60 protein-coding genes (2 of these 60 only partly in view) are annotated in these 54474 nt (G+C 64.3%); 21 read left to right on the top strand and 39 right to left on the bottom strand.

Annotated features, from left to right (window positions below):
* Window positions 1–507 carry the 5' portion of a GNAT family N-acetyltransferase gene (locus ACWGPT_RS03850; protein WP_452604261.1) on the bottom strand. The gene continues 87 nt to the left of window position 1, outside the view, so only the first 507 of its 594 coding nucleotides appear in the window; it begins with the start codon at window positions 505–507; the stop codon falls past the left edge of the window.
* A gap of 81 nt (window positions 508–588) precedes the next feature.
* Here ACWGPT_RS03850 and ACWGPT_RS03845 point away from each other — a divergent pair, with 81 nt between their 5' ends.
* Both ACWGPT_RS03845 and ACWGPT_RS03840 read left to right on the top strand, forming a co-directional pair.
* The gene (locus ACWGPT_RS03845; RefSeq protein ID WP_452604260.1) at window positions 589–990 is read left to right on the top strand and encodes a ketosteroid isomerase-related protein; all 402 of its coding nucleotides are present in this window, start codon (window positions 589–591) and stop codon (window positions 988–990) included.
* A gap of 184 nt (window positions 991–1174) precedes the next feature.
* The gene (locus ACWGPT_RS03840) at window positions 1175–2680 is read left to right on the top strand and encodes a CHASE domain-containing protein (RefSeq protein ID WP_452604259.1); all 1506 of its coding nucleotides are present in this window, start codon (window positions 1175–1177) and stop codon (window positions 2678–2680) included.
* A 6-nt stretch (window positions 2681–2686) separates the two neighbouring features.
* On the opposite strand, the gene chrA is transcribed toward ACWGPT_RS03840, so the two are convergent.
* Window positions 2687–3880 (bottom strand): chromate efflux transporter, encoded by a 1194-nt coding sequence (gene chrA, locus ACWGPT_RS03835; protein ID WP_452604516.1) that lies wholly within the window; start codon window positions 3878–3880, stop codon window positions 2687–2689.
* 219 nt (window positions 3881–4099) lie between these two features.
* On the opposite strand from chrA, the gene ACWGPT_RS03830 reads away from it, so the two are divergent.
* The 4 genes from ACWGPT_RS03830 (at window position 4100) to ACWGPT_RS03815 (ending at window position 7080) form a co-directional block, all read left to right on the top strand.
* Window positions 4100–5650: a VOC family protein gene (locus tag ACWGPT_RS03830; protein WP_452604258.1), complete on the top strand. Its 1551-nt coding sequence runs from the start codon at window positions 4100–4102 to the stop codon at window positions 5648–5650.
* Between the two features lie 44 nt (window positions 5651–5694).
* The gene (locus tag ACWGPT_RS03825) at window positions 5695–6267 is read left to right on the top strand and encodes a helix-turn-helix domain-containing protein (protein ID WP_452604257.1); all 573 of its coding nucleotides are present in this window, start codon (window positions 5695–5697) and stop codon (window positions 6265–6267) included.
* Between the two features lie 21 nt (window positions 6268–6288).
* Entirely contained in the window at window positions 6289–6834 is a 546-nt protein-coding gene (locus ACWGPT_RS03820) for an N-acetyltransferase family protein (protein ID WP_452604256.1), read from the top strand.
* A gap of 75 nt (window positions 6835–6909) precedes the next feature.
* Entirely contained in the window at window positions 6910–7080 is a 171-nt protein-coding gene (locus ACWGPT_RS03815) for a hypothetical protein (RefSeq protein ID WP_452604255.1), read from the top strand.
* Window positions 7081–7164: 84 nt separating this feature from the next.
* Here ACWGPT_RS03815 and ACWGPT_RS03810 read toward each other — a convergent pair whose 3' ends face one another.
* From ACWGPT_RS03810 to ACWGPT_RS03800, 3 genes are all read right to left on the bottom strand, one after another.
* The gene (locus ACWGPT_RS03810; RefSeq protein WP_452604254.1) at window positions 7165–7335 is read right to left on the bottom strand and encodes a hypothetical protein; all 171 of its coding nucleotides are present in this window, start codon (window positions 7333–7335) and stop codon (window positions 7165–7167) included.
* Window positions 7336–7480: 145 nt separating this feature from the next.
* Window positions 7481–8584 carry a TRAP transporter substrate-binding protein gene (locus ACWGPT_RS03805; protein ID WP_452604253.1) on the bottom strand — a complete coding sequence of 368 codons (1104 nt, stop codon included), beginning with the start codon at window positions 8582–8584 and terminating at the stop codon, window positions 7481–7483.
* A 152-nt stretch (window positions 8585–8736) separates the two neighbouring features.
* Entirely contained in the window at window positions 8737–9843 is a 1107-nt protein-coding gene (locus tag ACWGPT_RS03800) for a TRAP transporter substrate-binding protein (protein ID WP_452604252.1), read from the bottom strand.
* Between the two features lie 221 nt (window positions 9844–10064).
* Here ACWGPT_RS03800 and mbfA point away from each other — a divergent pair, with 221 nt between their 5' ends.
* On the top strand, window positions 10065–11057 hold the full coding sequence (mbfA, locus tag ACWGPT_RS03795) for an iron exporter MbfA (RefSeq protein ID WP_452604251.1): 993 nt from the start codon (window positions 10065–10067) through the stop codon (window positions 11055–11057).
* A gap of 62 nt (window positions 11058–11119) precedes the next feature.
* Here mbfA and ACWGPT_RS03790 read toward each other — a convergent pair whose 3' ends face one another.
* Both ACWGPT_RS03790 and ACWGPT_RS03785 read right to left on the bottom strand, forming a co-directional pair.
* On the bottom strand, window positions 11120–11734 hold the full coding sequence (locus ACWGPT_RS03790; protein ID WP_452604250.1) for a transglutaminase-like cysteine peptidase: 615 nt from the start codon (window positions 11732–11734) through the stop codon (window positions 11120–11122).
* A gap of 131 nt (window positions 11735–11865) precedes the next feature.
* Window positions 11866–12675, bottom strand: a complete 810-nt coding sequence (locus tag ACWGPT_RS03785) for an alpha/beta hydrolase (protein ID WP_452604249.1) — start codon at window positions 12673–12675, stop codon at window positions 11866–11868.
* A gap of 177 nt (window positions 12676–12852) precedes the next feature.
* Here ACWGPT_RS03785 and infC point away from each other — a divergent pair, with 177 nt between their 5' ends.
* The 5 genes from infC (at window position 12853) to pheT (ending at window position 17889) form a co-directional block, all read left to right on the top strand.
* The gene (gene infC / locus ACWGPT_RS03780; protein ID WP_452604515.1) at window positions 12853–13389 is read left to right on the top strand and encodes a translation initiation factor IF-3; all 537 of its coding nucleotides are present in this window, start codon (window positions 12853–12855) and stop codon (window positions 13387–13389) included.
* Window positions 13390–13586: 197 nt separating this feature from the next.
* The gene (rpmI, locus tag ACWGPT_RS03775) at window positions 13587–13790 is read left to right on the top strand and encodes a 50S ribosomal protein L35 (protein ID WP_142522074.1); all 204 of its coding nucleotides are present in this window, start codon (window positions 13587–13589) and stop codon (window positions 13788–13790) included.
* Between the two features lie 39 nt (window positions 13791–13829).
* Complete coding sequence (gene rplT, locus ACWGPT_RS03770) at window positions 13830–14234, top strand: 50S ribosomal protein L20 (RefSeq protein WP_452604248.1); 405 nt, start codon at window positions 13830–13832, stop codon at window positions 14232–14234.
* A gap of 132 nt (window positions 14235–14366) precedes the next feature.
* Window positions 14367–15449: a phenylalanine--tRNA ligase subunit alpha gene (gene pheS, locus ACWGPT_RS03765; protein WP_452604247.1), complete on the top strand. Its 1083-nt coding sequence runs from the start codon at window positions 14367–14369 to the stop codon at window positions 15447–15449.
* Window positions 15450–15465: 16 nt separating this feature from the next.
* Window positions 15466–17889, top strand: a complete 2424-nt coding sequence (gene pheT / locus ACWGPT_RS03760; RefSeq protein ID WP_452604246.1) for a phenylalanine--tRNA ligase subunit beta — start codon at window positions 15466–15468, stop codon at window positions 17887–17889.
* Here the strand turns inward: pheT and ACWGPT_RS03755 are convergent.
* Window positions 17886–18281 (bottom strand): tautomerase family protein, encoded by a 396-nt coding sequence (locus ACWGPT_RS03755; protein WP_452604245.1) that lies wholly within the window; start codon window positions 18279–18281, stop codon window positions 17886–17888. The two genes, pheT and ACWGPT_RS03755, sit on opposite strands and share 4 nt — an antisense overlap.
* Before the next feature lie 43 nt (window positions 18282–18324).
* A complete protein-coding gene (locus ACWGPT_RS03750; RefSeq protein WP_452604244.1) occupies window positions 18325–18741 on the bottom strand; it encodes a MarR family winged helix-turn-helix transcriptional regulator in 417 nt (138 codons plus the stop codon).
* A gap of 129 nt (window positions 18742–18870) precedes the next feature.
* On the opposite strand from ACWGPT_RS03750, the gene ACWGPT_RS03745 reads away from it, so the two are divergent.
* Window positions 18871–19494: a hypothetical protein gene (locus tag ACWGPT_RS03745; protein WP_452604243.1), complete on the top strand. Its 624-nt coding sequence runs from the start codon at window positions 18871–18873 to the stop codon at window positions 19492–19494.
* A 113-nt stretch (window positions 19495–19607) separates the two neighbouring features.
* Window positions 19608–20594 carry a Gfo/Idh/MocA family protein gene (locus ACWGPT_RS03740; protein ID WP_452604242.1) on the top strand — a complete coding sequence of 329 codons (987 nt, stop codon included), beginning with the start codon at window positions 19608–19610 and terminating at the stop codon, window positions 20592–20594.
* Between the two features lie 3 nt (window positions 20595–20597).
* On the opposite strand, the gene ACWGPT_RS03735 is transcribed toward ACWGPT_RS03740, so the two are convergent.
* Window positions 20598–20969, bottom strand: a complete 372-nt coding sequence (locus ACWGPT_RS03735; protein ID WP_452604241.1) for a GtrA family protein — start codon at window positions 20967–20969, stop codon at window positions 20598–20600.
* Window positions 20966–21961, bottom strand: coding sequence for a glycosyltransferase (locus ACWGPT_RS03730; protein ID WP_452604240.1), 996 nt, complete (start codon window positions 21959–21961; stop codon window positions 20966–20968). The genes ACWGPT_RS03735 and ACWGPT_RS03730 overlap by 4 nt, the downstream gene beginning before the upstream one ends.
* Window positions 21962–22076: 115 nt before the next feature.
* Between ACWGPT_RS03730 and ACWGPT_RS03725 the strand changes: the two genes are divergently transcribed.
* The gene (locus ACWGPT_RS03725; RefSeq protein ID WP_452604239.1) at window positions 22077–23924 is read left to right on the top strand and encodes a hypothetical protein; all 1848 of its coding nucleotides are present in this window, start codon (window positions 22077–22079) and stop codon (window positions 23922–23924) included.
* Window positions 23925–23986: 62 nt separating this feature from the next.
* On the opposite strand, the gene ACWGPT_RS03720 is transcribed toward ACWGPT_RS03725, so the two are convergent.
* Entirely contained in the window at window positions 23987–24694 is a 708-nt protein-coding gene (locus tag ACWGPT_RS03720; protein WP_452604238.1) for a LysM peptidoglycan-binding domain-containing protein, read from the bottom strand.
* A gap of 467 nt (window positions 24695–25161) precedes the next feature.
* On the opposite strand from ACWGPT_RS03720, the gene ACWGPT_RS03715 reads away from it, so the two are divergent.
* Complete coding sequence (locus ACWGPT_RS03715; protein ID WP_452604237.1) at window positions 25162–25686, top strand: class I SAM-dependent methyltransferase; 525 nt, start codon at window positions 25162–25164, stop codon at window positions 25684–25686.
* A 45-nt stretch (window positions 25687–25731) separates the two neighbouring features.
* Here ACWGPT_RS03715 and ACWGPT_RS03710 read toward each other — a convergent pair whose 3' ends face one another.
* A complete protein-coding gene (locus ACWGPT_RS03710; protein WP_452604236.1) occupies window positions 25732–26511 on the bottom strand; it encodes a hypothetical protein in 780 nt (259 codons plus the stop codon).
* Window positions 26508–26771 (bottom strand): spike base protein, RCAP_Rcc01079 family, encoded by a 264-nt coding sequence (locus ACWGPT_RS03705; RefSeq protein ID WP_452604235.1) that lies wholly within the window; start codon window positions 26769–26771, stop codon window positions 26508–26510. The genes ACWGPT_RS03710 and ACWGPT_RS03705 overlap by 4 nt, the downstream gene beginning before the upstream one ends.
* A 246-nt stretch (window positions 26772–27017) precedes the next feature.
* Between ACWGPT_RS03705 and xseA the strand changes: the two genes are divergently transcribed.
* Both xseA and ACWGPT_RS03695 read left to right on the top strand, forming a co-directional pair.
* The gene (gene xseA, locus ACWGPT_RS03700) at window positions 27018–28628 is read left to right on the top strand and encodes an exodeoxyribonuclease VII large subunit (protein WP_452604234.1); all 1611 of its coding nucleotides are present in this window, start codon (window positions 27018–27020) and stop codon (window positions 28626–28628) included.
* Window positions 28629–28726: 98 nt separating this feature from the next.
* Window positions 28727–29059 carry a hypothetical protein gene (locus ACWGPT_RS03695; protein ID WP_452604233.1) on the top strand — a complete coding sequence of 111 codons (333 nt, stop codon included), beginning with the start codon at window positions 28727–28729 and terminating at the stop codon, window positions 29057–29059.
* A gap of 40 nt (window positions 29060–29099) precedes the next feature.
* On the opposite strand, the gene ACWGPT_RS03690 is transcribed toward ACWGPT_RS03695, so the two are convergent.
* Together ACWGPT_RS03690 and ACWGPT_RS03685 are read right to left on the bottom strand one after the other, a co-directional pair.
* Window positions 29100–30353, bottom strand: a complete 1254-nt coding sequence (locus ACWGPT_RS03690) for an aminopeptidase (RefSeq protein ID WP_452604232.1) — start codon at window positions 30351–30353, stop codon at window positions 29100–29102.
* 82 nt (window positions 30354–30435) lie between these two features.
* Window positions 30436–30783, bottom strand: a complete 348-nt coding sequence (locus tag ACWGPT_RS03685) for an ArsC family reductase (RefSeq protein WP_452604231.1) — start codon at window positions 30781–30783, stop codon at window positions 30436–30438.
* Window positions 30784–30947: 164 nt separating this feature from the next.
* Here ACWGPT_RS03685 and ACWGPT_RS03680 point away from each other — a divergent pair, with 164 nt between their 5' ends.
* Entirely contained in the window at window positions 30948–31109 is a 162-nt protein-coding gene (locus ACWGPT_RS03680; protein WP_452604230.1) for a hypothetical protein, read from the top strand.
* A gap of 91 nt (window positions 31110–31200) precedes the next feature.
* Window positions 31201–32643: a methyl-accepting chemotaxis protein gene (locus ACWGPT_RS03675; protein ID WP_452604229.1), complete on the top strand. Its 1443-nt coding sequence runs from the start codon at window positions 31201–31203 to the stop codon at window positions 32641–32643.
* 36 nt (window positions 32644–32679) lie between these two features.
* On the opposite strand, the gene ACWGPT_RS03670 is transcribed toward ACWGPT_RS03675, so the two are convergent.
* From ACWGPT_RS03670 to ACWGPT_RS03605, 14 genes are all read right to left on the bottom strand, one after another.
* Window positions 32680–33000: a hypothetical protein gene (locus ACWGPT_RS03670; protein WP_452604228.1), complete on the bottom strand. Its 321-nt coding sequence runs from the start codon at window positions 32998–33000 to the stop codon at window positions 32680–32682.
* A 2-nt stretch (window positions 33001–33002) separates the two neighbouring features.
* Window positions 33003–34580, bottom strand: a complete 1578-nt coding sequence (guaA, locus tag ACWGPT_RS03665) for a glutamine-hydrolyzing GMP synthase (protein WP_452604514.1) — start codon at window positions 34578–34580, stop codon at window positions 33003–33005.
* A gap of 40 nt (window positions 34581–34620) precedes the next feature.
* Window positions 34621–35259 (bottom strand): 5'-methylthioadenosine/S-adenosylhomocysteine nucleosidase, encoded by a 639-nt coding sequence (locus ACWGPT_RS03660; protein WP_452604227.1) that lies wholly within the window; start codon window positions 35257–35259, stop codon window positions 34621–34623.
* A complete protein-coding gene (locus ACWGPT_RS03655) occupies window positions 35256–35699 on the bottom strand; it encodes a PaaI family thioesterase (RefSeq protein ID WP_452604226.1) in 444 nt (147 codons plus the stop codon). The genes ACWGPT_RS03660 and ACWGPT_RS03655 overlap by 4 nt, the downstream gene beginning before the upstream one ends.
* A 69-nt stretch (window positions 35700–35768) precedes the next feature.
* Complete coding sequence (locus ACWGPT_RS03650) at window positions 35769–36221, bottom strand: TspO/MBR family protein (RefSeq protein WP_452604225.1); 453 nt, start codon at window positions 36219–36221, stop codon at window positions 35769–35771.
* Between the two features lie 41 nt (window positions 36222–36262).
* Window positions 36263–37327 (bottom strand): DUF1513 domain-containing protein, encoded by a 1065-nt coding sequence (locus tag ACWGPT_RS03645; RefSeq protein ID WP_452604224.1) that lies wholly within the window; start codon window positions 37325–37327, stop codon window positions 36263–36265.
* Window positions 37328–37350: 23 nt separating this feature from the next.
* On the bottom strand, window positions 37351–38454 hold the full coding sequence (locus ACWGPT_RS03640; protein WP_452604223.1) for an imelysin family protein: 1104 nt from the start codon (window positions 38452–38454) through the stop codon (window positions 37351–37353).
* Window positions 38454–39992 (bottom strand): di-heme oxidoreductase family protein, encoded by a 1539-nt coding sequence (locus tag ACWGPT_RS03635; protein ID WP_452604222.1) that lies wholly within the window; start codon window positions 39990–39992, stop codon window positions 38454–38456. Before ACWGPT_RS03635 ends, ACWGPT_RS03640 begins: the two co-directional genes overlap by 1 nt.
* Window positions 39993–40034: 42 nt before the next feature.
* Window positions 40035–41312, bottom strand: coding sequence for an imelysin family protein (locus ACWGPT_RS03630; protein ID WP_452604221.1), 1278 nt, complete (start codon window positions 41310–41312; stop codon window positions 40035–40037).
* A 120-nt stretch (window positions 41313–41432) separates the two neighbouring features.
* A complete protein-coding gene (locus tag ACWGPT_RS03625) occupies window positions 41433–42731 on the bottom strand; it encodes an RsmB/NOP family class I SAM-dependent RNA methyltransferase (RefSeq protein ID WP_452604220.1) in 1299 nt (432 codons plus the stop codon).
* Window positions 42732–42807: 76 nt separating this feature from the next.
* Window positions 42808–43212, bottom strand: a complete 405-nt coding sequence (locus tag ACWGPT_RS03620) for a septal ring lytic transglycosylase RlpA family protein (RefSeq protein ID WP_452604219.1) — start codon at window positions 43210–43212, stop codon at window positions 42808–42810.
* Window positions 43213–43569: 357 nt separating this feature from the next.
* Complete coding sequence (locus tag ACWGPT_RS03615) at window positions 43570–44463, bottom strand: SDR family oxidoreductase (RefSeq protein ID WP_452604218.1); 894 nt, start codon at window positions 44461–44463, stop codon at window positions 43570–43572.
* On the bottom strand, window positions 44463–45638 hold the full coding sequence (gene queG / locus ACWGPT_RS03610) for a tRNA epoxyqueuosine(34) reductase QueG (RefSeq protein ID WP_452604217.1): 1176 nt from the start codon (window positions 45636–45638) through the stop codon (window positions 44463–44465). Before queG ends, ACWGPT_RS03615 begins: the two co-directional genes overlap by 1 nt.
* Window positions 45619–46311, bottom strand: a complete 693-nt coding sequence (locus ACWGPT_RS03605; RefSeq protein ID WP_452604216.1) for a glutathione S-transferase family protein — start codon at window positions 46309–46311, stop codon at window positions 45619–45621. Before ACWGPT_RS03605 ends, queG begins: the two co-directional genes overlap by 20 nt.
* Before the next feature lie 159 nt (window positions 46312–46470).
* On the opposite strand from ACWGPT_RS03605, the gene ACWGPT_RS03600 reads away from it, so the two are divergent.
* Window positions 46471–47277, top strand: coding sequence for an undecaprenyl-diphosphate phosphatase (locus ACWGPT_RS03600; protein WP_452604215.1), 807 nt, complete (start codon window positions 46471–46473; stop codon window positions 47275–47277).
* On the opposite strand, the gene ACWGPT_RS03595 is transcribed toward ACWGPT_RS03600, so the two are convergent.
* The 9 genes from ACWGPT_RS03595 to pmtA form a co-directional block, all read right to left on the bottom strand.
* Window positions 47278–47439 carry a hypothetical protein gene (locus tag ACWGPT_RS03595; protein WP_452604214.1) on the bottom strand — a complete coding sequence of 54 codons (162 nt, stop codon included), beginning with the start codon at window positions 47437–47439 and terminating at the stop codon, window positions 47278–47280.
* A gap of 70 nt (window positions 47440–47509) precedes the next feature.
* The gene (locus ACWGPT_RS03590) at window positions 47510–48928 is read right to left on the bottom strand and encodes a TRAP transporter large permease (RefSeq protein WP_452604213.1); all 1419 of its coding nucleotides are present in this window, start codon (window positions 48926–48928) and stop codon (window positions 47510–47512) included.
* A complete protein-coding gene (locus ACWGPT_RS03585) occupies window positions 48921–49508 on the bottom strand; it encodes a TRAP transporter small permease subunit (protein WP_452604212.1) in 588 nt (195 codons plus the stop codon). The genes ACWGPT_RS03590 and ACWGPT_RS03585 overlap by 8 nt, the downstream gene beginning before the upstream one ends.
* Before the next feature lie 77 nt (window positions 49509–49585).
* Window positions 49586–50719: a TRAP transporter substrate-binding protein gene (locus ACWGPT_RS03580; RefSeq protein ID WP_452604211.1), complete on the bottom strand. Its 1134-nt coding sequence runs from the start codon at window positions 50717–50719 to the stop codon at window positions 49586–49588.
* 493 nt (window positions 50720–51212) lie between these two features.
* Window positions 51213–52193, bottom strand: coding sequence for a complex I NDUFA9 subunit family protein (locus ACWGPT_RS03575; protein WP_452604210.1), 981 nt, complete (start codon window positions 52191–52193; stop codon window positions 51213–51215).
* Window positions 52194–52290: 97 nt separating this feature from the next.
* Window positions 52291–52578 (bottom strand): DUF1330 domain-containing protein, encoded by a 288-nt coding sequence (locus ACWGPT_RS03570; RefSeq protein WP_452604209.1) that lies wholly within the window; start codon window positions 52576–52578, stop codon window positions 52291–52293.
* A 25-nt stretch (window positions 52579–52603) separates the two neighbouring features.
* On the bottom strand, window positions 52604–53302 hold the full coding sequence (gene pyrF / locus ACWGPT_RS03565; protein ID WP_452604208.1) for an orotidine-5'-phosphate decarboxylase: 699 nt from the start codon (window positions 53300–53302) through the stop codon (window positions 52604–52606).
* Window positions 53280–53882: a histidine phosphatase family protein gene (locus tag ACWGPT_RS03560; RefSeq protein WP_452604207.1), complete on the bottom strand. Its 603-nt coding sequence runs from the start codon at window positions 53880–53882 to the stop codon at window positions 53280–53282. The genes pyrF and ACWGPT_RS03560 overlap by 23 nt, the downstream gene beginning before the upstream one ends.
* A gap of 6 nt (window positions 53883–53888) precedes the next feature.
* Window positions 53889–54474, bottom strand: partial view of a phospholipid N-methyltransferase PmtA gene (gene pmtA / locus ACWGPT_RS03555; protein WP_452604206.1) — the 3' portion only. 8 nt of this gene lie beyond the right edge of the window; 586 of the gene's 594 nt are visible here — the last part of the coding sequence; its start codon lies off the right edge, out of view — the gene reads right to left on this strand; its stop codon occupies window positions 53889–53891.

Here is a 54474-nt window from a genome sequence, read left to right as displayed (position 1 = left end):
AAGTTCCGGGTGATGGCGGTATCCGCGCTTTTCCCAGAAGGCGTCGAGCGCCGCGTAGCCGGCGGGCCGGCGCGGGTGGTCGGCCGGGCGCTCGACGGCGCAGAAGGTCGTGTGGAGCAGACCGAGGCGGCGGGCCTGGCGCTCCCGCTCCGCGAAGAAGGAAAGGCCGATGCCGCGGCCGCGATAGGCCCGCAGGAGCACGCTTTCGCCGAAGTAGAAATATTCGGCCGGGTCGCGACCGGCGGCAAGGAACGGCGCTTTTACCTCGTCGGTCTCGGCCGCCATCGGCGTTCCGGTCGATGCGCCGACAACCTTCCCGTCGTCGATTGCCAGGACGAAGATCGAGCCTCGCGAGCCGGCATAGGTGGAGAGATAGCGTTCCTCATAGGCAGGATCGCCGTCATAGAGGTAGGGGAATTCGCGGAAGACGGCGATGCGCAACCGCGCCACGTCGGCAAAGCGGGCCGTGGCCTCGGTGCCTGAAAAGGTTTTTATTTCTAGTGTCATAGATTATGTTCAGCCGGTTGCGAAGCGGTTATACCGTCGCGCGCCAACCATTCCAAGCCTATGCCAGACCGGGGACCCAGCATGACCGCCATCGACACCGTCCGCGCCTATTACGATGCCTTCAACGCGCAGGACATGGAGCGCTTTCTGGCGCTGCTGACAGACGACGTCGTGCACGACATCAACCAGGGCGAACGGCAGGAGGGCAAGGATGCCTTCGCGAGCTTCATGGCACACATGAACCGCTGCTACCGCGAGAAGCTGACGGACATGGGGGTGATGGAGAGCGCGGACGGCCGCCGCGCCGCTGCCGAATTCATCGTCAACGGCGAGTATCTCGCGACCGACGAGGGACTGCCCGAGGCGAAGGGCCAGACATACCGGCTGCCGGCCGGAGCCTTCTTCGACATCCGCGACGGCAAGGTCGCGCGGGTGACCAACTATTACAACCTAAACGACTGGATTGCGCAGGTCGGCGGATAATCGCCGGGATTGCGCCACTCTTTGCCGGCGCACGCCAACTTGCAGCCGCAATCTTGACGGATAGCCGCCATAGCAGGGCGATCCGTCCTGCTGATGCTCCGAAGGGACACGGGGTCGAAAAGGATCGGGGACGCTGAGCAGGCAAAAGGGACAACGGGCGGGTCCGTTCCTCGCGGGAGGGGTCGTGCTGCTCCTGTCGCTCGGGGCGGCGGGCGTGATGGAGCGCATGCGCGTCCAGCAGGACACCCATGACCTTGGCATGCTCGCCGAGCGGATCGGCGGACGCGTCGAGGCCCAGACCTCCCTTCTCTTCTTCCTGCGCTCCTTCCTGGTTGCAAACGACTACAGGGTGAATGTCTCCGAAGTCCGCCGCTTCCTCGATCTCGGCGACCAGGAGGACCTCACCGGCGGCATGCAGGGCGTCGGGATTGCGCTCTTCCAGCCGGCGGGCGACACGTCGGCTGCGCTCGACATCCTGCGCTCCTCCTATGGCGGCGACCAGCGGATCTGGCCGGAAACGGACCAGCCTTACCGGTTCCCGATCGTCGTCCTCGAGCCGTCGGACGACCGCAACCGGGCGGCTTACGGCTACGACATGTATTCCGAGCCGGTCCGCCGGGAAGCCATGGACAAGGCCTGGCGTTCCGGAAAGGTTGCCGCGACAGGGCCGGTGGAACTGGTGCAGGAGATCACCCGGGAGAAGCAGACGGGCTTTCTCATCTACCTCCCGGTGCCGTCTGCCGACGGAAAATCCATGCATAGCATGGTCTACGCCCCCTACCGCGCCGGGGACCTCATGAAGACGGCGCTGTCCGTGCCGACCGATCTCGGCGTGGAGGCAAGGCTTGTCGACGCCAAGACCGGCATCGTCATGCTGGAGCCGGAGCACCCCGTCGACTGGCAGGGGCGCTTTCCGGTCACGGTGGCCGACCGAGAATGGGTGATCGACCTCGCCTTCCGGGACAGGGGCGGCCTGTTCACGCGGGCTTCGTTCATCACCCTGCTGGTTGGCGGTGTCGTCGCTCTCCTGCTCCAGCGCCTCCTCCAGCAGCGTGAGCAGCGGATCGCCGCAGAGCGCGAGGCTGCCCGGGAAGCGCGGCAGGCGGCGGAACAGCGCGGCCTTCTCCTCGACGAAAGCAAGCACAGGCTCAAGAATGCAATTGCCCGCATCGCCGGCATTGCCCGGCTCACGGCGCGGCAGGCGGAGACGAAGGAAGAGTTCCTGTCAGCCCTGGAACGGCAGCTCCAGGCCCTCGCAGCCGCTCAGGACCTGCTCAATCCGTCTCTCGACGGACAGGTCGATCTCGAGGCGCTGCTGAAGGCGGAACTGGCGTCGGTGGGTGGAAGCGTCGACGCGTTGACCATCGAGGGCCCGTTGCTGGTCCTCGCCTCCGGTGAAGCGCAGGCGCTCGGACTGGTCCTGCATGAACTTCTGACGAATGCGCTGAAATACGGGGCGCTCGCCCAGGCCGGAGGCAGGCTCGACGTACGCTGGAGCGCCGGCGAGCGCGCCCGCATCGAATGGGTCGAACACGCCAGGACGGCGATAGAGGCAGGGGCCAGCGGCTTCGGCACAAGGCTGATAGAGACGCTGGTAAAGCGCCAACTGGGCGGCACGCTCTCGCGCAGCATCGAGGAAGGGCGCTACCGGCTGGTCATCGAATGGCCGTTGAAGGGGGCAGGGGGCTAGCGGCCCTCAGGTCCAGGCGAGTGCGGCACCGACAAGGGCCGTGGCCAGCACCACGATCCATGGCGGGGTTTTCCACACCACCAGAAGCAGGAATGCAGCCAGCGCAAGCGCGGCGTCGTAGGTGCTGAGGATGGCGCTCGTGGCCACCGGGCTACAGAGGGTCGCCGCAAGAATGCCGACCACCGCGGCATTTGCACCGCGCATGGCAGCCTGTGCCGATGACTGGCGGCGGAAGCGGTCCCAGAAGGGCAAGACGCCCAGGAGCAGAAGGAAGCCCGGCAGGAAGATCGCCACAAGCGCGATCGTCGCACCCCATAGGCCGTTGGGTTCGGGTCCAACCATCGCTCCGAGATAGGCGGCGAAGGTGAAGAGCGGCCCGGGTACAGACTGGGCCGCGCCGTAACCCGCGACGAAGGCATCCCGGGTCACCCATCCCGGCGCGACCACCTCCGCCTCCAGAAGCGGCAGGACGACGTGGCCGCCACCGAAAACCAGCGCTCCGGCCCGGTAGAACGCGTCGAACAGCGAGATGCCCTGGAGGCCGGTAACGGCAGACAGGACCGGGAGGCCAAGAAGCAGCAGGACGAAAAGCGCAAGGCAGATGCCGCCGACCGGGCGGGGCAGACGGAAGGAGTGCCGCAGAGACTCCATAACCGTGTCGCCGCAGCAGAGAAAAAGTCCCGCCAGCCCGCCGGCGATGATTGCAGCGACCTGGCCCGCGGAGCCGGAAAGGAGCGTAACGGCAAGGCCTGCCGCCAGGGCGATGCCGATCCGCTGCCCGTCCGGCGTCAGGCTCCTTGCCATCCCCCAGACAGCCTGGGCGACGACGGCGACCGCCACCAGCTTCAGCCCATGCAGGACGCCCTCCCATGCCGGACCCCCGAATGTGTCCGCAGCGAGCGCGAACGCCACGAGGAGGATGGTGGAGGGCAGGGTGAAAGCGGCCCACGCCGCCAGGGCGCCAAGCGCCCCGCCCCGCAGCAGGCCGATCCCGAACCCGACCTGGCTCGACGTCGGGCCGGGCAGGAACTGGCAGAGCGCCACCAGATCGGCATAGCCGGCGTCATCGATCCACCTGCGACGCCGGACGAGTTCGTCGCGGAAATAGCCGAGATGGGCAACCGGCCCGCCGAAGGAGGTGAGGCCAAGCTTCAGGAAGGCGCGGAAGACCTCGCCGGCGCTGCCGGGCGGTACGGCCATCGCATCGCGGTCAAGGGAGAAGGGTTCGGTCGGTGGCGGCACGAGCTTCGTCAAGATGATGTCCCGGCCTCCCGCCGCGTTCGGAGAAAAGGCTAATCGTAGGCAAGCAATGTGACAAGCCGACAAGGGATCCGGAGGGTTTAATCGTTCCCCGGTGCTTGAACTTGGTCCCGCAAGCGGGTCTACCATCGGGGATAGAAGTCAAAGCAAAGGCGCGCCATGCCCTCGATCCCGTCCTTCGCCACAGGCATTCATCATGTCACGCTCATCACCCGCCGGGTGCAGGAGAATGTCGATTTCTACCTCGGCTTCCTGGGGCTCCACCTCGTCAAGCGCACAGGCGGCTTCGAGGATGCAGAGCAACTGCATCTCTTCTACGGAAATGCGCATGCGGAGCCGGGAACCCTTGTCACCTTCCTCGTCTGGGAGGACGGGGCGCAGGGACGCGTGGGCAACGGACAGGTATCCGAGATCGCCTTTTCGGTTCCCCAGAACACGCTCGGCGAATGGCTGACGAGGGCGATCACCCATCGGGTGCCTGTGGAAGGTCCACTGCACGAGTTCGGCGAGACGGTGCTGCGCCTGAAAGACCCGGACGGCATTATCGTCAAGCTCGTCGCGAACGGGAAAGCGACCGCCGATACCGCGTCCGACGGGCTTGCGGTGGAGCGCCTGCGCGCCGTCACCCTCCTGACCGAGACGCAGGAAGAAACCACGGCATTTCTCCAACGCTTCGGATATCGCCCGGGCCCGGTTTTCGGTGTACTGCAGCGGATGCTCTCCGGCACCGATGCTGTCGATGTACGTGACGCGACCGGCTATGTCCCCGGAATTCCCGGAACCGGAACGGCCGACCACGTTGCCTTCCGGGCACCCGACGTGGCGGCGATCGAGGCGGCAGAAACGGAACTGTCGAGACGCAATTCGTCGACGACCAGTTTTCACGACCGGAAATACTTCACCTCGCTCTATGTCCGCGAGCCGGGCGGTACGTTGATCGAATATGCGACGGACGGTCCGGGGTTCACGATAGACGAGGCTCCGGGACACCTTGGCGAAACGCTGTTCGTGCCGCCGGGCGAGCAGGACCGCGAGCGGGACCTGAAGGTTCTGCTGCCGCAGTTCTCCCTCCCGGGCGAGCCGCGCATGCCGCGCCGGCACCTGCCCTTCGTGCACCGGTTCCATGTGCCCGAGGCACCGGGCGAGGAGACCCTCATGCTTCTCCACGGCAGCGGTGGTAACGAGGCGGCCCTGATGCCGTTCGCGCACCGGATCGCGCCGGATGCCACGCTTCTCGGCCTGCGCGGCCGTGCCTCCGAGGAGGGCTTTCCGCGCTGGTTCCGGCGCCTACCGGCGGGTCGCTTCGACCAGCAGGATATCCGCGACGAGGCCGACGCCTTCGCCGCCTTCCTTGATGGCGCGTTGGAGGGCTACAGGCTTGATCCCGAGCGGCTGGTCTTCCTTGGCCAGTCGAACGGCGCCAACTTCCTGGCCGCCACCATGGCGCTTCACCCCGGGCTCATCCGGCGCGCCATTCTCCTGCGGCCGATGCTGGTGCTCGACGATCCGCCGCCCGCAGACCTGGCGGGGACCGATCTCCTGATGGTGAGCGGTGCCCAGGATCTCGCACTGCCATCCGCAAGACGGCTGGAAAGCTGGTTGAAGGAGAGCGGGGCGATGCTCACGAGCCACGTCATCGACGCCGGCCACACCCTTGCCGACGAGGATATTTCATTGAGCCGCGAGTGGCTGCAAACCCGAACCTGGTAGTGAAGCACGGGCTTGACTCCATCATAAGAGAAATCCATTCTTGGATGATGGACGCGGTTCCGGTAGATAAATCGATCGCCGAGCGGGTGCGGGCCCTGCGGGCAGAGCATGGGCTGACCCTCGACGAACTCGCAGAGCGCTCCGGCGTCAGCCGGGCGATGATCTCCCGTATCGAGCGGGCGGAGGCAAGCCCGACCGCGGCCCTGCTTGCCCGGCTCTGCGAAGCGCTCGGGATTACACTCTCCAGCTTCTTTGCGGACGTGACGGAAGCCTCCTCGCCCCTTCGGCGGCGGGACGAGCAGCGGCTCTGGCGCGACCCGCACACGGGCTACGTGCGGCGGTCCGTTTCGCCGCCGGGCATGCCGAGCCGGGTGGATATCGTCGCGGTGGAATTTCCGCCGGGCGCACGGGTGAGCTTTCCGCCCCGCCCCGAAAGTCGCTCGATGACCCAGCATGTCTGGTTGCTGGAGGGCGAGTTGCAGATGAAGATCGCAGGGACGGTCCATCGCCTGCAGGCAGGCGACTGCCTGTTCATGGATCTCGGCGATGCCTTCGACTTCTACAATCCGGGTAAGGGCGCTGCGAAATACGCGGTCATCCTTGACCGGGGACGATGAACCACAGGGAGGGCGAGAACGATGACGACCATCCATATTGCCGATGCCGTGACGGCACGCGCAACCATACCGTCGCTTTGCGACGTCCTCTCCGACTGCGTCCAGGGCGGGGCCTCGCTCGGATTCATGCTGCCCTTCGAGCCGAAGGACGCGGGCGGATACTGGGCGCAGGTCGCGGACGAGGTCGAGGGCGGCCGGACGATCCTGGCAATCGCCGAGACGGAAGGAAAGGTGGTCGGGACGGTGCAGGTCGGGCTGGCGACCAAGCCGAACCAGCCGCATCGGGGCGACCTGATGAAGCTGCTCGTCCACCGCTCGGCCCGCGGTCGCGGCCTGTCGCGCCTCCTGATGGACGCAGTCGAGGCGGAGGCGGCAAGGCGTGGCCGCACCCTCCTGGTACTGGACACGGCCGCCGGCAGCGAGGCCGAGAGCATCTATCCGCGCTTCGGCTGGCAGCGCGTAGGCACCATCCCGGACTATGCGATGTGGCCGCAGGGCGGCCTTTGCGGCACGACGCTTTTTTACAAGCGCATCGGCAATGGTGGAGGCGGCGCCCCGTTGCCCTGAGGCCCGAAAACTCGGAACATCATCCGGCGACCGGGGTTGAGTAGAGGTCACCAACCCGAAAGACGGAGACGAAGAATGACGAAGACGAACGTGAAGGAAGCCATCAAGCGCGCCCAGCAGCAGGTGGAGAACACCAGCGCGGGCGGCCATCTGGGCGGCACCTATTACGGTCAGGAGCCGGACGGAAAGACCTCGTCGGGCAATGCCAACGTCGGCCGCAACCGGCCGAATACCGGCGCCGCCTAGACGGCGCCACGACGAGTTCGAGCCCCGCCTCTGCGGGGCTCATTCGTAGATCTCGGGGATGTCGAACGAGGGTCAGTCGCGCTGTTACCGAACGGCGGCGGCATTCAGGTCCTTGGCGAGATAGACGCGGGCGACGGAGGGACCTTCCTCCATGGTCGTGGCGAGAAGGCCGCCGCCGACGATCACGAAGAGCATGAAGAGGACAGCGGTACCGAGGCCGCTCTTGGCCTGGCGCGGGGGGTGGTGGTATGCCATTGGAATATTCTCCGGTGCGGTTGCACAGAACGGATGAGTGCCTCTGGCGTTCCCGGAAATTTCAACGAATGGTAGCGTGCTCCATAAAAAAAGCCCCGCACCGGGCGGGGCTTTTAGGCGACGAGGCCGAACGGGTCCGTGAGGCTCAGAGCACGCCGTTGCGCTGCTGGATCATCATGAACGTGTCGAAGCTGTATTCCGCCACCTGCGCCCAGAGATAGGCGTCCTTCTTGAACGCCAGCTGGCTATCGTAAAGCGTCTTGAAGGCCGGGCTCTTTTCAGAAAGCTCCGCATAGGTTTCCATGGCGGCCTTGTAGCAGGCTTCCATCACCTCCTGGCTGAACGGCTTCAGGATGGCGCCTTCGGCAACCAGCTGCTTGAGGGCTGCAGCGTTCTTGGCGTCGTAGTTGGCAAGCATGTTGTTGTTTGCCGAAGCGCAGGCGTTCTTGAGGATCTGCTGATAGCTTTTCGGCAGGCCGTTCCACTTCTCCAGGTTGAAGAACGCGTGCATGGCCGGACCGCCTTCCCACCAAGCGGGATAATAGTAGTACCGCGCCACCTTGTGGAAGCCGAGCTTGAGGTCGTCATAGGGACCGACGAATTCCGTCGCATCGATCGTGCCCTTTTCCAGCGCCGGATAGACGTCGCCGCCGGCGATCTGCTGCGGCGTCACGCCGACCTTCGACAGGACCTGGCCGGCAAGGCCGGCGATCCGCATCTTGAGGCCCTTGAGATCCTCGACCGTGTTGATCTCCTTGCGGAACCATCCGCCCATCTGGGTGCCGCTGTTGCCGGCGGGCAGCGCGTAGAGGTTGCGCGGCGCGAGGAACTCGTTGATCAGGTCGGTGCCGCCCGTCTCGAACCAGGCATTGGTCATGCGGGCGTTCAGGCCGAAGGGGATGGCGGTGCCGAGCGCGAAGGCCGGATCCTGGCCGATGTAGTAGTAGGAGCAGGTATGGGCCATCTCCACCGTGCCGCTTGCAACGGCATCAGCGGCCTGGAGGCCCGGAACGATCTCGCCGGCGGCCAGGACCTGGATGGTGAAACGGCCGTCGGTCGCGGTGCTGACGCTGTCGGCGATCTCGTTGGCGGCACCGAAGATGATGTCGAGGTTCTTCGGGAATGACGAAGTGAGCCGCCATGTGATCTGCGGCTGCTCCTGGGCGATGGCCGGCGCGGCGAGCGTGGCGGCCGTTGCGGCGCCTGCGCCGGCTGTTGCAGCCTGCCTCAAGAATCTTCTGCGGTTCATTGGAGTTCTCCTGGTGACGAATTTTGGCGGCTTTTCCCAGCACTTGATGGCCGGAACAGGGCAATGGCAGCGGGAATCCGGGTTTCGCGGCGGCGTCGGTGGTCAGGTCGTGCGGAGAGCCCGTCGCCGGGCTCTCCTTTGTCGCGACGTAATTAGAGCGCGCCGTTGCGCTGCTGGATCATCATGAAGGTGTCATAGCTGTATTCGGCGATCTGGGCCCACAGATAGGCGTCCTTCTTGAAGGCCTGCTGGCTGTCGTAGATCTTCTTGAAGGCCGGATTGGCGGCCGAGATCTCGGCATAGGTTTCCTGTGCCGCCTTGTAGCTGGCTTCGAGGATTTCCTGGCTGAACGGGCGCAGGACGGCGCCGGAAGCGACCAGTTCCTTCAGGGCGATCGGGTTGCGGGCATCGTAGCGCTCCAGCATGCTGGCGCTGCCGGCGGCGCAGGCATCCTGCAGGATGCGCTTGTAGTTTTCCGGCAGGCTGTTCCACTTGTCCAGGTTGACGAAGGCGTGGACGGCCGGACCGCCTTCCCACCATGCCGGATAGTAGTAGTACTTGGCGACCTTCTGGAAGCCGAGCTTCTGGTCGTCATAGGGGCCGACGAATTCGGTCGCGTCGATCGTGCCCTTTTCGAGCGCCGCATAGACATCGCCGCCGGCGATCTGCTGCGGCGTGACGCCGACCTTGCTCATTACCTGGCCGGTGAGGCCGGCAATGCGCATCTTGAGGCCCTTGAGATCCTCGATCGTATTGATTTCCTTGCGGAACCAGCCGCCCATCTGGGCGCCGGTATTCCCGAGCAGGATGGAGTGGATGTTATAGCCGGCCAGGAACTCGTTGAGCAGCTCGTTGCCGCCTCCCTGGTTGAACCAGGCATTGGTCTGGCGTGCATTGAGGCCGAAGGGAACGGCGGTGCCGAGCGCGAAAGTCGGGTCCTTGCCGACATAGTAGTAGGCGCAGGTATGGGCCATCTCGACCGTGCCGGACGTGACGGCGTCCGCGGCCTGCAGCGCGGGAACGATCTCGCCGCCGGCGAAATGCTGGATCACGAAATTGCCGTCCGATGCTTCACGGACATGATTGGCGACGATCTCGGCGGCGCCGAAGAGGATGTCGAGGCCCTTGGTGAAGGATGATGTCATCCGCCAGGTGATCTTGGGATTTTCCTGGGCGATTGCCGGGGAGGCAAGGGCTGCCGCCGAGCCGGCGACAATGCCGGCCGTGCCGGCCTGGCGGATGAAGTTTCTGCGGTTCATTGAGCATGCCTTTCCTGTAGCTGGCGCGGCTGGAGCCGCAGCTAATGTCTTCTACGGCGATCATTTCCCCGACAGCAAGCCCAAAGCCTGATAATTGCGCCAAAGTGGTAGATCGTGTTGCAGTTGTTGCGCACCGGCCCTCTGCGCCACGGCTTGGCGAGGGCGCTTGATCTGCAGAGGCCCAGGCTGTAGCTTAGAACCGTTCTAAACGAGGGTTCGACATGTTGGGTGCACTACTCTCATCCGCCGCCTGGGCTCGCCGGTCCTTCGATTCCCTCAGCGAGGAGGAAATCCTTGCCCTCGCGATCGAGGCCGAGGAGGAGGATGCCCGCATCTACCTTGCCTATGCCGACAACCTTCGCGACCGCTACCCGGCGTCGGCCAAGGTGTTCGAGGAAATGGCGGAGGTGGAGCAGACCCACAAGAACAACCTGATCGAGACCTTCCGGTCGCGTTTCGGCGAGAAGATTCCGCATATCCGACGCGAGCATGTCCGCGGCTTCCATGCGCGCCGCCCCGACTGGCTGGCGCGAAACCTGCCGCTCGATACGATCCGCGAGCAGGCGACGGAGATGGAGAAGCAGGCCGCCCGTTTCTACACCGAGGCGGCAAGGCGGGTGACCGATGCCTCGACGCGCCGGCTTCTCGGCGACCTGGCCCTGGCCGAACAGGGCCACGAGGAGATTGCCGGGGCGCTGGGCGAAAGGCATGTGGGCGAGGAGGAGCGGGCTCGCGAGGACGAGACGGCACGGCGCCAGTTCATCCTGACCTACGTGCAGCCGGGACTTGCGGGCCTGATGGACGGCTCGGTCTCCACTATGGCGCCGATTTTCGCCGCGGCCTTCGCGACGCAGAATACCTGGTCGACCTTCCTGATCGGGCTGTCGGCCTCGGTGGGTGCGGGCATTTCCATGGGCTTTACGGAAGCCGCTCATGACGACGGCAAGATTTCCGGACGGGGGTCTCCGATAAAGCGGGGGCTCTCCAACGGCATCATGACTACCCTCGGCGGTCTCGGCCACACGCTGCCCTATCTCATCCCGGATTTCTGGACCGCGACCACCATTGCCGGCATCGTCGTCTTCGTCGAGCTGTGGGCGATCGCCTTCATCCAGAACCGGTACATGAAGACGCCCTTCCTGCGCGCGGTGCTGCAGGTCGTGATCGGCGGAGCGCTCGTGCTGGCGGCGGGCATCCTGATCGGCCACGGATAGACGCAGAGACATGAAAAAAGCGGGCCGGGCCCGCTTTTTTCATGTTCTACCGGAGGATCGGATCAGCGCAGGGCGCCGACCACGACATCGCTTCCGTTCTCGATGCTGACCCAGCGGCCGGTGCTGAAGGATGCCTGCCGCTTCAGATAGGTATAGGACGTCTCGTACCAGAGCTTCACCTCGGGCTCGAGGTTGTCCAGGATGAAGTCGCCCTGCGCGGTGCGGACCGTCAGGACGGCATGCCCCTCGCCATCCGGCTTGCGGACGACGGTGATCAGCAGGTCCGACAGCGAGAACCCTTTCGCCGCGAGCTCGCGCCGCTTCAGGAGCGCATAGTCCTCGCAGTCGCCGACCTCCGTCGGATAGACCCACACTTCCTCGCGTCCGTAGATGTCCTTGTCGGTCATCGCCTTGATCCGCGCGTTCACCGAAGCATTGACGCGCTTGATGGCGGCCCAGCCGCTGGGCGTGAGCTTCGGAGGCGGGCTGGAGGCGAGGCGCCTGTTGCACTCCCCGGGATTCTGTCGGCAGAATTCGTAATGCCCGATGGGCTGGGAGGTGACCGCTCCGGTCACCATGTGCGCCTGCGTTCGAGGTGCGGGAACCGCAGCGGATGTCGGCGCAAGAATGGATGCTAGGACTACAGCAGCCAGCTGCGCCTTCAATGCATTTTTCATGGACCCGTCCCTTCAAGTCTTAACAAAACGTTAAGTCGGGTGGGCCCGCCCTGTCAATCGATCAACTTTTAAGGATTTGTTAAGATGTCGAATATGGTTAAGGGTGATGCATTTGAGTATCAGCTTATTTATTAATCACTATTTATGAGGGGTAGGAGGGCGGAGCGGAGCTTTTCGAGGTCCTGGGGCCGCGAGAGTCGATGGTCCCCGTCCCGGATGAGCGTCAGCACCACGTCGTCCGACGGGAGGTGCTCGATCAGCGTCAGCGCGTGCCGGTATGGGACGTCGGGATCCGCCATTCCCTGCAGGATATGAACGGGGCATCCGGTCTCGATGATGCCGGTCAGGACGCGGTTCTGCCGGCCGTCCTCCAGAAGCGCCCGGGTATAGATATTCGGCTCCGGGGCATATTCGGAGTGTTCCTCGAAGTAACCGTCCCTCTCCAGCGCCTGGCGTTGCTCTTCGGTCAGGTGGGGCTCGATGAGTTCCGAGGTGAAGTCGGGAGCGGGGGCGATCAGCACCAGCCCCTCGAGCCGGGGGCTTCCGCGGCGGCGCAGTTCGCGCGCCATCAGGAGCGCGATCCATCCGCCCATGGAGGAGCCGACGAGGACGACCCGCGCGGGCTTCAGCGCATCGAGGACGGCAAGCCCTTCCTCCAGCCAGCGCGATATCGTGCCGTCGCGGAACTCTCCGCCAGAGGCGCCGTGCCCGGAATAGTCGAAGCGGATCGCTTCCGAGTCGGTTTCCGCCGCGAGTGCGTCCATCTCCACCGCTTTGGTGCCGGTCATGTCAGACCGGTAGCCGCCGAGCCAGACGAGGGCGGGTGCTTCCGGACGGGTCTCCGCCGGCCGGTGGAGGATCGCGATTTCCCGTGCGGCCCCCGGTGGGCCGACAAGGATGGAGCTGGACTGCGGCGGCTTGATCTCGCGATGTTCTGACATGGGACTTCCTTTTCGAGGCGGGCCTTATAGAACAGATTCTTCGCCTGCGGGCAGCAGGTGATTTTTTCCCAGCGCTATGCTATTGACTTCGCCGTCGCGATTACGACATTGCCGACGCTTCCGCGATTTTCGGCGGATTTGCGGCGTTCTAGAGAAACAGCCAAGGAGAATACGACCATTCGCAGACCGTTCAAAGCCGATGCCCCCGTCAAGGAAGGGCCGCGCTCAAACCGGGAGATCCGGGTTCCACGGGTTCAGCTCATTGATGCCGAAGGAAACAACCTCGGCTCCGTTGCGACAGACGAAGCGATGAGGATGGCCGAAGAGGCCGGCCTGGACCTCGTCGAGATCTCTCCCAACAACGATCCGCCGGTGTGCAAGATCCTCGATCTGGGCAAGCTGAAGTATGCGAACCAGAAGAAGGCTGCCGAGGCGCGCAAGAAGCAGAAGATCGTCGAGATCAAGGAAATCAAGATGCGCCCGAACATCGACACCCATGACTATGAGGTGAAGATGAAGGCGATCAACCGGTTCTTCGAGGACGGCGACAAGGTTCGCGTGACGTTGCGCTTCCGTGGTCGCGAGATGGCTCACCAGGAACTCGGCCTGAAGCTCCTGCAGCAGGTCAAGGAAGACACGGCGGAGATCGCCAAGGTCGAGGCGGAGCCGAAGCTCGAAGGTCGCCAGATGATGATGGTGCTGGCGCCTCGTTGAGCGCCGGTCCACTCGCCGGAAGGCCGCGACGGGCGGTTTGATCCGGCCTCAAAACCTTCACCGATGCCGTTGCGCTTTTTTCCGACTGCGGTTATAAGCGCGCGTCCGAACGGTCCGGCAGGGCATGCCGAGGCCGTTCTTAATATGCTTGAAACAGGCCTCGTCAGCCGGTTTCAGAAGAAGAATGGAGTAGCAAAATGCCCAAGATGAAGACGAAGTCGTCCGCCAAGAAGCGGTTCAAGATCACGGCGACCGGCAAGGTCGTCGCAGCTGCCGCCGGCAAGCGCCACGGCATGATCAAGCGGTCCAACAAGTTCATCCGCGATGCACGCGGCACGATGATCCTTGCCGAAGCTGATGGCAAGAAGGTCGTCAAGAACTACCTGCCGAACGGTCTCTGAGACCTTTTCGTCGATTTGGATCATTAAGGAGATCATGACATGGCACGCGTAAAACGTGGCGTAACGTCCCGCGCCAAGCACACCAAGACCCTCAAGGCAGCCAAGGGCTTCTACGGCCGCCGCAAGAACACCATCCGCGCCGCGAAGGCCGCAGTCGATCGTTCGCGCCAGTACGCGACCCGCGACCGCCGGGCGAAGAAGCGGAACTTCCGCGCCCTGTGGATCCAGCGCATCAACGCTGCCGTCCGCGAATCCGGCCTGACCTACGGCCGCTTCATCGACGGCCTCAACAAGGCCGGCATCGAGGTCGACCGCAAGGTTCTGTCCGACATGGCCATCCATGAGCCGGCTGCCTTCGGTGCCCTCGTTGATGCTTCCAAGAAGGCTCTCGAGTACCTCAAGGAAAACGGCACTGCCAACGAGTTTGAAAGCGCGGTCAAGTAACCAGCGCTTCCCAGGCTTCACGAGCTTCATAGTTTTTGGGAAACCCGCGCTGGTCTGGGCTGGCGCGGGTTTTTCTTTTGCCCGTCAGGACGCGACGTTGACAACGGCGCCGAGCATCACACGGAAGAAACCATGTCCGATCTGGAAAACCTGAAAACATCGCTCCTCGCGGAAATCGCCGCGGCAGGCGACGAACCGGCGATCGAAGCGGTTCGCGTCAACGCGCTCGGCAAGAAGGGGTCGGTTTCCGAACTCCTGAAGACGCTGGGCGCCATGAGCGCCGAGGAGCGCCAGACGCGGGGCGCGGCGATCAACGCGCTGAAGAACGAGATCGCCGAGGCGATCAACACCCGCAAGACCGTGCTGAAGGATGCGGCAATCGAGGCGCGCCTGAAGGCCGAGACGGTGGACGTGTCGCTGCCGGTACGTTCCTCCCCCGCGGAGCGGGGTCGCATCCATCCGATCAGCCAGATCGTGGACGAGATCACCGCCGTCTTCGCGGACATGGGCTTCTCGATCGCGGAAGGTCCGGACATCGAGACCGACTACTATAATTTCACGGCGCTGAACTTCCCGGAAGGTCACCCGGCGCGCGAGATGCACGACACCTTCTTCTTCCAGGCGGACGAGAATGGCGAGCGCAAGGTGCTGCGCACCCACACCTCGCCGGTCCAGGTGCGCACGATGGAAGCGCAGAAGCCGCCGATCCGCATCGTTATCCCCGGCAAGACCTATCGTCAGGATTCGGACGCGACGCACTCGCCGATGTTCCATCAGGTCGAGGGCCTGGTCGTGGACAAGAAAAGCCATGTCGGCCACATGCGGTGGATTCTGGAGGAGTTCTGCAAGAGCTTCTTCGAGGTGGACAGCGTCACCATGCGCTTCCGCCCCTCCTTCTTCCCCTTCACCGAGCCGAGTTTCGAGGTCGACATCCAGTGCGACCGCTCCGGCCCGATCGTGAAGTTCGGCGAGGGCTCCGACTGGATGGAGATCCTCGGCTGCGGCATGGTTCACCCGAACGTGCTTCGTGCCGGGGGGCTGGACCCCGACGAGTATCAGGGCTTTGCCTGGGGCATGGGCCTCGACCGCATAGCCATGCTGAAATACGGGATGCCGGACCTTCGCGACTTCTTCAACGCCGACGTCCGTTGGATGAACCACTACGGCTTCCGCCCACTCGACATGCCGACGCTGTTCGGCGGCCTGAGCGCGTAAGGGGAGGACAGACACTATGAAATTCACGCTCTCCTGGCTCAAGGATCATCTCGAGACCGACGCCACCCTGGACGAGATCTGTGAGCGCCTGACGGCGATCGGGCTCGAGGTCGAGGACGTCGACGACAAGGCGGCGTACAAGCCCTTCGTCATCGCCAAGGTTCTCTCGGCGGAACAGCACCCCCAGGCCGACCGGCTGAAGGTGCTGATGGTTGATGCCGGAGACGGCAAGCCGGTGCAGGTCGTCTGCGGCGCCCCGAACGCCCGTGCGGGCCTGGTCGGCGCTCTCGCGCGCCCGGGCACCTATGTTCCCGGCATCGACGTGACGCTCTCCGTCGGCAATATCCGCGGCGTCGAAAGCCACGGCATGATGTGCTCGGAGAAGGAACTCGACATTTCCGACAGCCATGACGGAATCATCGACCTTCCGGTGGATGCACCCGTCGGCACGCCCTTCGCGACCTATGCCGGGCTGGACGATCCGGTCATCGAGATCAACCTGACGCCGAACCGGCCGGACTGCACCTCGATCCACGGGATTGCGCGCGATCTCGCCGCCTCCGGTCTCGGAACCCTGAAGCAGCATCCGGTGCCCGCGTTCACGGCCGAGGGCGAGACGCCGGTGGATGTCAGGATCGTGCTCGACGACGAGCGCCTTTGCCCCGGCTTTGCGCTTCGCCTCGTGCGGGGTGTGCGCAACGGTCCGAGCCCCGCCTGGATGCAGCAGCGCCTGAAGGCGATCGGCCTGCGGCCCATCAACGCGCTGGTCGACATCACCAACTACATGACCTTCGACCAGGGTCGGCCGATGCACGTCTTCGACGCCGCCAAGGTGAACGGCGACCTGACCGTGCGCCGCGCGCTGGCGGGCGAGACCGTGCTTGCACTCGACCAGCGGGAGTACAAGCTCACGCCCAACAACGTCGTCATCGCCGACGAGAACGGTGTTGAATCGATCGGCGGCATCATGGGCGGCGAGCATTCCGGCTGCGACGAGACGACGACCGACGTGCTGATCGAATCGGCGCTTTGGGACCCGATCAACATCGCCAAGTCCGGACGCGCGCTCGGCATCATCACCGATGCCCGCTACCGCTTCGAACGCGGCGTCGACCCCGAATACATGATCCCCGGCCTGGAGCGCACCACGCAACTGGTGCTCGAGGCCTGCGGCGGCACGCCGGCTGAAGCGAGGGTTGTCGGCTACAAGGGCTTCGAACCCAAGGTGATCGATTTCCCGACGTCCGAGGTCAAGCGCCTCACCGGCCTCGAGGTCACGGCAGAAGAGTGCCGCGAGATCCTTGCGCGTCTGGGCTTTGCGGTGAAGGGCGAGGGCAGCCGCCTGTCGGTCACCGTGCCCTCCTGGCGTCCCGACATCGACGGCAAGGCGGATCTCGTGGAAGAGGTCATGCGCATCCACGGGGTCGACCAGATCCTGCCGGAGCCGATCGAAAGCCTCGGTACGGTCAATGGCCGCATCCTGACGACGCTGCAGGTCCGCAGCCGTACCGCCCGCCGGGCGCTTGCGGCACGCGGCATGCTGGAGGCAGTGACCTGGTCCTTCATCTCCGAGGAGCAGGCAAAGCTCTTCGGCGGCGGCTCGCCACGCCTCAAGCTCGCCAATCCGATCGCCTCCGACATGTCCGACATGCGGCCTTCGCTTCTGCCCGGCCTGCTGACGGCGGCCCAGCGCAATGCCGACAAGGGCTATGGCGACGTGGCGATCTTCGAGGTCTCCGGCACCTATGAGAGCGACGCGCCGGAAGGCCAGCGCCGCGTTGCCGGGGGTGTTCGCCGCGGCACGGCGTCGATCGCCGGCGCCGGCCGGCTGTGGTCGAATGCGACACGCGGCGGCGGCAAGGCGGTTGACGTCTTCGACGCCAAGGCCGACGCGCTGGCCGTCCTGGAAGCCTGCGGCCTTCCCATGGGCAACGTCCAGATCGAGAAGGGCGCGCCTGCCTGGTACCATCCGGGCCGTTCCGGGACGATCAAGATGGGCCCCAAGGTGGTTCTCGGCTATTTCGGTGAATTCCATCCGAAGACTCTGGGAGCGCTCGACGTCTCCGGCGCACTTTGCGGCTTCGAGGTCTATATCGATGCCATGCCGGAGCCGAAGAAGAAGGCAACCCGTACCAAGCCGCCGCTCGAGCTTTCGCCCTTCCAGATGGTGAAGCGCGACTTCGCCTTCGTCGTCGGCTCGGATGTCGAGGCAGGCGCGGTCGTGAAGGCGGCGACGAGCGCCGACCGCAAGCTGATCACCGGCGTCAACGTCTTCGACATCTTCGAGGGTGCGTCGCTCGGCGAGGGGCGCAAGTCCGTGGCGATCGAGGTGTTGATCCAGCCGGTCGAAAAGACGCTCACCGACGAGGACTTCGAGGCGCTGACGGCGAAGATCGTCGCCAATGTCGAAAAGGCGACCGGGGGCAGCCTGCGCGCCTAGCCGGCGCGCTGGTATCGCCATTCCTGTGTCTTGCCGCCGTAGCCATAGGTAGCGGCGCGCACATCCTCGACATAGATGTAGCTTTCCTCGTGTAGGTTGCCGAGGAGGCGCTCGAACCCTTCGAAGGCCGCCTGGATATAGGCGGCCTTCTCGCTTTTCGTATTCGTCTCGTCGGTAATCTTGATATCGAAATAGACGCTCGATTTGCCCTGTTCGGCAAGGGTGCTGCCGCCGACGATCCAGTCGCGCGGATCGACATAGTCGATGGCGATCGCCGTGACTGCCGGGGACTTGCCGAGGATGCGCTGCGTCAACTCGCCCAGAAGCGTTGAAATGGCGCGGGTCATTTCGTCAGAGCGTTCGCCACTGACTTTCACATTCAGGATCGGCATACTCTTTCTCTATTGGTTAGCAATGCAACTATATGGGTTTGCATCAAGGCAGGCGTCCGCCGATGGACCGCGCCTGCCGTACGAAATCGCCAAACACGTCCATGCCGAGCTCGTCCTTCAGGCGCTCCGTCACCTTTCCGCTGGCAGCGTTCAGCCCGTCCGCAAGCGCGATGCCCTCGGCCGTCGGATATATTTCGGACTCCCGGCCATCGTTCTTGGTCGCTCGACGCTCGACGAGGCCGCGCGCGACAAGGCCGTCCACCGCCCGGGTTGCCGTTGCCCGCGCAATCTTCAGGGCGAGGGCCAGCTCGCTGTGAAGCATTCCGGGCCTCTGCAGGATGGCGCGCAGGGTGAAGGCTTGCGACGGAGTGAGGTCGAAGGGCTTGAAGGCTTCCGTCCACACGCGCTCCAGCTGGCGGGCCAGTGCGGTCGTGTTGAAATAGAGGCAATGATCGAACATCGTCGGACGATAGCATTTATAGTTGCAAATGCAACTATAAAAAGGACCCGGTGAGGAAAGGGTGCTTGAGCAACGTGGCCGAGGCCAGGTAGCCTGGGCCGCGGCGGTGGTGGAGATCGGAGGAAAGGCATGCGCAAGCCGAACTCGATGAAGGGGCTGGAAGATCTCGGCCGGGTGCGGCTGTCGAAGAACTTCTTCTTCCGGGACTTCCTGTTTTCCGAGATTGCGGTCACCTACGACATCCCGAACCTCCCCGACGATCCGGACCTTGCCATTACGGCCGGACGGCGCCTGTGCGAGGAACTGCTGGAGCCGTTGCAGGCGACCTTCGGGCGGCTTCACCTGCGTTCGGGCTACAGGTCCGCGGCCGTCAACGAATTCGGCAACCGCAACGGCCTCAACTGTTCGACGAACGCGGCGTCTGCCGCCGATCATATATGGGACATGCGCGATGCGGACGGCTGCATGGGAGCGACGGCCTGTGTCGTCGTGCCATGGCTGCTCGACAACTGCGACCGCGAGGGCGACTGGCGCAAGATGGCCTGGTGGATTCATGATCACCTGCCATACGCCTCGCTCTGCTTCTTCCCGAAGCTCTGGGCCTTCAACATCCAGTGGCACGAGCGCCCGGCGCGGCGGATCATGAGCTATGCCGTTCCGCGGGGCGTGCTGACCAAGCCCGGCATGGCCAATCACGAGGGCGACCATTCGGCCTTCTATGACGGGTTTCCCACCCCGGCGGCCGGAGCCTGAAGGCGCTCTCGGCGGAACCTTCCGGGAAGGTCGTCGTGCCGATGCGATCCTGCCGTTGCATAGCCCGGAGCCCGACCATATGGTGCCGCAACATTTCAGATCGGGAGGAGAGAATGTTGCGTTTTGGAATTCTGTCGACGGCGAAGATCGGCCGGGACATCGTCGTGTTGTCGCTGCAGGACGCGGAAAACTGCGTGGTCACGGCCGTCGCAAGCCGGGACCTGCCCCGCGCCCGCGCCATGGCCGACCGGTTTTCCGTCCCGCACGCTTTCGGCTCCTACGAGGAAATGCTTGCCTCCGACGTCATCGACGCGGTCTATATTCCGCTCCCGACGAGCCAGCATGTGGAATGGTCTATCAAGGCGGCGGACGCCGGCAAGCACGTCCTGTGCGAGAAGCCGATCGCGCTGAAGGCGGACGAGATCGAGCGGCTGATCGCCGCGAGAGACCGCAATGGGGTGCTGATCTCCGAAGCCTTCATGGTCACCTATTCGCCGGTGTGGCTGAAGGTTCGCGAACTGATCGCCGAGGGAGCGATCGGGCGGCTGCGCCACGTGCAGGGCGCCTTCACCTATTTCAACCGCGACGCCGCCAACATGCGCAACATTCCCGAACTCGGTGGCGGCGCGCTGCCGGATATCGGCGTCTATCCGGCGATCACCACCCGCTTTGCGACCGGTCGCGAGCCGCTTCGCGTGCAAGCCGTCACAGAGCGCGACCCGGATTTCGGCACCGACATCTACGCGAGCGTCAAGGCGGACTTCGGTGATTTCGAGATGAGTTTCTACGTCGCCACCCAGATGGCCAACCGTCAGGTCATGGTCTTCCACGGGACCGAGGGATATATCGAGGTGAAGTCGCCCTTCAACGCCGAGCGCTGGGGCGCCGAGGAAATCGAGCTCACCAACCAGAAGCATACCGAATCGCAGATCTTCCGCTTCCAGGACAGCCGCCAGTACCGGCGCCAGGCCGAGGCTTTCTCGCGCGCCGTGGCGGGCGAGGGCGCCGAGGTGGTGACGCTGGAGAATTCGCTGAAGAACCAGCGCTTCATCGACGCGATCTACCGTGCCGGCGGCCACGACGGCTGGGAAGAGGTCTAGGCGTCAGCGCCCGAAGACGAAGCGCGAATAGCCGAAGAAACTGTATGCCATGGCGGCAATCGAGGCGAACACGATCGCCGCCAACGGCTGCACGGGCAGCCGATAGATCAGCGCCGAATAGACGCCGTAGTTCAGGAGTGCCGCGGTGATCCCGACCGCCCAGTAGCGGAAGCCCTCGGCCGCAAGCGAGGACGACGACCGGCCGAAGGTGAAGTTGCGGTTGAGGAACCAGGTGGCCGTCATGGCCGCCATGATCGCCGGGATGCGGGCAACGAACGGACCGGCCGGCGTCAGCGCGATCAGCAACTGGGTCAGCCCGGCGTCGATCGCAAATCCGGTTCCGCCGGCCATGACGAACCAGACGAGTTTCCTCATGCGGCGTCGGCGGAACGCGACTCGCCCGGCGACGATACCTCATCCGCGCCCTGCAGGCTCGTGCCGGCGATCCCCCGCTGGGCGATATAGGCAAGCCGAAGCTGCTCGTTGCGGGCCCTCGACAGGGAATCGAGGATCAGCCCGGCGGTGAACACGAGGAGGGAGACCATCATCAGCGCCATCGACAGGATCCAGGTCGGCACGCGGCTGACGAACCCGGTCCGGAAGTATTCGGCGAGCACCGGCAGCATGAAGCCGATGCTGGCGGCAAGGATGGTGCCGCTGATCATCCCGAAGAAGACGAACGGGCGCGTTTCCTTCATCAGCATGGCGAACATCCACAGGATGCGGCTGCCGTCCCGGACGGTGGAAAGCTTGGAATGGGAACCCTCCGGCCTGCGCCCGTAATGCAGCTCGATCTCGCTGACGGGGAGCTTCAGCCTCGATGCATGAACCGACATCTCCGTCTCGATCTCGAAGCCGCCGGAAACGGCCGGGAAACTTTTTACGAAGCGGCGGGAGAAGGCGCGGTAGCCCGAGAAGATATCGGTGAAGTCGCGCCCGAAGATCGTCCGGTAGAGAAGGTTGAAGAGGCGATTGCCGGCGGCGTGGCCCTGGCGTCCCGCATCGGCGAGCACGCCTCGCCGGGTGCCGACCACCATGTCGGCGCGCTCGGTCAGCAGCGTGCGCACCAATTCCTCCGCATCGGCGGGAACGTAGGTGCCGTCGCCGTCTGCCATGACGTAGATGTCGGCCTCGATATCGGCGAACATGCGCCGGACGACGTGGCCCTTGCCCTGCCGGCGTTCGCGCACGACGTGGGCGCCGGCGAGCATCGCTTTCAGCGCCGTGCCGTCTGTGGAATTGTTGTCGTAGACATAGACCCGCGCGGTGGGCAGCGCGGCCCGGAAGCCACGCACGACGTCGCCGATCGTGGCCGCCTCGTTGTAGCAGGGCAGGAGGATTGCGATATCGACGGAACTGGCGGTCATGATTTTCACTCGCTAACCGGAAAATCGGCGCAGGTTCGTCCGGCGCGGCGCTTTACTATTTCTTGGGAAGGTTAAGGCTAGGTTTCCGGCGGGAAAACAACGTCCATGGAAGCCGATGACAGACGCCGCGGCCGCACATCTCAGGCAGGATAAGCCTCAACGCAGACCGCTGTCACAGCGTCCCGCGCTGCTGAGCCTCCTCTATGCGCTGGTGACGATCGCCGTCATGCTGGCCATGTTCGTCCCCTCCGCGACCGATTATGTGGGAACGGACAACGACGACGTCATGCGGCTGGTGCAGGTGAGGGACCTCCTCGCCGGTCAGGGCTGGTTCGATCTGACGCAGTACCGGCTGGGGCTCGAGGGCGGTACGCTGATGCACTGGTCGCGGCTTGTCGACCTGCCGATCGCGGCCCTGGTCCGCCTCGGGACGGTCGTCCTTCCGCAGAACCAGGCGGAGGCGCTGGCGCTGACCCTCTGGCCGCTTCTTCTCATCCCGTTCCTGCTCTATCCGATCGGCCTTGCCGCCCGACGGCTCTCCGGTCCGGTGGCGATGCATATCGCCCTCGGTCTCGGCAGCCTGTTCGCCTTCACCAATGTCCGTTTTCACCCCGGCTCGATCGATCACCACAACGTCCAGTCGGTGCTCCTGGTGTGGACCGCGGCCATGCTCGTCGATCCCGGCCGCCGGCCGCGGAGCTACCTCGTCGCCGGGGCAGCCGCCGCGCTAGCGATCTCGATCGGCGCGGAGACCGTGCCGCTGGTGGCAGTGGCCTGCCTCTGCGTGGCGCTGCAGTGGATATGGCACGGTGAGGCGATGTCGGCGCCGGCCCGCGCCTTCGGGCTCTCGCTGGCGCTCGTGATCACCGCAGTCTTTTTCCTGACGGTTCCTTCCGGCCGCTATGGCGTTGTGACCTGCGACAGTCTTTCGCTCGGCTTCTACGCGCTGGCGGCGATGGGCGGAACGCTATTGGCGGGCGCAACCTTCATCCCGGCCGGTCGCGGGATCCACGGTCGCCTCCTCGGTGGCGCGGGCATTGCCGCATCGCTCGGCGCAGCCGCCCTGCTGATTGCGCCGCAGTGCCTGGGCAGCCCCCTGGCCGACCTCGATCCCATGCTGGTGAGCCTGTGGCTGAACGCTGTCACCGAGGCGCAATCCGTCATCGGCATCGTGACCCGCGATCCGCATTCACTGGGCGGCTACTACGCGGTCGGCTTCTTCGCGGCCATGGTCTGCCTCTGCCGCATCCTGATGGGGCAGGAGCGGGAACCGCATCTCGTCCTGCTGCTGATGATCGCCGCAAGCTGGGCGATCGCGCTCGTGCAGGTCCGTGGCTTCTTCTTTGCCAACATGCTGGCCATCCTGCCGTTGTCGCTGCTGATTGCCGATCTGCGGCGCGGATCGCAGGCCGATCCGGAAAGTCCGAATGCCGCCTTCGCCTATGTGACGGCGGTCCTGATGGTGGTGCCGGCGGTCTGGGCGCTCGCGGGCGCGCTGATCGACCACAATGCCGAAAGGTCGCTCGGCATCGAGACGCTCACCCAGGACAGCGGCGCGCGCCCTGAACGGGGGGAGTGCTCCGCCGAGGACGGGCTGCCCCTTCTGGCAGCGCTCGAACCCGGCGTGGTCGCCGCACCGTCGAACAGCGGTGCGGAGATCCTTCGCTACACCCGCCACCGTGTCCTTGCGGCTCCCTACCACCGCAACCAGGGCGGAATGCTGACCGAACTCCACATCGGCCTTGCCGCCCCGGCGGAGGCTGAGGCATTCCTGCGCGGCGCCGGCGTGACGCTCGTCGTCTATTGCAGGAACGATCCGCAGACGCGCTCCCTGATCGCTGCAAAGCCCGACGGCCTTTACGCGGCTCTCGCGAAAGGCCACATCCCGCCCTACCTCACGCCGATCGGGAGAATGGGAGAGGGCGCCGGCTTCGCGGTCTACCGGGTCATCGACACCCGGTAGGAGGATTTTCTCTGCAAAGGCGGCCTGCTGACCGTCAGGTCGGAGAGCCGTGACCGGCCCGCTTATCCGCGCTTCGCGACCTTCACGCCGTAGATTTCCCAGGCGGGATTGCTTTCGCCGCGTTCGTAGACCTGGAAGAGCCGGTCCAGCGGCTGCTCGGCCGTAATCGAGACGGAGACCTTCTGCCATTCCTCGCCGACGGTGACGGGCGCCGGGTTCATGGCCTTGTCGGACATGCCGACCAAGAATTCCATAGGCCCGTCCGTGGATCTCAGCCAGACCTCGACATCGTAAACGCCGGGATCGACGGGCTGCTGGCGACGCAGGCCCGAATAATTCTTGCCCGAGTCATCCGGCTTGTCGGCGCTTTCCACGCGCGTGGCGCCTTGGCCGCCGTCCGGATCTACGACCCCTGCGGACGTCTGCGGCTTGACCCAGTAGCCGCCCCAATAGCCTTCAGAAAATGCAGCCGACTCGTCGATGAGATTGGGACCGGATGCCTGAACTTCTGAGGCGGGTTGCCGAGTGTCGGCCGTCGGCTGCTGTGGGGAGGACGGGATTTCGAGAACGGCACCCGCCGGCACCAGATTGCAGTTGCGCAGCAGGGACCGGTTCTGCTGGCATATTTCCCGCCAGCGCCCTCCGTCCCCCAGCATGCGCTGCGCGATACCGGACAATGTGTCCCCCGGCTCGACCGTGATCGTGGCAGCACTGGCCGTGCCGGCCGTCGACAGCGTGATCCACGCCAATGCGATCGCTGGTTTCATCATAAGACAATTCTCCGCATCTGAAATAGTCGTTAGAGGTAACACCGGGGAGGATGGTTTATCAACCAAGTATGCGTCGTGGTGGATGCAATATCCTTCGTGCGGTCGGTACATGATGAGAAAGCTGCGGCATCGAGATTAACGATGGAAGTGTACCCGAGATGCAAGGCGGAATTATAGCAATGCAGTTTCCACTTGCGAACTGGGTAATTTACTCAATAGTCTCTTCCTGTCCATTGAGGGGGAGCTGAATGGAATTTCGTGCGGCCCTAAAGAGATTCGTGCCCGGCTGGGTACTTGATGCCCGCAGATCCCTCATGAGGGCCCGGTTGTTCAATAGGAACAAAGGTCGCGGTCTGCAGTCGATCTTTTCCGAAGCCTACCGATCCGGCAAGTGGGGAACAGGTGACGGCAAGTATTGGTCGGGCAATGGCAGTAGCAAAGCCCAGTCCTCAGCCTACGTGGAGTTCATGGTCGAGTTCCTGCGTACGCATGACGAGATCAAGACCTTTGTCGATATCGGCTGCGGAGACTTCCAGGTCTCTGGCCGCGTCCTCGCGAATGTCGGGCGCCCGATCTCCTATGTCGGGGTGGATATCGTCCCCGAGTTGATCGAGCATAATAACCAGGCGTTCGGCTCCGACGATGTCCGCTTCGTCTGCGCCGATGCCACCACCGACCCGCTGCCCCCGGGAGATCTCGTCTCCGTACGGCAGGTTCTCCAGCACCTTTCGAACGACAACGTCGAAAAGGTCCTGCGAAACACCGCCGGCTACCGCTACCTGGTGGTCACCGAAGGGGTTCCGGTCGGGCCGAATGTCGCGCCGAACCGCGATATCGTCAGCGGCCATTACACGCGATCGCTCCAGCTGTCCGGCGTTTTCATCGAGGCCCCGCCCTTCAACATGCCCGCCGAAGAAGTCCTGAGCGTCCCCGTCGGCGGCGGCCAACGCCTGCGCACGACCCTATCGGAACGCGGGTCCAGCCGGACCTGATCATTCCGGTTGCCTCGCCCGGGAAGACCATGACTGTGGTTGTCATCACACCGCCCTTCTCGACATCAGGAACGTCTGCAATTTGTCCGCCTCGTTAATGGTGAGGGGCGTGGTCACGACTACGTCGCGGATCTTGCCGTGCCAGTAGGAGGAGAGGGATGTCAGGGCTCCGATGGAGACCCGTGTCGTGGCGGTGGCGGGGGCGTCGGTCCCGGTTGTGTTGACCGCCGTGCCGCCGTCGACGGAGACTGATGCGCCGGCCGAGGTCGTGAAGCGGCCGCGCAGGAGATGGCGGCCGGAAATATCGACCACGGTGCTGGTGACGGTGGTGTTGGCAGATCCGGTGCCGTACTGGATATTCGGGCGGTTGACGCCGCCGACGGGGAAGCGACCGAGTGCGCGGCGGTCGTTGGAGACCAGGCCGCCATAGGAAACCACGAAGCGGGCAGCGCCATCGGTGGCCTGGGCGTCCTGCTGGACGACAGCCCAGATTTCCGATCCGGCAGAACCACCCGGGAAGGGCTGGCCTGACAGCGAAAGGACGTCGTCCACTCCATCGAAGACAAGCCCGGGAGCGCCCCCGAAGCTCGTGGCGGACCAGCTGGGGCGGGCGGAACCGACGCCTTGCGCGGCATGGCCGTTCTTCCTGTCCGCCCATGCCGTCACCTGGTTGCCGGAAAGTGTGATGGCGTGCGAGGCGTCCCACCAGGCGAGGAGGCTGCCGCCGAGCGAAAGCGGGGACCAGCCACCCCTGCTGAGGACAAGCCCGAGGCCGGGAGCTGACGGCCCGCCCGCGGCGAGGCCGGTCGAGACCGAGAGCATCATGCCAGCCCCACGAGATTGCCGGCCGTCGTTCCCGTCGCAAGGATGCACGTGGCCCGGACGGGCAGGAGGCTTGCGGGCGCAATGCTGGTAAACGTCAGCGTTTCGCCGGTCAGCATGCGGACGGTGAGGTCGCCCCCAGTCCCGACATAGATCGCCCGGGTGACCTCCGGCAGGTCGGCGGCATCATTGGGCGTGACGGCAAATCCGGATGAGGCAGGGCCGGACAGCGAGGCTTGGACATTGACAAATCGATCGGACATGTGACTTCTCCGTTGGGCTCGTCCTTCATTGTCGGCCCGCGAATTGGCGCGGGGATCAAAGGGACCAAAATTATTGATGGCCAGACGCAGGCGCCGGAAGGGAATATCCCGCCGGATCAGTGGGTTATGCCGTCCACGGACGAAGGACACGTGACCGCAGCCAGGCTCTTGCGGGTCAGGGATGGGCTTGGTCCATCCCCGCATCCGGCAGGTGAAATGCGCGCCGGCTTCCTGTAGAAGGGAGGCATGACCAATTTCGCCGCCAGGGATTCGCAGACAAATCTTCTCGAACTGACGGTCTCGGAACTGTCCGGCTCGATCAAGCGGACGGTCGAGACCGCCTTCGACCATGTCCGGGTGCGGGGAGAAATCTCCGGCTACCGTGGCCAGCATTCCTCGGGCCATGCCTATTTCTGCCTGAAGGACGACCGGGCCCGCATCGATGCGGTCATCTGGAAGGGCACCTTTCCGCGCCTGAGGTTCAAGCCGGAGGAGGGCATGGAAGTCATTGCCACGGGCAAGGTGACCACCTTCCCCGGCTCGTCGAAATACCAGATCGTCATCGAGAGCATGGAGCCTGCTGGCGCCGGCGCCCTGATGGCGCTTCTGGAGGAGCGGCGCAGGCGGCTGGCAGCGGAGGGGTTGTTCGACCAGTCGCGCAAGCGCCCCCTGCCGTTCATGCCGCATGTGATCGGCGTGGTGACCTCGCCGACGGGCGCCGTCATCCGCGATATCCTTCACCGCATCACCGATCGCTTCCCGGTCCACGTGGTCGTCTGGCCCGTCAAGGTGCAGGGCGAGGGCTCCGGCGACGAGGTAGCGGCGGCGATCCGGGGCTTCAACGAGATGCCGGCCGATGGTCCGGCAAGACGGCCCGACGTGCTGATCGTCGCCCGCGGCGGCGGCAGCCTCGAGGATCTCTGGGGCTTCAACGACGAAGCGGTAGTGCGTGCCGCGGCCGAAAGCCGTATCCCGCTCATCTCCGCCGTCGGCCACGAGACCGACTGGACGCTGATCGATCATGCCGCCGACGTGCGGGCGCCCACCCCGACGGGCGCCGCCGAGATGGCCGTGCCGGTCAGGGCGGAACTCGAGGCCCAGGTCGCCGCTCTTTCGGCAAGACTGAGGGGATGCGCGAGCCGCCATATGGAGCATCGCCGCCAGTCGCTCCGCGCGCTTGTCCGGGCGCTGCCCTCTCTGGACCAGTTGCTCGCCCTGCCGCGCCGACGCTTCGACGAGGCGGCAGCGGGCCTCGGCCGCGGCCTGGAGCGCACCACCGTCGTCAAGCGCCGCAGCCTGGAGCAGGCGACGGCCGGCTTGCGTCTCGATCTTCTTTCAAACCGCGTCGCCGAGCGACGTCGCTTCATCGCCGAGCAGGTGCTGCGCAAGGAGCGCTGCCTCGAGCGACACATGCTGAAGGAGCACAACCGCGTATCGAGGGCGGCGACCGCGCTCGGTGCACTGCCGGCGCGACTGGCCGGTCATCTGCAGCGTGAGCGGCAGCATGTGACGGTCCTGATGCGCCAGGCGGATACCGCCCTGTCTCATGCGTTGACGCGAAGCCGCGCCGCGGTCGCCGGTCAGGATCGGGTCCTGCAGTCGCTCTCCTACAAGAACGTCCTGAGCCGCGGCTATGCGGTGGTCCGTGACGCCGGCAACCGGCCGCTGACACGCGCCTCGGACGTGTCGCCCGGGCAGGCGCTGGCGATCGAGTTCGCGGATGACCGGATCGACGCCGTCGCGGTCGGTGACGGCACGGCCCCTGCCTCGCCGCAGCCAACTGATATTGCCCGCCGCAAACCCTCCGCCAGGACTGCCCCGCCCGGCGATCCGCCAAAGCAGGGCAGCCTGTTCTGAAGCCCGGCCGGCATCCCGCTACTTCAATTTCCGTCCGCCCGGCCTAGGTAATGAGGGAGGGGCGGCCTTTGCCGCTCGACCGGCCTACGGAGTGTGCGATGAATAGGAAACTTCTTGCCGCCGTCATCGGCATCCTGGTCGCGACTGCACCCGCCGGGCCGACGGTCGCGGAACAGAGCGAACTCTCCGCCTTCCTGTTCGGCCGGAACTACAATGACGGGATCATGACCATCCAGATTTCGCCCGGCCGGATCGACGACGAGCGCGATCCGTCGCTTTTCCTCTTTCCGGTGCGGATAAGGCAGGCCCAGCAGGTGGTGGAAAACGACCCGGTGCTGCTAGATGCCCTGGCACGTCGCGGGATCGCTCTCCACAACGTGCTGTGGGTAAGGACCGCCGCCAACGGCGGCAGGATCATCTACTACCGCTGACCGGTGGCCAGCCGGCTGGAAGGCAGCCGGCGGAAGTTAGTCAGGCCCACTCGCCCTTGCGCATCACGGGCACGGGCGTGCCATCCGCGCTGATGCCGTCGATATCGACCTTGTCGGAGCCGATCATCCAGTCGATGTGGATGAGGCTCGAATTGCCGCCCTGGGCCGCGATCTGGTCCTGGCTGAGCGTGGCGCCATCCAGGAAGCATTTCGAATAGCACTGGCCGAGAGCGATGTGGCAGGAAGCATTCTCGTCGAACAGCGTGTTGTAGAAGAGAATGCCGCTCGCCGAGATAGGCGACGAATGCGGAACCAGCGCCACTTCGCCGAGACGTCGGGCGCCCTCGTCGGTGTCGAGGACCTTGTTCAGCACTTCCTCGCCCTTCGAGGCGCGTGCCTCGACAATGCGCCCACCCTCGAACCTGACGTGGATATCGTCGATCAGCGTGCCCTGGTGCGAGAGGGGCTTCGTAGAGGAGACGTGACCTTCGACCTTCATCGCATGCGGCGTGGTGAAGACCTCTTCGGTCGGAATGTTCGGGTTGCAGGTCACGCCATTCTTGGCTGTCGATGCGCCGCCGTGCCATTCGTGGCCATCCGCCAGGCCGACGGTCAGGTCCGTGCCGGGGCCGGTGAAATGCAGCGCGGAGAAACGTTCGCCGTTCAGCCAGCCGGAGCGCTTCTTGAGATTGGCGTTATGCGTCGCCCAGGCGGCGATCGGATCGGCGACATCGACGCGCGACGCGGCGAAGATCGCATCGGCGAGCCTTCTCACCGCCTCGTCTTCCGGCAGGCCCGGAAACACGATCTTCGCCCAGGACGGGTTCGGATAGGAGACGATGTTCCAGTTGATGTCGAAGTTGGAGATCTTCTCCAGCGCCGGTTTGTAGGCCATCGAGTTCGCCTTGTTGGCGCGTGCCACGCGGGCCGGATCTTCGTTCGCCAGCATCAGGGGATTGTCGCCGGCGATGGCGAGACGCGCTGCGCCATTGGCATAGGCCCTGGCCATCCCTTCGTAGAGCCAGCCGGATGCCTTGTCGAAGCTCGCATCCGGCGCGTGCCGGTAGCGTGCGAGTGTCGCTTCCTCGTCGGAGTAGAAGGTGGTCACGAGCCCGGCGCCGGCCATGTAGGCATGCTTCGTGATGAGCCGGACAAGTGGCAGGGCGGCAAGCGGCGCCGTCATCACGAGGTCCTGGTCGCGTTGCAGCTGGAGCCCGACCTTCACGGCCACCTCCGCCAGCTTGTCGAGCTTGACCGGGTCGACGGCGGAATTGATCTCGGAATGAATATTCATCGGCTCACTGTCCTGTCTGCGGGATGTCGGCCAGACATAAGGCGTAACGGAGGATATTTGAAGGCCGCTCGACGCTGCGCTTTCAGGCGAACTGCGCCTCGTAGATCTCCGGCTTGAAGCCGACGATGACCTTGCCGTCGACTTCCAGGACGGGGCGCTTGATCATCGAGGGCTGTTCCAGCATCAGGGCGATCGCCTTGTCGCGGTCAAGGCCGGTCCTTGCCGCCTCGTCGAGCTTGCGGAAGGTCGTCCCCGCGCGGTTGAGCACCGTCTCCCAGCCCGCGGCATCCGTCCAGCGCTCGAGGCGGGCCTTGTCGATGCCCTCGACGCGGTAGTCGTGAAACCTGTAGGTCACGTTCCGGCCGTCCAGCCAGACACGGGCCTTCTTCATCGTGTCGCAGTTTTTGATGCCGTAGATCGTGATGCTCATGCCATGCCTCCGGTGAGGGGAAAGCGATAGCAAGGAGGGATAAGCGGGCGCAAGACTTGGATCACTGGCAAAGCCATGCCGTTCGCGCATGGCTCGGATGTCGTCTTGTGCGTTGCACCGGGCCGCACTCGGGCACACATTCAGCTCAACATCAGGAGCAGATCATGTCGAACCAACGCAAGAATGCCCAGGGCTTCATCGGCCGTGCCTTCGCGATCTTCGGAGCAGCCGTCCACGCATCGGCCGCCGTGGAAAACCATCGCAAGCCGGCCAAGCGAGACCTTGCTATCCTGGGTATCGACCCGAAGGCCTTTGACCAGTTCTGACGCCTGATTGGCGCTGACGCTCATCAATTAGGCACCTATACGCTTTGTTAATCGTGTCGCGCGATCATCTCGCCATATCCGGGAGGTGACGGTGGGTGCTATTGCGCAGATTCTTGATGAGAATGAACCCCCGGCCGAGGCGGCCCTGGATGCCGATGGTATTCAGGCCGTCGTAGCAAGGCTGGCGCTGGAAGCCTCCGACCTAGGCCTGCACCTCGTCGACATCGCAGGAACGATCCAGGATACCGCGGCGCAGTCCTCGGCCCATGCGACCCTACTTACCCGCCTGACCCAGGCCGCCAAGGCGATAGCCGAGGCGAATGCGGACATCGCCAAATCTCTCGGAGAAACCGACAAGCTGGCCGCCAGTGCCAGGAAAGTGCTCGGCGAGCAGGCCCAGCAACTTACGGGCTCGGTCGCCGCCATAGACAACATGGTGACGGCCTCCCAGGAAATCGGCGATGAAATCAAGTCGTTCTCCTCTGCGCTGGCGGATGTGGGCCGTCTTGCCGATGCGATCGGCACCATTGCCCGGCAGACCAATCTTCTCGCGCTGAATGCCGCAATCGAGGCCGCGAGGGCCGGAGACGCCGGCAAGGGCTTTGCCGTCGTTGCCGCCGAGGTCCGGGCGCTGTCCCTCCAGACGTCGCAGACCACGGCGTCCATCCAGTCGACGCTCGAGCAGCTCGGAACAAGAATTGACGCGCTCGTCGCCGCCGGCAACCAGGCGCGCGTCTCCGCGGAGGGCGTGAAGTCCACCGCAACGGAAGTCCAGGGCTCCTTCAAGGGCGTCGAGGACGTCATGTCGCAGATCCTCGACAGCGCCTCGTCCCTGGCGGGAACAACCGAGGCCGTCGACCGGCAGTGCAACGAATTCGCCGGCTCGATCGCGACCGCCGCCACTGCCATCCTCAAATCGAACGACAAGTTGCAGGAGACGTCGGGCCGGGTCGGCGAGGTGGTCGCCATCTCCGAACGCATCATCCAGGCGACGGCGAGCGCGGGCACGCAGACCCCCGATACCCCCTACATACAGGCGGCCATGTCCATCGCGGCAGAGGTGTCCGCGGCCTTCGAAGCTGCGATCCGGTCGGGCCGTACCGACATGGTGGCCCTCTTCGACCGCCGGTATCAGCCGATCCCCGGCACCGATCCCGTCCAGTACATGACCCGGTTCACGGAGCTTACCGACGCAGTCCTGCCGGCAATCCAGGAGAAAGCCGCGGCAAGCGACGAGCGCGTGGCATTCTGCGCCTGCGTCGACGAGAACGGCTATCTGCCGACCCATAACCGCAAGTTCTCGCATCCCCAGCGTCCCGGTGACGTCGAGTGGAACACGGCAAATTGCCGCAATCGCAGGATGTTCAACGACCGGGTGGGTCTTGCAGCCGGGCGCAATACCGAGCCCTTCCTGCTGCAGACCTATCGTCGTGATATGGGCGGCGGCCAGTATGTGCTGATGAAGGACATCTCGGCCCCCGTTTTCGTCAACGGACGCCACTGGGGCGGGCTTCGCCTGGCAATACGGGTATAGCGCTCGCCGGAGCCCCGATCGACATGCGACAGATTGCTAGAGCCGTACCATCGATATTGCGCGGATGACGATCTCGTCCTGCCGGAAGGTCCTTTCCAGTTCCTGCCGGTAGGCCCGCCACCAGGCCTCGTCCAGCGTCTCGACCATTACCTCGGCGGTGACGATCGCATCGCGTTGGACTCCGCCCTCGCCGAGCCAGAGCCCCTCGGCCGGCGCGCTCCGGTGGAAGGTGATGCCTCCGAATGACCGGGCGAGATGATCGCGGACGGATGCAAACAGCCCCGGCGGGAAGGGCTGTCCGTCAGGATCGTTGGCAGGGAGCAGGATCTGAACGAGATGCATGCCTCCCTCAGCCATGTTTACTCCCACTCGATCGTGCCCGGGGGCTTCGACGTGACGTCGTAGACGACCCGGTTGATGCCGCGCACCTCGTTGATGATGCGGGTGGCGGTTCGGCCGAGGAAGTTCATGTCGTAGGGATAGAAGTCGGCCGTCATGCCGTCGACCGAGGTCACCGCACGAAGTGCGCAGACGAAGTCATAGGTGCGGTAGTCGCCCATCACCCCGACCGTCTGGACCGGAAGCAGCACGGCGAAGGCCTGCCAGATCGTGTCGTAGAGGCCCGCCTTGCGGATCTCGTCGAGGTAGATGGCATCTGCCTTGCGCAGGATGTCGAGCTTCTCGCGGGTCACGGCGCCCGGGCAGCGGATGGCGAGCCCCGGTCCCGGGAAGGGATGGCGGCCGATGAAGCTCTCCGGCAGGCCGAGTTCGCGGCCGAGCGCGCGCACCTCGTCCTTGAAGAGCTCCCGCAGCGGCTCGACGAGCTTCATGTTCATGCGCTCGGGCAGGCCGCCCACATTGTGGTGGCTCTTGATCGTCACCGACGGTCCGCCGGAGAAGGAGACGCTTTCGATGACGTCGGGATAGAGGGTTCCCTGCGCCAGGAACTTCGGCGCGCCCTTGCCGTCCTCGGCGATCTTGGCGGCTTCCGCCTCGAACACCTCGATGAACAGCCGGCCGATCGTCTTGCGCTTCACTTCCGGATCGCTGATGCCCGCAAGTTCGGTAAGGAACAGGTCGGATGCATCCACGTGGACGAGCGGGATGTTGTAATGGTCGCGGAACATGCCGACGACCTGCTCGCTTTCGCCCATGCGCATCAGCCCGTGGTCGACATAGATGCAGGTCAGCTGGTCGCCGATCGCCTCATGGATGAGCACGGCCGCGACGGAGGAATCGACACCGCCCGACAGGCCGCAGATGACGCGTCCGGAGCCGACCTGCTCCTTGATCTTGCGGATCATCTCGGCGCGGTATGCCGCCATGGTCCAATCGGATTTCAGGCCGACGATCTTGTGCACGAAATTGGAGAGCAGCTTCGCGCCGTCCGGCGTATGCACGACTTCCGGGTGGAACATGGTCGTGTAGTAGTGGCGGCTCTCGTCTGCGGCGATTGCGAACGGCGCGTTTTCGGAGGTGGCGATCACCTCGAAACCTTCCGGCAGCCTGGTGACGCGGTCGCCATGGCTCATCCAGACGGGATAGCGTCCGCCGACCTCCCAGAAGCCCTCGAACAGCGGGCTCGACGCTTTCACCTCCAGGTCCGCACGACCGAACTCGGCCGCATGGCCGCCTTCGACAACACCGCCGAGTTGCGTGCAGAGCGTCTGCTGGCCGTAGCAGATGCCGAGGATGGGCACACCGGAATCGAAGACCGCCTGCGGCGCCCGTGGGCTGCCTTCAGCCGTCACGGAGGCGGGGCCGCCGGAAAAGATCACGCCTTTCGGCTGCATCTTCTCGAAGGCGGCGGCGGCGTTCTGGAAGGGGTGGATCTCGCAATAGACGCCGGCTTCGCGAACGCGGCGCGCAATCAGCTGCGTTACCTGGCTGCCGAAATCGATGATGAGGATGCTGTCGGGATGGGCGATCTGGGTCATGGCGAGCATTTAGAGAAAACTTGGCCTGCGCGCAACTGCGTCAGGACCTCAATTCGCCACTCTCCAGGGCGCCGAGGAGGCGATCGACGGCGACCGCCAGCTTCTCGTCGATCACGTGGAGGTATTCGGTCCAGTTGCCGACATGCTTGAGTTCCTCCTTGCCATCCGAGATCCCGCGCAGGCCGATCAGGGGGAGATCGAACCGGTTGCAGCTTCTCAGTAGCGCGAAGGTCTCCATGTCCACCATGTCCGCGTCGATCGCATCATAGGCGGAACCGGAGACGATATTGCCGCCGGTGGACAGCGAAGCCGCGGGGATGCCCGGGATCCTGTGGGGAAGGTCGATCGTCGCGGGATGGTCGAGGAACGGTGTCCTGCCCCGCTCGAAGCCGAGCGGCGAGGCGTCCATGTCGCGGTAGGCGACCGAGGCGACCTGGTAGACCCCGGTCTGCTCGAGGGTCCGGGAACCGGCAGAGCCGAGCGAGACGACATAGTCCGGTAGGGTCGACGCGGCCGCCAGCTGCGTCAGCGCCTGCGTGAGGACGACGGCGGCCTCGACGGGGCCGACGCCTGTCATCAGCGGCGAAATGCGCTGGCGCAGATGGACCCCGTATTCCGCGTCCACCGCCATCACGAAGAGCAGGGAGCGGCCGGCCACCTGTTTCAGGGTGGCGTTCATCCGACGATGTCCTCCCGGCCGCGTACCACCATCATCGTCGCCGTCATCGAGGCGATCAGCTTTGCCGGCCCGTCGGCGAGAGCATAGGCGCGGCCGTCAGCCACGACGATCGTGGAACCGGGCTTGGTAATCTCGCCGCGAAACAGGAAACGCTCACCACGGCCGGGCGACATGAGGTTCACCTTGAACTCGATCGTCAACAGGGACGCATCCGGCGGGATGACCGAAAAGGCGGCATAGGTGCATGCCGTGTCGAGCGCGGCGGAGATGATCCCGCCGTGCAGAAGGCCGTGCTGCTGGGTCAACTTCTGGTCGAACGGCAACTCGATCTCGACCATCGCCTGTTCGATGCGCGTCAGCGTCGCGCCGATCGTCTCCATCGCCGGCTGGCGACCGTAGCTTTGCCTGATCCGTTCGCGGAAATCGTCCGTCTCGCTCATGTCATGCCCTCTCGCAGGTGCGAAATTGGCATGTCCCCGACGGTCGGGCAAGCGGGATCAGGTCCGGCGTCAGTTCAGGAGCGCAATCGACAGGTTGAGGATGGAGGCAAAGGTCACCCAGGCCGCATAGGGGACGAAGAGCCATGCGGAGATCCGGTCGGCGTTCCAGCTCATCCGGATGAACAGAAGGATGGCGACGAGCATCGGTATGATCACGACAAGGCCGAGCAACGGGCTCTGGTAGCCGAAGAAGGCCGGCGACCAGAGGAAGTTCAGGATCATCTGCACGAACCAGACCTGCATCCGTCCCGAGGCCGGGGCCTGAAGCCAGTTACGGGCGCCGGCTACAGCGATCAGCACGTATAGCGTCGTCCAGACCGGCCCGAAGAGCCATGGTGGTGGCTGGAAGAAGGGCTTTTCCAGCGACTGGTACCACTCGCCCGGCATGTTGCTGATACCGCTGAGTGCTCCGAGACCGACGATGATGGCGATGAAAAGAATGTAGATGAGTGCTTTCTTCATGGGCGGGAACATAGGGCACCGCTTTTGCGGCGCCAGCCCCCTTATCCGAGCCGAACGATGTGCTGGTCCCAGGCGACGGGGCTGCGGATATCGTTGAAGGAACCGCCATAGGAGGAGACCGCCAAGCCCTGTTTGCCCGGCGCGACGCCCGCCGCTCCCGGCACGGGCCGTTCGCCAAGGACCGCGCCCGTCCTTGCATCGAGGCTCACCGCGAGCCCGCCCTTCGGCGAGGTCAGTCCGACGATCCCGTCCGCCCGGTTGACGGCGATCGCTCCGACATAGTTCGCAAGCCCTTCCGTCACGTGCTCCGGCAGGTCCACGAAACGCAACTCTTCGCCGCGGGCCAGATGGCCGACGAGGGGCGGACGGGCATTGCGCGCTCCCTCCCACTGGCACGCGAACCAGATCCGCCCGTCCTCCGCCAGGGCGATGTGGCGGGTGGAGAGCTGGCGCAGCGAGGTCGGCAGTCTGTGCTTCTGGAGGAGCCGCCCGTCGCGGGCCCCGAGCAGCACCAGCGAAGGCTCCATATGGTCGAGGTTGAGCTTGGCGCGGCCGAAATCCGGATGGGTTTCGATGCCGCCATTGGCGATCACCAACATCGAACCATCGTCGGAGACCGCCATGTCGTGGGTGCCTATCCCGTGCGCCTCTAATTCGCCGACGCGCCGGAACCGGTCGCCGGCATCGTAGATGCCGATCATGCCGCGGTTGGCGTCGAAATCGTTCTCGCTGGCATAGAGCAAGCTCCCGCCCGGCGAAAAGGCGCCGTGCCCGTAGAAGTGACGTCCTTCGGGAGCGGTGATGACGACGGGTTCGGCCGTTCCGAACGGGTCGGTCGCAAGGGCGAATGTTCCCGGGCGGCGCGCAAAGGCGACGAGCCTGAGGGTCGCCCGGCTGAAGGCCATGCCGTGGGATCGGGCGGGAAGCCGAGTGCGGTCGATGATCTCGCCGCGCTCGGATACCGTGGCGATGCCGAAGGAGCCATCCGGCGCGCGGAAGCCCGAGGCGTAGACGGCGTCGGCCCGCTCCAGCGCCAGCAATGAACGGGGGGCGAGCGTCGCTGCAAAGCCGATGCCGGCAGCCCTCATGAAGCTGCGGCGGTCCATGAGGTCGCTCCGCCGGCGCATCGTCAGTCGCCGTCCGAGAATGAGAAGCCGGAGGTGAGGCCGATGGCGCTGCCGTAGTCGTCGTTCAGCCGGTTGATGAGGTCGCGGCCATTGACCAGCACGAAGTCCAGCTTCTGGCGTCCGGCGGGAGCCCCGACGATGGCTTCGACGTCGGGGTGCAGGGTCTTCACGACCCGCGACAGCGACTTCAGCACGAAATCGATGGAGCCGATGATGGAGTGCTGGTCGGAGGGGAGCAACTCGACCAGTTCCGACGTGAGGACGAGGTCCCTCAGTCCCTCCAGGTTTCCGTCCACCATCGTCCAGGTGTTCTGCGATCGCCAGAAGATCGCCTGCTTCGGAAAGGCCGGGCGGTCCGCGCCCTTGTAGAAGGTCTCGATCCGCTGGTCGCGCACCATCTCGGCGCCGTGGACGAGAATGCCGAGCAGGGCGGTCATCGCCTCCTGCTCCGTGCGGAACAGGGGATTGTCCGGGCCTGGTTGCTTCCAGTGGCGTTGCACGCCGTCCGGCGCGTCCCAAAGCACCACGAGTTCAGACGCGATCTCCTCGATGTTCTGTGCCACGGCGCGCCCGTAGCGGCAGCGGAAGTCTCCTTGCCGGGTGGCGAGGTTCTCGGAACCGGTTCCGGCAAGCACGAATTCGAGCGCGCCGAAGCCCTGCATGGCGACGCTCTTGCCTTTCAGGCCCGCGGCTTGCGTGGCGGACTCGTCCGAATTTGCCAGCAGCGCCTGCACCTGCTTCAGCCCGGTGCTCTTGCGGTCCGGGTAGAAGAGGATGCGCTCAAGGCGGTTTTCCTCGATGGCCGGCCACGTCCGGACGATTTCGATCCTTGCCCAGCTTCGGGCAGCCTTAGCGAAACCTTTTCTCGCGACGGCGAGGGTCGTCGGAGACGGGGTCCGGCAGAGCGCGTCCATGTCCGCGGCGAGCTCGACGGCTTCCCGGTGAAAGTTTCGATATCCGGGGCGGATGAAGCTGTCGACGGCCTTTTCGACCACCTGACGGACAGCTTCCGGCTCCGGAACGGTGCGGCTCGTCGCCCCTTCCTGTGCCGTGGAGGCGGAAACGAAAGCAAGAAAAGCCATGGCCGTGGCAAGCGCTTTCAACATCAGAGCGACTCCAGGAAAGCGATCAGCGCAATGCGGTCATCCTTGTCGAGTGCGGCGAAGGCGTCGCGGGCGGCCTGCGCCTCGCCGCCATGCCAGAGGATCGCCTCGGTGAGATTGCGTGCCCGACCGTCGTGGAGGAAGAAGGTGTGCTCGTTCACGGTTTCGGTCAAGCCGATGCCCCAGAGCGGCTGCGTGCGCCATTCCTGCCCTCCCGCGACGCCTACCTGCTGCCCGTCCGCCAACCCCTCGCCCATGTCGTGCAGCAGGAAGTCGGAATAGGGCCAGATCAGCTGGAAGGCGTGGGCCTTGTTCTCCGCATCACGACGGGTGACGAATTTCGGCGTGTGGCACGAGGTGCAGCCGGCTCGGTAGAACAGTTCCTTGCCCTTCAGCACCTTGACGTCGCCAGGCTCGCGCCTCGCCGGCACGGCAAGGTTTTCCGCGTAGAATGTCACCAGTTCGAGAACCGGATCAGGCGCCTCCGTGGTTCCCAGTCGCTCCTGGACGCCGGACGGGCGGGCAAGGCAGTCCGCCTGTGCGGTCGTGCAGTCGCCGTGGTGGAAGGGCGCATCGGGATTGGAAATGCCGAGATCGCCGACGAAGGCGGACGCCGATTGGTCGCGGATGGAGGCGTTCTGCGCCTTGAACCCGAAGCGGCCGAGCTTGAGCTCTTGCGTGCGATGGTCGCGCACCAGGGCAGGCTTGCCGGAAATGCCGTCGCCGTCGGCATCGTCCGGGTCGGCCTTGGCAAGGATATCGGCCTCGTGGATCGCCTGGATAAGGCCCATCCCGATCATCGGCGGAGCAATCCGCGGCGACAGGGTCACGTCCGGCTCGAGCGGGCCGTAGTTAAGGTTTCTGACGGAATAGGATGGCTTGCGCAACGACACCACCTCGCCATCGGCAAGCGTCACGGGGATTTCCTCGTAGGAGATCGCCATGGTGCCTTCCGACCGGAGGCCCGGAATGGCGAGGTCCTGCAATTGCTTGCCGTAAGTGACGTCGGGAAAGTTCAGCGCCTCGTGGCGGGCGACAAGGGCCGCTTCCTGCTCGGTCCTGGCCGGGCGGGCGAGCCTGAGGAACATGGATGTCGCATCGGCAGATCCCTCCGGCGGGTGCCCGCGACCGTCCTTCAGGTGGCAGCTCTGGCAGGCCCGGGCGTTGAACAGGGGGCCAAGTCCGTCGGAGGCCTGTGTCGAAGAGGGCGAGGAAACCCAGAGCTTGCGGAACAGCGCGTTGCCGAGCTTGAACTCTTCCTCCTCCGCGAAAGTGAGGTTGGCGGAAAAATGCGAGAAGGCATCGCCGTTAACGATCGCCTTGGTGGTCGCAGCCCCGCCCTGCATGGTCTCGAAGTTCTCTGCCCTGGAGAATTCCGCCGTGGGGCGGGTTACCCCGTCCACACGCTTCCTGTCCTTCGGCGACAGGTCCGTGCGTTCGGTCGGAAATACCGGGCCTTCGCCGGTCGCGACGAGCGGCGACAGAACGAGAGCACCCGACAGTATCGGGAATAGCAACAGGCTCGCCTTAGGTGCTCTCATCGCGGCACGAAGCCGCCGCGAACGGGCGGCTTCCTCCCTTTCTTACTGGAAAACGGCGTCGGGATTGTCGAGGCTGTCGGAGCCTTCAAGCTCGATCGTGCCGAGTTCCAGCGACGCGATCACCCGCTCGATCGATCGTGTCTGGTCGATCAGGCCGTCGATCGCCGCCTGGACCAGCGCATTGCCTTCGACATTGCCCTCGCCGATCATCTGGTCGTAGGCCTCGCCACCCTCCGCCCGCGCGGCCATGGCGTTCATGGCGGCAAGGGTCGCGTCGAGCTTTTCTCTTACCTCCGTGTCGAGCGCCGCATCCCGCGCCGAGACGAGGTCGGCGATGGACGGGCCGGTCATCTTCGTGCCGTCGACGCGGGTATATTCCCCCGTATAGGCCGAGGCGATGCCGACGGCATCGTTCAGGTGCGAGGCGTGCGTGTTGTCGGAGAAGCAGTCGTGCTCCTCCTCGGGATCGTGCAGCAGGAGGCCGAGCTTCATGCGCTCGCCCGCAAGCTCGCCGTAGGAAAGCGAGCCCATGCCGGTCAGCATGGCGCGGATGCCCGTTTGCGGATCCGCCGCGACGCTCTTGGCGGCTTCGCCCTCAGGTGCCCAGGCGGCGACCATTTCCTCCAGGTCGGAGATGAGCAGTTGCGATGCCGCCTTCAGGTAGGCGGCGCGGCGATCGCAATTGCCGTTGGTGCAATTTGCCTTGTCGAAGTCGGTCGGGGGCCGCGTGCCGGCGCCAGCGTCGGTACCGTTCAGGTCCTGGCCCCAGAGCAGGAACTCAATTGCATGATACCCGGTCGCGACATTGGCCTCGATCTCCCCAGCTTCATGCAGGCTGCGCAGAAGGTCCGGCGTGATCTGGCTGGCATCCAGTTCCTCGCCGTTCACGTTCAGCTTGGGGTTGGCGATGATGTTGGCGACATAGAGCGTGTTCTCGTCGCTCTCTGTGCCGTAGGAGGCATCGACATAGTCGATCAACCCCTCATCGAGCGGCCAGGCGTTGACCTTGCCTTCCCATTCGTCGACGATGGGGTTGCCGAAACGATAGACTTCGCTCTGCTGATAGGGGACGCGCGCCGCGATCCAGGCGTCGCGGGCGGCCTTCAGCGTATCATCGCCGGGATCGGCAATCAGCGCGTCGATGGCGGCATCCAGGGCCTTTGCCGTGGTGAGGGAATCCTCGTACTTGGCATGCGCCAGGGCCGCATAGTGCTGGACGACGCCAGCCGGTTCCGTGGCAGCGGCAAGCGAGGGCACGGATAGGGCCGAGGAAGCGGCCAGAAGCGCGAACGCCGCGCCGAAATACGTCTTGCGGATCATGATCCCTCCTTCGGCAGCCTCTTCCCTCGGCTGCACCGGAAGTGCATGACGCAAATGAAAACTGGTGTCAAACTATCTAGTTTAGAATGGTTTTCGTATGCTCTCGACGATTGATCATCGTCAATTCGCCGAGGACGCCCTGCGCACCCTGCAGAAGAAGAAACCATCCGTACCGGTGCTTGCGGGCGTCAGCGTCAGCATCTTTCCGTCCCGGCTGCGGGGGCGCGGTGTCTCGCCGCCGAACAGGCTGCTCCATCCCGCCATGGCCTCCTGGGGCGAAAACTCCGGGTGCTCTTCGCAGAAGCGTTCGATCTGGCGATCATTCTCTTCCGGCAGAACCGAACAGGTGACATAGACGAGGCTGCCGCCGGGCCTGACGAAGGCCGCCGCGTCGCCGAGCGCCTCTTGCTGCTGTGCGATCCGTTCCTCGATATTGCGGGACGTCAGCCGCCATTTCGTATCGGGCCGCCGGCGCCATGTGCCGGTCCCGGTGCAGGGCGCATCGACGAGCACGACATCCAGCTTTTCCCTCAGCCTGTCGAGCTGGCGCGCGTCGTCATGGACCTGCACATTGCGGGTGCCGGCGCGGCGAAGGCGCTCGACGATCGGGGCCAGCCGCTTGCGGTCGGCGTCATAGGCGTGCACCTGGCCCTTGTTGTTCATCGCGGCTGCCATGGCCAGCGTCTTGCCGCCGCCGCCGGCGCAGAAGTCGAGCACCTGCGAATGCTCCGGCGGCTGGATGAGATCGGAAACGATCTGCGAGCCTTCGTCCTGCACTTCGAACCAGCCCTTCTGAAAGGAGAGCTCGGCGGTGACGTTCGGCAGCCGGGAGGCCCCTTCGCCGGCCGGAATCCGGATTCCGTTCCGTGCGATCGGGGCCGCAACGGCGCCGGCGCGCTCGAGCGCCTTGACGACCTTGTCGCGCGATGCCTTGAGCGTGTTGGCGCGAAGATCGAGCGTCGGCCGTTCCGCAAGCGCCTTCGCCTCGCTCAGCCAGTCCTCGCCGAAGGCGCCTTCGAATGACGGCTGGACCCAGTCCGGGATGTCGCCCTGAACGTGAAGGGGAGCTTCGGCGAGATTGCGGGAGGAAAAGGCGGAGAGATTTGCTTCGGTCGGGAGGGGCGGCGCGAAACGGTCGTCGGCGAATTCTGCGGACAGGGCCTCGGGGGAGAAACCCCATTGCCGGATGAGAACCGCATATGCGAGCGCCGACGGCGCGTCGTCGTCCATGAGGAAGGCATGGGAGAGGCGCATGCGCAGCGCGTCATAGACGATGTTGCCGATTGCGGCACGGTCGCCTGAACCCGCGAAGCGGTGGGCGAGCCCCCAGTCCCTCAGCGCTTCGGCGACGGGGCGCCGCCTGTCTTCGATATCCTTCAGGACATCGATGGCTCCTGCAAGCCTTCCGCCCAATCGCATGTCAATCTCCGCTCCGGTTGAACCCGCCTGTGCGGGTCCTAACCATCATCGGCGTCAAGAGCAAGTGCGCGCGGCCTCAGCCGCCCTTGACGCCCTTGCCGGAGGCCTTGCCATTGCCCGCCTCGACGATCTGGTAGCAGACCTGGGCGGTGCCGGATCGGACCATGCCGATGTTGTGGGCTGCGGCTTTCGAGACGTCGATGACGCGGCCCTTGATGAACGGCCCGCGATCGTTGATGCGGACGATCACGCTCTTGCCGTTGCGTTTGTTGGTAACCTTCACCTTCGTTCCGAAAGGAAGCGAGCGGTGGGCGGCGGTCAGCATGGCTGGGTTCATCCGTTCGCCGGATGCCGTCTTGGAGGTCAATGCATACCAGGAAGCGTGACCGCAACCGGGTGCGGCGTGAGCGGATGTGGAGCCGAAGGTCGCGAGGGCAGCAAAGGCCGTTGCCGCGAAAATCGAGCGTCGAATGATCGTCAAATCTGTAGTCCCCGTCGGTAGTTCCCGCACAAGCTGTGCGCAGTCCCAAAAAGCACGGCCAAATTTGGCGAAAAAAGGCACAACGCGATCACGGAATGTTACACAATGCAACATTGTGAGTTACATCGACGGCTATGTAGCTTCCATGCCAGCGTAGAATTTTGGGCAAGCATGCCCAGAATTCCGCGGTTAAGAGGAACTACGTTTCGTAACTCGCTGACGGAGGCCTGAGATCACGAAATCCGTGAATTTTTTTGCTAAAAGGGCTCAGAGATCAACCGGGAATGGGCAAAATTTGACAGGAATGTGGCAGGCCGGTGCGTCTTTGTTCCCGCACATGCCTCGAAAATGAATTTTTCATCCGCCGGGGCTAAGGTCATTTTCATCCCAGGAGCGGCTTTCCCACAACTGCCGAAGCGACATGCGGTAGTCCGGGAACTGGAACTGAAACCCGAGATCGCGAATCCTCCGATTGGAAATCCGCTTGTTCGAACCGTAAAACGATCGCGCCATCGGGGTCATTTCGGCCGTCTCGAACAGCTCCTCCGGAGGCGGCTCGACGCCCATCAGCCGGGCCGCTTCGGCTATGACGTCCTGCGGAGGGGCCGGTTCGCTGTCCGTGACGTTGAAGACGCCGCCACGGAAGGAGCGCGCGAGAAAAAGCGTAGCGCGGGCGACGTCCTCCACCCGGATACGGTTGAAAACCTGGTCCTTCTTGACGATCCGCCGCGCCGTCCCGCGCTGGAGGTTCACGAATGCGTTGCGGCCGAGCCCGTAGATGCCCGACAGCCGCAATACGGCGACCGGTACGCCCATGGCGCTGCCCGCGGCGAGCCATGCCTGCTCTGCCTCAAGTCTTTCGCTGGAACGGCCAGGAGCAGGGGTGCAGGGGGTATCTTCGTCGGCCCAACCCCCGGCCTGGTCGCCGTAGACGCCCACGGTCGAGAGATAGCCCACCCAGGCGAGCCTCGGGCAGAGCGTCGCGAGGTTTTCGCCCGCAAGACGAAGCAGGGGATCGCCGGCCGCGCCCGGCGGTATGGACTGGACGAGATGAGTTGCCCGCGAAAGTGCATGCCTCAACGACTCGTCGAGGCCGGTTCCGTCGAAGACGAAGGCGTCTACGTTCTGCGCGGCGAGCGCCCGGGCCTTTTCGAGCGTGCGGTTCGTTCCGGAGACCGTTGCGCCGGCCTCGAGCGCAGTTCTGGCAATAGCGAGGCCCGAATAGCCGCAGCCGAGGATCATCATCTCCATCACGCCGCTCCCGCCAGTCGCCATTCCTCAAGCACGTAAGGGTCTTCCTCCCCCGCGCGCGAACGAGCGAACCGCTCGAAGTCCTCCGGCGTCATCAGCCGCTTGAGCGCCCAGACGGCCATGCCGCGCACCACCGGTGAGGCATCGTCTGCAAGGTTCAGGCACGGCTCGATCAGCGCCGCATCCTCGGAGTTCCCGGCCGCCAGCAGGGTATTGCGGATGAAGCGATCCCGGCCGATGCGCTTGATCGGAGAGCCGCTGAAGAAGCTGCGGAACTGCGCGTCATCGAGCGTCATCAGGAACGAGAGCGCCGGCGCCTTCAGGTCTTCCCGTGCCTTGAGCTTCATCTCCGAGGCGCTGGCCGCAAACTTGTTCCAGGGACAGGCCGCCAGGCAATCGTCGCAGCCATAGATCCGGTTGCCGATCAGCGGGCGCAACTCGGGATCGATCGGTCCCTTGTGCTCGATCGTCAGGTAGGAAATGCAGCGCCGCGCATCGAGCCGGTACGGGGCGGGAAAGGCGGCTGTCGGGCAGGCGTCGAGGCAGGCCCGACAGGAACCGCAATGATCGGTCTCCGGCGCATCAAGCACGAGGTCGGCGGTCGTGAACAGGCTGCCGAGGAAAAGCCATGACCCATGGCTGCGGCTGACGAGATTGGTGTGCTTGCCCTGCCACCCCAACCCGGCGGCCGCCGCGAGCGGCTTTTCCATCACCGGGGCGGTATCGACGAAGACCTTCACGTCCTCGCCCGCCCGGGCGGCGAAGCGCGTCGCGATTTCCTTCAGCCGGCCCTTGATGACGTCGTGGTAGTCGCGATTGCGGGCATAGACGGATATTGCCCCGCGATCCTTATGTGCCTGCAGTTCGCGCGGGTCTTCGTCAGGGCCGTAGTTCATTCCGAACATGACGATCGACCGGACGTCCGGCCAGAGGGTGCGGGGATTGCCGCGCCGATCGCGGGTCTCCTCCATCCATTCCATCGTGCCGTGATGGCCTTCCGACAGGTAGGTCCCGAGACGGTCGGCCGCTTCGGGAATGCTTCCGGCATGGGTGATGCGGCAGAGGTCGAAGCCCTGGGCCCCGGCTTCCTCCTTGATGAACGCGGTCAGCTTTTCCCGTCGCCTCGCTTCGGCGTCGGGGCGCTCCGCAGTGATCTCAGAAGTCGAGGTCCGCATAGTGGGAAACCGGTGTAAGGCCGCGCACCCTTTCGGCCAGCAGCGGTCGGAAGGATGGACGGGATTTCAGGCGTTGATACCATTCCTTGGCGATCGGCGTCTCGGTCCAATCGATCTCCCCGAGATAGTCGAGGACCGAAATGGAGGCCGCGGCGGCCAGATCGGCATAGGTCAGGCGCTCGCCCGCAAGCCAGGGACGCGAGCCGGCAAGCCAGGAGAGGTATTTCATATGCTGGCGGATGTTGGAGCGCGCGGTCCGCAAGGCCTTGGAATCGGGTGCCCCGCCGCCCTGTGCGGCCGTCATCTGCAGCTTGTAGACGCGTTCGCGAACGAGCGGGCGGGTGACGTCCTGCTCCATCTTGACGAGAAACCACTCCGTCAGCCGGCGGATCTCGGCGCGCTGGAAGGGATCTTCCGCAAAAAGCCTCCGGTCCCGCTTCAGCACGCCATGGGTTTCATCGAGGAATTCCATCAGCACCGTGGGGCCGCAGAGCGCACGCATGCTGTCGTCGACATAGACGGGAAGCGTACCGGCGGGATTGAGGGCGAGGAATTCCCGGCGCTTCTCCCAGGGCTGTTCTTCGACAAGCTCCGCTGGAAAGCCATATTCCGACAGGATAAGCCGGACGAAGCGGGAGCTGGAAGACATGGGATGATGGAAGAGCGTGGGCATGGATACGTGAGCTTTACAATTTTTGTGTAGGAGGGGCGGGCTGCTTCGCGTGGCGCCGCAATAGCCCAGCTATATGGTTTTGGTAAGGGGCAAGGCAAGCAAACAGCCGGTTGCGGTTCGCAACATCATGCCGGCTGACCATCAAACAAAGGGTGAAGAATGCCGGATCAATCAATAGTCAGCGCTCTCGTCCTGGGGGTTATCGAGGGTCTGACGGAGTTCATACCCGTGTCTTCGACTGCGCATGTGCTTCTCGCCAGTCATTTCCTGGGGTTCAAATCGCCCGGCAACACCTTCGCGGTCCTGATCCAGCTGGGCGCAATCCTGGCGATCCTGCTCGTCTATTTCCGAAAGCTCCTGGAGATCGCCCTGGCCCTGCCGACGTCGGCAAGGGCGAGACGCTTCGTGCTGACGGTCCTGCTCGCCTTCCTGCCGGCGGCGGTCATCGGGTCCCTGGCACACGGGTTCATCAAGACCATCCTTTTCGAGACTCCGGTGCTGATCTGCATCGTGCTCATTCTGGGCGGCTTCGTACTGCTCGCGGTTGACCGCATGGCGATCCGGCCGAAATACACGGACATCATGGATTACCCGCCGTCGCTTGCCTTCAAGATCGGGCTGTTCCAGTGCCTTGCCATGATACCCGGGACGTCGCGTTCGGGCGCCACCATCGTCGGCTCGCTGCTGATGGGAACCGACAAGCGGTCGGCCGCCGAATTTTCCTTCTTCCTGGCCATGCCGACGATGCTCGGCGCCTTCGCGCTCGACCTGTACAAGAACCGGGACATCATTCGCGCCGAGGACGGGGTCGTCATCGCGGTGGGCTTCGTTTCCGCATTCTTCATGGCCCTGATCGTCGTCCGCTCGCTCCTTGATTTCGTTTCCAGCCGGGGCTACGCCCCCTTCGCCTGGTGGCGGATCGCCGTGGGAACCGCAGGCCTGATCGGCTTGCTGCTGGTCGGCTGATCAGCGGCGGTCAGTGTGGTGGTAGGCGACGAAGTCGTAGCCCGCCATCAGCAGCGTGATCGCGAACAGGATGCCGAGGTCGAGGCGCGGCACCCGCCAGAGGAAGATGAAGAGGAATGCGCATAGGGTGAGAAAGGCAAGCGTGGCCAGGATCCGGTGCATTTCCTTATGTCCTTTCCAGTATCGAACGTCAGATGCCGCCGCGGTTGATCCGCGACGGCAGGCGTGAGCGTCAGCGCCCGTAGACCTGGTCCGGCAGGTAGAAGACCAGTTGCGGGAAGAGGTAGACGAGCACCATGCTGACGATCACCAGCCCCATGAACGGCAGCATCCCCCAGAAGATCTGCGTCAGCTGCACGTAAGGCGGCGCGATGCCTTTCAGATAGTAGGCCGACATCGCCATGGGTGGCGACAGAAAGGCCGTCTGCAGGTTGAGCGCGACCAGGATGCCGAAGAACAGGGGATCGATCCCGAACATCGGCAGGAGCGGCAGGAAGATGGGCACGAAGATCACGATGATCTCCGACCACTCCAGCGGCCAGCCCAGGATGAAGATGATCAGCTGCGCCAGCAGGAGGAACTGCAAAGGCGTCAGGTCGAGCCCTTGCACGAAGTTCGAGATGACCTGCTCGCCGCCCAGATAGGCGAAGACCGAGGCGAAGGTGTAGGAGCCGACGAACAGCCAGCATACCATGGCCGAGGTGCGGATCGTCAGGTAGACGCTCTGCCGGATACGGTCCCACGTGAGTGCCCGGTAGGCTACCGCAAGCACTAGTCCGCCGAGTGCGCCGATCGACGCCGCTTCGGAAGGGGTCGCCAATCCGAACAGGATCGACCCCAGCACCGCCAGGATCAGGAACGCGAGCGGGAAGAAGGACGTCAGGAGCATGACGAAGAGCTTGAGGAAGGGCACGTCCGGCACTTCGTCCTTCGTCGGCTTAGGCGCCACGCTCGGCTGAAGGATCGAACGGATCACCACATAGGCGAGATACAGGCCGAGCAGCAGAAAGCCCGGGATCAGCGCGCCGGCATAGAGACGCACGATCGAGACGCCGGAGGTTGCCGCATAGACGATCAGCATGATCGACGGCGGGATCAGGATGCCGAGCGTTCCGCCGGCGCAGATGATGCCGGCCGCGAACGAGTGGTTGTACCGGACCTTCAGCATGGCCGGGAAGGCCAGGAGGCCCATCAGCGTGACCACGGCACCGACAATGCCGGTCGCGGTGGCGAACAGGCCGCAGGTGATGAGTGCCGCAACCCCCATGGAGCCCGGAAGGTTCTTCGAGGCGACGTTGAGGGTGCTGAACAGCCGATCGACGATGTTGGCCCGCTCGACGATATATCCCATGAACAGGAAGAGCGGGATGGCCGTCAGGACATCGTTGGCCATGACCGAATAGGTCTGGTTGACGAAGAGGTCGAAGATCCGGTTGTTGAAGAAACCCTCGATCCAGAGGCTGGTGCTTTCCCACCAGCCCGCGCTCTCGTCGAGACGGTTGAAGGCCCGCCACATGCGGCCGGGCTCGTAATAGGCGTAGTAGCCGAAGCCGATCCCCATCGCCATGAGCGTGAATGCGATCGGGAACCCCAGGAAGATGATGAATATGAAGAGGCCAAGCATGGTCATGGCCACTTGCGGATCAGTCATTCTTTCCCCCGGCCAGTTCAGCCTGCTTTTCGCGGATCAGGATCGCTTCGGTTTCCTCGACATCCACTTCCGCTTCGAACCAGTAGCCGTCGCGGATGCAGAGGATGCAGCGAAGCACCTGTGCGATCCCCTGGATGAACAGGAGGATGCCTGCGGCAACCATGACGCTCTTGAACTGATAGATCGGGATGCCGGCGGGGCTGTTGATGCTGACCTCGCCGTAACTCCAGGATCGGGCCGAGTATTTCCAGCCGGTGAAGATGAGCGCGGTGACGCCCGGGAAGAAGAAGATCAGATAAAGCACCAGGTCGAGAATGGCCTGTGTCCGGGGCTTCCATAGCCGGTACAGGAAATCGCCGCGGACATGCCCCCCGAGCGACAATGTGTAAGCCCCGCCCATCATGAACAGCGTGCCGTACATGATGAAGGAAAGGTCGAGCGCCCAGGGTGTCGGCCGGTTGAGGAGGTAGCGGACGAAGACCTCGTAGCTCGTGGCGAAGGTCATCAGGATAATCAGCCAGGCGAATGCCTTGCCGAACCAGGCCGACGTCGCGTCGGCGAAACGAATGAATGCCACCATAAGGGACGTCTTTCCGTGTCGGGTAAAAGGCGGCAGGGGCAAGCCCCTACCGTTTCAATGCCGCCGGCCGGACGCCGTCAGAGCTTCAGCTTGTTTGGGAAGTGATGGTTGTACGCCAGGGTATAGTCCGGCGAGGCCATCAGTTCAAAATAGGTCACCCGCTCCACCCAGGCGCGCTGGCTGTCCAGGACCTTCTTCATGAAGGCGTCCTTCTCGAGCTCTACGATGAGGTCGTCCCATGCCTTGATCTGCGCGTCGAGGATTTCCGGAGGCGTGCGATGCACGTTGACGCCGGCCTCGTTCTGCAGCTTCAGCAGGTCGGCCGAGTAGTTGTCCATCGCCGACGCGGTATTGGCCGTCGACGCGGCCTCGACCGCATACTTCACGATCGCCTGAAGGTCGGGCTCGAGGTCCTCGTAGAAGTCCCGGTTGAAGATGAACTCGAAGCACTCCGACGCCTGGTGATAGGAAGACAGATAGTAGTGCTTGGCCACGTCCTGGGCGCCGAAGCGGATGTCTGACGAGGGGTTGTTGAACTCGAAGGCGTCGATGACGCCCCGCTCCATCGCTGGAACAATTTCCCCGCCCGGCAACTGCGCGACAGACATGCCCATCGCCTGCATCAGGTCGGCAGCGAGACCGACAGTGCGGTACTTGAAGCCGTTGATGTCGGCGACCGTGTTGACCTCGCCCTTGAACCATCCGAACGGCTGGGCAAACATCGGGAAGCCCATGAACCCGACGACGTCGAGCCCGAGGATATCCTGCTGGAGCTCGCGGTAGAACTCCGCGCCGCCCCCGGAATAGAACCATGAAAGCATCGTCGTGGCCGAACCGCCGAAGACGGGTCCGGTGCCGAAAAGGGAGGCAGCCTTGTGCTTGCCGTACCAGTATGCCGGGACCGAATGGGCGGCATCGATGACGCCGTCATGGCACGCATCCAGCACCTGGAATGCGCCGACCACCGACCCGGCAGGCAGGAGATCCACCGTCAGCCGTCCTCCCGACATCTCCTTGACGCGATCGGTATACTGCCGCGCGAAGTCCATCCAGATGTCCGAGGCAGGCCAGGAGGTCTGCATCTTCATGACCAGGGGTGACTGTGCAAGCACGGCGGGCGCTGCGAGCGTACCGGCGGCGGCACCGCCGGCGGTTGCGCCGATTTTCAGAAACGAACGGCGCGTGTGCGCCTTCTTCTCAGGCGTGTCCATTGATTTCTCCTCCCAATCGGGCGGGCCATTGCCCTTCTCCCGAAATCAGTATTGAGGAAAAGAAAGCGGACATCAATACAGTAATATTCCTACCCCGTTGCTGCGATTCAACGTGGAGAATTAGTGTATTGCGGGGAGAATTTGCTTACCGGGCAGAGGTGCCCGGTATGGCTCCGGTTGCGCAGGGGTCCACCCCATAGGCGGGGGCGCACTTGCTGCTGCCTGTCGCGCCCGTCTGCGGGGCGATGAAGGAGCCGACGAGGATCGTCAGTGCCGCACACGCAAAAAACAGTGCGATGGGCTTGCCCATGGGGGAATGCCTTTCAGAGAAGGTGATTGAATGCGCGAGTTTCGCTGCAGCCGTGTATGACCCGGCCACGGGTTTTTCAATAGAGGATCTTGCTGAATGCCCCGTTAATGCTCAACGCTCCAGCCGGGTGGGGCGTTTGCGCCACAGGGGCGAGAAACGGCACCGAGGTGCCGGCATATCGGTTCAGACCGCTTTGCCGCTATTGGTGAACTGGCCCTGCGGACGATACTGGACGAGGTAGGAGGGGATGACGGATTCCAGCAGCGTCGGGCGGATCCCCATGCCCTCCAGCGTGCGTCCCTCGCGAATTGCCTCTTCCGAAACCACGTTGTCCCGCTTCAGAAGCGTGACCTGGTCGCTGGTGATCGGTGGCTTGATGAAGGGGATGAGCGACGCAATGCTGCCGATCAGCGAGGCGATGGCGAACGGCAGCGAAACAAGCGGACGCTTGCGGGCCGTCTCCCGCAGCACGATCTCCATGCATTGGCGGAAGCTCAGCACTTCCGGGCCGCCCAGTTCGTAGATACGACCGCCCGCAATGGCGCCATCGACCGCAAGCGCGGCCGCCTGGGCGACATCCTCGACATAGACCGGCTGGAACTTCGTCTTGCCGCCGCCGATCAGGGGAAGCGCCGGAAACATCTTCGCCATGCCGGCGAACTTGTTGAAGAAGCTGTCTTCCGGTCCGAAGATGATGGAGGGACGCAGGATCACCGCGTCGGGAACGGTATTCAGTATGGCAGCCTCGGCGCGGCCCTTGCTCTGAGCATAGACCGATCCGGCATCCTTGTCGGCGCCGATCGCCGAGATATGCACGAGCTTGGCGCCGGCGGCGCGCGCCGCCTCGGCCACTGCCCGTCCGCCGAAGTCCTGTACCGCGTTGAAGGAGTTACGTCCGCTTTCAAAGAGGATGCCGACGCAGTTGACCACGAAGGAAGCGCCTTCGACAGCACGGTCCACCGAATAGCGATACCTGAGGTTTGCCTGCACCAGCGCGATCTGCCCGACATAGCCGTAGGGCAGGAGGAAGCCCGCGAGGTCCGGACGCCGAACGGCGACGCGGACACGGTAGCCCCGCTTCGCCAGGCTGCGCACCACGTGTCGTCCGACGAAGCCTGAGCCTCCGAATACTGTGACGAGGGGCGGCAGGTTGGGCACGGACATGTGTGGCTCCGGGAGCTGTGATGGTCAGGTTGCAAGCGGTCTCTTAGACCAAATGTTCTTGGACGGGAAGCGGAAGAAATACTGCAACTGACAAGTGTCAGATGCTTTCGACGACGACCATTTCGGCGTCGGCGCATTCCTGCCTGATCTTCGCGGCGGCCTGGTACTCCGGAGAATTGTAGCAATCCACCGCCGACTGCATGGAGGGAAACTCGATGATGACGTTGCGGCCGCGCGCCTTGCCCTCAAGTTCGGTGAATGGCCCCCCGCGCGCGAGAAAGGTCGCGCCGAACCTCTCGAAGGCGGGCTTGGCGGTGCTGACATAGTCCTTGTAGCGTTCCGGGTCGCGGACATCGACGCGGGCAATCCAGTAGGCCTTGGACATGCTTGTTCCTCCTTGCCGTTCGTATCTAGAGCGCCGATGTCATCTCGGCGAGGATGGCCCGCGCGGCTGCGCCCGGATCGCTTGCCTTGACGATGGGGCGACCGACCACAAGGTGGCTCGAGCCGGCGCGCAACGCGTCCGCCGGGGTCATTATCCGCTTCTGGTCACCCGCATCGCCGCCGGTCGGGCGTATGCCGGGGGTCACCACGGCCATGCTGGGGCCGACCGCCTGCCGCACGGCGGCGGCTTCTTCGGCCGAGCAGACGATTCCGCCCATGCCCGCATCCCGCGCCTGACCGGCGCGGCGAAGCACGAGGCTCGCGGTATCACAATCGTAGCCGGCTTCACGCAGGTCCGCATCGTCCATGGAAGTGAGCACGGTAACGCCGAGGAGCGTGAGGTCGCTGCCCTTTGCGGCCTCGACCGCGGCCCGCATCGCCTTCGGGTAGGCATGCAGCGTCAGCATGGAAACGCCCATCCTGGCGATGTTCTCGACGGCCTTCGCGACGGTGTTGTCGATGTCGAGGAGCTTCATGTCGAGGAAGACCTTCTTGCCGTCGGCGATCAGGTCGCGGGCGAAATTCAGTCCTCCCGCGAAGGTGAGCTGGTAGCCGATCTTGTAGAAGACGATGTCCTCGCCGAGAGTGGAAACGATCGCCCGCGCCTCCTCGACGCTCGGTATGTCAAGGCCAACGATCAGTCTATCTCGCGCATCCATCCCCATATCCCTTCCATTCTTCCATAGGTGTCCAGTCGCATGACAGGCGACGGTCCGCAAGGGAGAAGGCGAAGAGATTGCCGCCACCGGCAGGCTGGTCGAAATCGCGGGAGATCCACGCGTTCGCTAGGTGGCACTTGAGCAGGGTCCCGACCCCTCCGTGCCCGACGAACGCTATCGGGACCGCAGGATCCTGATCGGCGAGGATGCGATCGACGGCATTCACGATCCGCGCCTGCGCATCGATGGCGCGCTCCCAACCCCGGAAGCTTTCCTCCGGATGGGCGAAGAACCAGTCGGCGGCCTCTTCGAACTCGGCCGGAGGCGGGAAGCCTGTGGCGCTTCGATCGTTCTCCTTCAGGCCGGCGACGACCTCCACCGGTGCCCCGGAAAAACTTGCCAGTATCTCGGCGGTCTCCACGGCCTTGCGCTCGTCGCTGGAAACGACGCGTTGCAGGGTCGCGGCCCATGGGCTCTGCGCGGCCCTTGTCGCGCGCGCCCTGCCGATGTCCGAAAGGCCCCATTGCGGCACGGCGACCAGCGGGTCGATGTTCACCTGGGGATGGGTGATGTAAACGCCGAACATGGCGTTCTAGCCCCGGCTGTAGACCCAGAGCTGCGCCGGCGGGATATTGCGGACCACGAAGTCGAGGTGCCGAATATGGAAGCGATCTGGGCGCGCGTCGATCGGCGACACCGGGCTGTAGGTGATCTGGACGACGGGCCGGCCGGGAGGCATGCGGTCGAGCAGGTCCTCCAGGAGCGCGATCCGTTTCTCCATCGGGAAGCTCAGCATCGGGATGGCGGAAACCACCGCGTCGAACTTGCGGTCGCGCCAGTCTGCCAGCGTCGTCTCGAGATCGAAGGCGTCGCCGTTGATGAAGTTGACCCCCGGGATCGTCTTCTTGAGGTGCCGGTAGAAATCCCTCGAATACTCGATCGAGACGATGTTTTCCGGCGCGACGCCGCGACCGAGGATCGCCTTGGTGATGATGCCCGTGCCGGGCCCGAGTTCGAGGACCGGCAGGCCGGAGGCCGGGCTGACGACGCTCGCCATGCGACGCGCGGTAACCGCTGAGGTTGGCAGGATGGCCCCGACGCTCTTGGGGCCGTCGATCCAGCCCTTGAAGAACCTGATTTCCTCGTCGAACTTCCGGCCGAGCCGTTCCTTAAGTCGC

Source organism: Pseudorhizobium sp. NPDC055634 (assembly GCF_053618655.1).
This window is presented reverse-complemented; position numbering and strand designations above follow the sequence as displayed.

Excerpts from the sequence above, each read along its gene's own strand:
- ACWGPT_RS03845 (WP_452604260.1), top strand. The coding sequence starts at position 589 with ATGACCGCCATCGACACCGTCCGCGCCTATTACGATGCCTTCAACGCG.
- chrA (WP_452604516.1), bottom strand. The coding sequence starts at position 3,880 with ATGGCCGTACCGCCCGGCAGCGCCGGCGAGGTCTTCCGCGCCTTCCTG.
- ACWGPT_RS03830 (WP_452604258.1), top strand. The coding sequence starts at position 4,100 with ATGCCCTCGATCCCGTCCTTCGCCACAGGCATTCATCATGTCACGCTC.
- ACWGPT_RS03825 (WP_452604257.1), top strand. The coding sequence starts at position 5,695 with ATGATGGACGCGGTTCCGGTAGATAAATCGATCGCCGAGCGGGTGCGG.
- ACWGPT_RS03820 (WP_452604256.1), top strand. The coding sequence starts at position 6,289 with ATGACGACCATCCATATTGCCGATGCCGTGACGGCACGCGCAACCATA.
- ACWGPT_RS03815 (WP_452604255.1), top strand. The coding sequence starts at position 6,910 with ATGACGAAGACGAACGTGAAGGAAGCCATCAAGCGCGCCCAGCAGCAG.
- ACWGPT_RS03810 (WP_452604254.1), bottom strand. The coding sequence starts at position 7,335 with ATGGCATACCACCACCCCCCGCGCCAGGCCAAGAGCGGCCTCGGTACC.
- ACWGPT_RS03805 (WP_452604253.1), bottom strand. The coding sequence starts at position 8,584 with ATGAACCGCAGAAGATTCTTGAGGCAGGCTGCAACAGCCGGCGCAGGC.
- ACWGPT_RS03800 (WP_452604252.1), bottom strand. The coding sequence starts at position 9,843 with ATGAACCGCAGAAACTTCATCCGCCAGGCCGGCACGGCCGGCATTGTC.
- mbfA (WP_452604251.1), top strand. The coding sequence starts at position 10,065 with ATGTTGGGTGCACTACTCTCATCCGCCGCCTGGGCTCGCCGGTCCTTC.
- ACWGPT_RS03790 (WP_452604250.1), bottom strand. The coding sequence starts at position 11,734 with ATGAAAAATGCATTGAAGGCGCAGCTGGCTGCTGTAGTCCTAGCATCC.
- ACWGPT_RS03785 (WP_452604249.1), bottom strand. The coding sequence starts at position 12,675 with ATGTCAGAACATCGCGAGATCAAGCCGCCGCAGTCCAGCTCCATCCTT.
- rpmI (WP_142522074.1), top strand. The coding sequence starts at position 13,587 with ATGCCCAAGATGAAGACGAAGTCGTCCGCCAAGAAGCGGTTCAAGATC.
- rplT (WP_452604248.1), top strand. The coding sequence starts at position 13,830 with ATGGCACGCGTAAAACGTGGCGTAACGTCCCGCGCCAAGCACACCAAG.
- pheS (WP_452604247.1), top strand. The coding sequence starts at position 14,367 with ATGTCCGATCTGGAAAACCTGAAAACATCGCTCCTCGCGGAAATCGCC.
- pheT (WP_452604246.1), top strand. The coding sequence starts at position 15,466 with ATGAAATTCACGCTCTCCTGGCTCAAGGATCATCTCGAGACCGACGCC.
- ACWGPT_RS03755 (WP_452604245.1), bottom strand. The coding sequence starts at position 18,281 with ATGCCGATCCTGAATGTGAAAGTCAGTGGCGAACGCTCTGACGAAATG.
- ACWGPT_RS03750 (WP_452604244.1), bottom strand. The coding sequence starts at position 18,741 with ATGTTCGATCATTGCCTCTATTTCAACACGACCGCACTGGCCCGCCAG.
- ACWGPT_RS03745 (WP_452604243.1), top strand. The coding sequence starts at position 18,871 with ATGCGCAAGCCGAACTCGATGAAGGGGCTGGAAGATCTCGGCCGGGTG.
- ACWGPT_RS03740 (WP_452604242.1), top strand. The coding sequence starts at position 19,608 with ATGTTGCGTTTTGGAATTCTGTCGACGGCGAAGATCGGCCGGGACATC.
- ACWGPT_RS03735 (WP_452604241.1), bottom strand. The coding sequence starts at position 20,969 with ATGAGGAAACTCGTCTGGTTCGTCATGGCCGGCGGAACCGGATTTGCG.
- ACWGPT_RS03730 (WP_452604240.1), bottom strand. The coding sequence starts at position 21,961 with ATGACCGCCAGTTCCGTCGATATCGCAATCCTCCTGCCCTGCTACAAC.
- ACWGPT_RS03725 (WP_452604239.1), top strand. The coding sequence starts at position 22,077 with ATGACAGACGCCGCGGCCGCACATCTCAGGCAGGATAAGCCTCAACGC.
- ACWGPT_RS03720 (WP_452604238.1), bottom strand. The coding sequence starts at position 24,694 with ATGATGAAACCAGCGATCGCATTGGCGTGGATCACGCTGTCGACGGCC.
- ACWGPT_RS03715 (WP_452604237.1), top strand. The coding sequence starts at position 25,162 with ATGGTCGAGTTCCTGCGTACGCATGACGAGATCAAGACCTTTGTCGAT.
- ACWGPT_RS03710 (WP_452604236.1), bottom strand. The coding sequence starts at position 26,511 with ATGATGCTCTCGGTCTCGACCGGCCTCGCCGCGGGCGGGCCGTCAGCT.
- ACWGPT_RS03705 (WP_452604235.1), bottom strand. The coding sequence starts at position 26,771 with ATGTCCGATCGATTTGTCAATGTCCAAGCCTCGCTGTCCGGCCCTGCC.
- xseA (WP_452604234.1), top strand. The coding sequence starts at position 27,018 with ATGACCAATTTCGCCGCCAGGGATTCGCAGACAAATCTTCTCGAACTG.
- ACWGPT_RS03695 (WP_452604233.1), top strand. The coding sequence starts at position 28,727 with ATGAATAGGAAACTTCTTGCCGCCGTCATCGGCATCCTGGTCGCGACT.
- ACWGPT_RS03690 (WP_452604232.1), bottom strand. The coding sequence starts at position 30,353 with ATGAATATTCATTCCGAGATCAATTCCGCCGTCGACCCGGTCAAGCTC.
- ACWGPT_RS03685 (WP_452604231.1), bottom strand. The coding sequence starts at position 30,783 with ATGAGCATCACGATCTACGGCATCAAAAACTGCGACACGATGAAGAAG.
- ACWGPT_RS03680 (WP_452604230.1), top strand. The coding sequence starts at position 30,948 with ATGTCGAACCAACGCAAGAATGCCCAGGGCTTCATCGGCCGTGCCTTC.
- ACWGPT_RS03670 (WP_452604228.1), bottom strand. The coding sequence starts at position 33,000 with ATGGCTGAGGGAGGCATGCATCTCGTTCAGATCCTGCTCCCTGCCAAC.
- guaA (WP_452604514.1), bottom strand. The coding sequence starts at position 34,580 with ATGACCCAGATCGCCCATCCCGACAGCATCCTCATCATCGATTTCGGC.
- ACWGPT_RS03660 (WP_452604227.1), bottom strand. The coding sequence starts at position 35,259 with ATGAACGCCACCCTGAAACAGGTGGCCGGCCGCTCCCTGCTCTTCGTG.
- ACWGPT_RS03655 (WP_452604226.1), bottom strand. The coding sequence starts at position 35,699 with ATGAGCGAGACGGACGATTTCCGCGAACGGATCAGGCAAAGCTACGGT.
- ACWGPT_RS03650 (WP_452604225.1), bottom strand. The coding sequence starts at position 36,221 with ATGAAGAAAGCACTCATCTACATTCTTTTCATCGCCATCATCGTCGGT.
- ACWGPT_RS03645 (WP_452604224.1), bottom strand. The coding sequence starts at position 37,327 with ATGGACCGCCGCAGCTTCATGAGGGCTGCCGGCATCGGCTTTGCAGCG.
- ACWGPT_RS03640 (WP_452604223.1), bottom strand. The coding sequence starts at position 38,454 with ATGTTGAAAGCGCTTGCCACGGCCATGGCTTTTCTTGCTTTCGTTTCC.
- ACWGPT_RS03635 (WP_452604222.1), bottom strand. The coding sequence starts at position 39,992 with ATGAGAGCACCTAAGGCGAGCCTGTTGCTATTCCCGATACTGTCGGGT.
- ACWGPT_RS03630 (WP_452604221.1), bottom strand. The coding sequence starts at position 41,312 with ATGATCCGCAAGACGTATTTCGGCGCGGCGTTCGCGCTTCTGGCCGCT.
- ACWGPT_RS03625 (WP_452604220.1), bottom strand. The coding sequence starts at position 42,731 with ATGCGATTGGGCGGAAGGCTTGCAGGAGCCATCGATGTCCTGAAGGAT.
- ACWGPT_RS03615 (WP_452604218.1), bottom strand. The coding sequence starts at position 44,463 with ATGGAGATGATGATCCTCGGCTGCGGCTATTCGGGCCTCGCTATTGCC.
- queG (WP_452604217.1), bottom strand. The coding sequence starts at position 45,638 with ATGCGGACCTCGACTTCTGAGATCACTGCGGAGCGCCCCGACGCCGAA.
- ACWGPT_RS03605 (WP_452604216.1), bottom strand. The coding sequence starts at position 46,311 with ATGCCCACGCTCTTCCATCATCCCATGTCTTCCAGCTCCCGCTTCGTC.
- ACWGPT_RS03600 (WP_452604215.1), top strand. The coding sequence starts at position 46,471 with ATGCCGGATCAATCAATAGTCAGCGCTCTCGTCCTGGGGGTTATCGAG.
- ACWGPT_RS03595 (WP_452604214.1), bottom strand. The coding sequence starts at position 47,439 with ATGCACCGGATCCTGGCCACGCTTGCCTTTCTCACCCTATGCGCATTC.
- ACWGPT_RS03590 (WP_452604213.1), bottom strand. The coding sequence starts at position 48,928 with ATGACTGATCCGCAAGTGGCCATGACCATGCTTGGCCTCTTCATATTC.
- ACWGPT_RS03585 (WP_452604212.1), bottom strand. The coding sequence starts at position 49,508 with ATGGTGGCATTCATTCGTTTCGCCGACGCGACGTCGGCCTGGTTCGGC.
- ACWGPT_RS03580 (WP_452604211.1), bottom strand. The coding sequence starts at position 50,719 with ATGGACACGCCTGAGAAGAAGGCGCACACGCGCCGTTCGTTTCTGAAA.
- ACWGPT_RS03575 (WP_452604210.1), bottom strand. The coding sequence starts at position 52,193 with ATGTCCGTGCCCAACCTGCCGCCCCTCGTCACAGTATTCGGAGGCTCA.
- ACWGPT_RS03570 (WP_452604209.1), bottom strand. The coding sequence starts at position 52,578 with ATGTCCAAGGCCTACTGGATTGCCCGCGTCGATGTCCGCGACCCGGAA.
- pyrF (WP_452604208.1), bottom strand. The coding sequence starts at position 53,302 with ATGGGGATGGATGCGCGAGATAGACTGATCGTTGGCCTTGACATACCG.
- ACWGPT_RS03560 (WP_452604207.1), bottom strand. The coding sequence starts at position 53,882 with ATGTTCGGCGTTTACATCACCCATCCCCAGGTGAACATCGACCCGCTG.